The 57,671-nt window shown below is 39.5% G+C and carries 46 protein-coding genes, 1 tRNA gene and 1 pseudogene (1 of these 48 cut by a window edge); 47 read left to right on the top strand and 1 reads right to left on the bottom strand.

The genetic code is table 11. The features are described 5' to 3' along the window. Nucleotides 1-49: 49 nt before the first annotated feature. The 26 genes from G631_RS0101725 to rny all read left to right on the top strand — a co-directional run bounded on the left by G631_RS0101725 (nt 50) and on the right by rny (nt 31,650). Nucleotides 50-1,426, top strand: coding sequence for an ATP-binding protein (locus G631_RS0101725; protein WP_026487968.1), 1,377 nt, complete (start codon nt 50-52; stop codon nt 1,424-1,426). Next, entirely contained in the window at nt 1,419-3,602 is a 2,184-nt protein-coding gene (locus G631_RS0101720) for a DNA topoisomerase (protein ID WP_026487967.1), read from the top strand. The genes G631_RS0101725 and G631_RS0101720 overlap by 8 nt, the downstream gene beginning before the upstream one ends. Before the next feature lie 115 nt (nt 3,603-3,717). Further along, complete coding sequence (locus tag G631_RS0101715; protein WP_026487966.1) at nt 3,718-4,392, top strand: UDP-N-acetylglucosamine pyrophosphorylase; 675 nt, start codon at nt 3,718-3,720, stop codon at nt 4,390-4,392. Between the two features lie 333 nt (nt 4,393-4,725). Next, nucleotides 4,726-5,229 carry an acetolactate synthase small subunit gene (gene ilvN, locus G631_RS0101710; RefSeq protein WP_026487965.1) on the top strand — a complete coding sequence of 168 codons (504 nt, stop codon included), beginning with the start codon at nt 4,726-4,728 and terminating at the stop codon, nt 5,227-5,229. Between the two features lie 85 nt (nt 5,230-5,314). Next, nucleotides 5,315-6,358, top strand: coding sequence for a ketol-acid reductoisomerase (gene ilvC, locus G631_RS0101705; RefSeq protein ID WP_255363856.1), 1,044 nt, complete (start codon nt 5,315-5,317; stop codon nt 6,356-6,358). Nucleotides 6,359-6,467: 109 nt separating this feature from the next. Beyond that, entirely contained in the window at nt 6,468-8,933 is a 2,466-nt protein-coding gene (locus G631_RS0101700; protein WP_026487964.1) for a YfhO family protein, read from the top strand. Between the two features lie 81 nt (nt 8,934-9,014). Beyond that, nucleotides 9,015-10,286, top strand: coding sequence for a 3-isopropylmalate dehydratase large subunit (leuC, locus tag G631_RS0101695; RefSeq protein WP_026487963.1), 1,272 nt, complete (start codon nt 9,015-9,017; stop codon nt 10,284-10,286). 15 nt (nt 10,287-10,301) lie between these two features. Further along, entirely contained in the window at nt 10,302-10,793 is a 492-nt protein-coding gene (leuD, locus tag G631_RS0101690) for a 3-isopropylmalate dehydratase small subunit (protein ID WP_026487962.1), read from the top strand. A gap of 21 nt (nt 10,794-10,814) precedes the next feature. Next, complete coding sequence (locus G631_RS0101685; RefSeq protein ID WP_026487961.1) at nt 10,815-11,798, top strand: glycosyltransferase family 2 protein; 984 nt, start codon at nt 10,815-10,817, stop codon at nt 11,796-11,798. 47 nt (nt 11,799-11,845) lie between these two features. After that, nucleotides 11,846-12,655: an Mrp/NBP35 family ATP-binding protein gene (locus G631_RS0101680; RefSeq protein WP_026487960.1), complete on the top strand. Its 810-nt coding sequence runs from the start codon at nt 11,846-11,848 to the stop codon at nt 12,653-12,655. Nucleotides 12,656-12,690: 35 nt separating this feature from the next. Beyond that, nucleotides 12,691-14,118 (top strand): AI-2E family transporter, encoded by a 1,428-nt coding sequence (locus G631_RS17660; RefSeq protein ID WP_051196715.1) that lies wholly within the window; start codon nt 12,691-12,693, stop codon nt 14,116-14,118. A gap of 121 nt (nt 14,119-14,239) precedes the next feature. After that, a complete protein-coding gene (locus G631_RS0101670) occupies nt 14,240-15,271 on the top strand; it encodes a branched-chain amino acid aminotransferase (RefSeq protein WP_026487959.1) in 1,032 nt (343 codons plus the stop codon). Nucleotides 15,272-15,436: 165 nt separating this feature from the next. Beyond that, on the top strand, nt 15,437-17,908 hold the full coding sequence (locus G631_RS0101665; RefSeq protein WP_026487958.1) for an InlB B-repeat-containing protein: 2,472 nt from the start codon (nt 15,437-15,439) through the stop codon (nt 17,906-17,908). A 117-nt stretch (nt 17,909-18,025) separates the two neighbouring features. Further along, nucleotides 18,026-18,658, top strand: coding sequence for a Holliday junction branch migration protein RuvA (gene ruvA / locus G631_RS0101660; protein ID WP_026487957.1), 633 nt, complete (start codon nt 18,026-18,028; stop codon nt 18,656-18,658). Between the two features lie 60 nt (nt 18,659-18,718). Continuing rightward, entirely contained in the window at nt 18,719-19,750 is a 1,032-nt protein-coding gene (gene ruvB / locus G631_RS0101655; protein WP_026487956.1) for a Holliday junction branch migration DNA helicase RuvB, read from the top strand. A gap of 54 nt (nt 19,751-19,804) precedes the next feature. Beyond that, complete coding sequence (locus G631_RS0101650; protein ID WP_026487955.1) at nt 19,805-20,218, top strand: cell division protein ZapA; 414 nt, start codon at nt 19,805-19,807, stop codon at nt 20,216-20,218. Between the two features lie 52 nt (nt 20,219-20,270). Continuing rightward, entirely contained in the window at nt 20,271-22,568 is a 2,298-nt protein-coding gene (locus tag G631_RS0101645; protein ID WP_026487954.1) for a peptidase U32 family protein, read from the top strand. 79 nt (nt 22,569-22,647) lie between these two features. Continuing rightward, nucleotides 22,648-24,024 (top strand): FtsW/RodA/SpoVE family cell cycle protein, encoded by a 1,377-nt coding sequence (locus G631_RS20845; protein WP_242829044.1) that lies wholly within the window; start codon nt 22,648-22,650, stop codon nt 24,022-24,024. Beyond that, complete coding sequence (locus G631_RS20840; RefSeq protein ID WP_026487952.1) at nt 23,981-25,438, top strand: peptidoglycan D,D-transpeptidase FtsI family protein; 1,458 nt, start codon at nt 23,981-23,983, stop codon at nt 25,436-25,438. The genes G631_RS20845 and G631_RS20840 overlap by 44 nt, the downstream gene beginning before the upstream one ends. A gap of 58 nt (nt 25,439-25,496) precedes the next feature. Further along, nucleotides 25,497-25,826, top strand: a complete 330-nt coding sequence (locus G631_RS0101630; RefSeq protein ID WP_242829043.1) for a hypothetical protein — start codon at nt 25,497-25,499, stop codon at nt 25,824-25,826. A gap of 163 nt (nt 25,827-25,989) precedes the next feature. After that, the gene (locus G631_RS0101625) at nt 25,990-26,865 is read left to right on the top strand and encodes a DUF2953 domain-containing protein (RefSeq protein ID WP_196803795.1); all 876 of its coding nucleotides are present in this window, start codon (nt 25,990-25,992) and stop codon (nt 26,863-26,865) included. 64 nt (nt 26,866-26,929) lie between these two features. After that, on the top strand, nt 26,930-27,274 hold the full coding sequence (locus G631_RS0101620) for a GerW family sporulation protein (RefSeq protein ID WP_051196755.1): 345 nt from the start codon (nt 26,930-26,932) through the stop codon (nt 27,272-27,274). Between the two features lie 32 nt (nt 27,275-27,306). Then, nucleotides 27,307-27,843, top strand: a complete 537-nt coding sequence (locus G631_RS0101615) for a hypothetical protein (protein ID WP_026487948.1) — start codon at nt 27,307-27,309, stop codon at nt 27,841-27,843. Between the two features lie 335 nt (nt 27,844-28,178). Continuing rightward, nucleotides 28,179-29,249, top strand: a complete 1,071-nt coding sequence (gene recA / locus G631_RS0101610; protein ID WP_051196713.1) for a recombinase RecA — start codon at nt 28,179-28,181, stop codon at nt 29,247-29,249. 99 nt (nt 29,250-29,348) lie between these two features. Continuing rightward, nucleotides 29,349-29,972: a regulatory protein RecX gene (locus G631_RS0101605; RefSeq protein ID WP_026487946.1), complete on the top strand. Its 624-nt coding sequence runs from the start codon at nt 29,349-29,351 to the stop codon at nt 29,970-29,972. Between the two features lie 130 nt (nt 29,973-30,102). Beyond that, nucleotides 30,103-31,650 carry a ribonuclease Y gene (gene rny, locus G631_RS0101600; protein WP_026487945.1) on the top strand — a complete coding sequence of 516 codons (1,548 nt, stop codon included), beginning with the start codon at nt 30,103-30,105 and terminating at the stop codon, nt 31,648-31,650. An 89-nt stretch (nt 31,651-31,739) separates the two neighbouring features. On the opposite strand, the gene G631_RS0101595 is transcribed toward rny, so the two are convergent. Continuing rightward, entirely contained in the window at nt 31,740-32,816 is a 1,077-nt protein-coding gene (locus tag G631_RS0101595) for an acyltransferase family protein (RefSeq protein ID WP_026487944.1), read from the bottom strand. Nucleotides 32,817-32,993: 177 nt separating this feature from the next. Here G631_RS0101595 and G631_RS0101590 point away from each other — a divergent pair, with 177 nt between their 5' ends. The 21 genes and pseudogenes from G631_RS0101590 to G631_RS0101495 form a co-directional block, all read left to right on the top strand. Continuing rightward, complete coding sequence (locus tag G631_RS0101590; RefSeq protein WP_026487943.1) at nt 32,994-33,368, top strand: metal-dependent transcriptional regulator; 375 nt, start codon at nt 32,994-32,996, stop codon at nt 33,366-33,368. Between the two features lie 95 nt (nt 33,369-33,463). Beyond that, entirely contained in the window at nt 33,464-34,993 is a 1,530-nt protein-coding gene (locus tag G631_RS0101585) for an RsmB/NOP family class I SAM-dependent RNA methyltransferase (RefSeq protein ID WP_035789207.1), read from the top strand. A 25-nt stretch (nt 34,994-35,018) separates the two neighbouring features. Next, complete coding sequence (locus tag G631_RS0101580; protein ID WP_026487941.1) at nt 35,019-36,743, top strand: ABC transporter ATP-binding protein; 1,725 nt, start codon at nt 35,019-35,021, stop codon at nt 36,741-36,743. Further along, the gene (locus G631_RS0101575) at nt 36,740-38,470 is read left to right on the top strand and encodes an ABC transporter ATP-binding protein (RefSeq protein ID WP_026487940.1); all 1,731 of its coding nucleotides are present in this window, start codon (nt 36,740-36,742) and stop codon (nt 38,468-38,470) included. Before G631_RS0101580 ends, G631_RS0101575 begins: the two co-directional genes overlap by 4 nt. Before the next feature lie 73 nt (nt 38,471-38,543). After that, nucleotides 38,544-40,190: a putative manganese-dependent inorganic diphosphatase gene (locus tag G631_RS0101570; RefSeq protein WP_026487939.1), complete on the top strand. Its 1,647-nt coding sequence runs from the start codon at nt 38,544-38,546 to the stop codon at nt 40,188-40,190. A gap of 51 nt (nt 40,191-40,241) precedes the next feature. Next, complete coding sequence (locus G631_RS0101565) at nt 40,242-40,544, top strand: hypothetical protein (protein WP_155833854.1); 303 nt, start codon at nt 40,242-40,244, stop codon at nt 40,542-40,544. Between the two features lie 105 nt (nt 40,545-40,649). Then, nucleotides 40,650-42,371 (top strand): hypothetical protein, encoded by a 1,722-nt coding sequence (locus tag G631_RS0101560; RefSeq protein ID WP_026487937.1) that lies wholly within the window; start codon nt 40,650-40,652, stop codon nt 42,369-42,371. A 14-nt stretch (nt 42,372-42,385) separates the two neighbouring features. Beyond that, nucleotides 42,386-42,988, top strand: a complete 603-nt coding sequence (locus G631_RS0101555) for an NUDIX hydrolase (RefSeq protein ID WP_026487936.1) — start codon at nt 42,386-42,388, stop codon at nt 42,986-42,988. Nucleotides 42,989-43,051: 63 nt separating this feature from the next. Then, nucleotides 43,052-43,134 (top strand) — tRNA-Leu (locus G631_RS0101550). A gap of 147 nt (nt 43,135-43,281) precedes the next feature. Next, nucleotides 43,282-44,367: an HD-GYP domain-containing protein gene (locus G631_RS19815; RefSeq protein ID WP_051196712.1), complete on the top strand. Its 1,086-nt coding sequence runs from the start codon at nt 43,282-43,284 to the stop codon at nt 44,365-44,367. A gap of 187 nt (nt 44,368-44,554) precedes the next feature. Continuing rightward, the gene (locus G631_RS0101540; RefSeq protein WP_026487935.1) at nt 44,555-46,024 is read left to right on the top strand and encodes a DUF6937 domain-containing protein; all 1,470 of its coding nucleotides are present in this window, start codon (nt 44,555-44,557) and stop codon (nt 46,022-46,024) included. A gap of 1 nt (nt 46,025) precedes the next feature. Beyond that, nucleotides 46,026-46,553 (top strand): annotated as a pseudogene (locus tag G631_RS21545) (MFS transporter); the annotation flags it as partial. Continuing rightward, a complete protein-coding gene (locus G631_RS21500; protein WP_081671203.1) occupies nt 46,533-47,882 on the top strand; it encodes an MFS transporter in 1,350 nt (449 codons plus the stop codon). The pseudogene G631_RS21545 and the gene G631_RS21500, both read left to right, overlap by 21 nt. A 1-nt stretch (nt 47,883) precedes the next feature. Further along, complete coding sequence (locus G631_RS0101530; RefSeq protein WP_026487934.1) at nt 47,884-49,245, top strand: MFS transporter; 1,362 nt, start codon at nt 47,884-47,886, stop codon at nt 49,243-49,245. 206 nt (nt 49,246-49,451) lie between these two features. Further along, nucleotides 49,452-49,778, top strand: coding sequence for an anti-sigma factor family protein (locus G631_RS0101525; RefSeq protein ID WP_026487933.1), 327 nt, complete (start codon nt 49,452-49,454; stop codon nt 49,776-49,778). 42 nt (nt 49,779-49,820) lie between these two features. Further along, a complete protein-coding gene (gene polA / locus G631_RS17640) occupies nt 49,821-52,064 on the top strand; it encodes a DNA polymerase I (protein ID WP_026487932.1) in 2,244 nt (747 codons plus the stop codon). 16 nt (nt 52,065-52,080) lie between these two features. Next, the gene (gene coaE, locus G631_RS0101515) at nt 52,081-52,704 is read left to right on the top strand and encodes a dephospho-CoA kinase (RefSeq protein WP_026487931.1); all 624 of its coding nucleotides are present in this window, start codon (nt 52,081-52,083) and stop codon (nt 52,702-52,704) included. A gap of 29 nt (nt 52,705-52,733) precedes the next feature. Then, nucleotides 52,734-54,908, top strand: a complete 2,175-nt coding sequence (locus G631_RS0101510) for a cell division protein FtsA (RefSeq protein ID WP_026487930.1) — start codon at nt 52,734-52,736, stop codon at nt 54,906-54,908. A gap of 792 nt (nt 54,909-55,700) precedes the next feature. Further along, nucleotides 55,701-56,498 (top strand): MBL fold metallo-hydrolase, encoded by a 798-nt coding sequence (locus tag G631_RS0101505; RefSeq protein WP_026487929.1) that lies wholly within the window; start codon nt 55,701-55,703, stop codon nt 56,496-56,498. Nucleotides 56,499-56,621: 123 nt separating this feature from the next. Further along, entirely contained in the window at nt 56,622-56,894 is a 273-nt protein-coding gene (locus tag G631_RS0101500) for an ACT domain-containing protein (RefSeq protein WP_026487928.1), read from the top strand. 53 nt (nt 56,895-56,947) lie between these two features. Further along, nucleotides 56,948-57,671, top strand: the 5' portion of a protein-coding gene (locus tag G631_RS0101495) for a PFL family protein (protein ID WP_026487927.1). 641 nt of this gene lie beyond the right edge of the window; only the first 724 of its 1,365 coding nucleotides appear in the window; it begins with the start codon at nt 56,948-56,950; its stop codon lies off the right edge, out of view.

The following is a 57,671-nucleotide window of genomic DNA, read 5'->3' as shown; positions in this document are numbered from 1 at the left end:
ATACTATTAAATAGAGCACTATATTATTGAATGATATGGAAGAGGGAGTATGGAAGAGAGCAGAAAAGGCGACCTGAATTTTTTGAACAGATACTATGACAGTGGACTTTCCAATATTCTTGTGGTCTATGGCCACAAGAATATTGACCATTCTGAACTTGGCTTTAGCTTTGTCAAGGACAGAAAGTTTGTATTCTATTGTGCCAGATCAGCATCTGAAAAAGAGCAGCTGTATCTTTGGTCAAAAGAATTACATGACAGGGGCTTTGATGTTAATATCAATTCAACCTACACTGAGATTTTTGAGGCCTGTCTGAAATATGCTGATGGAAGCCCTCTTATATTGATGATAAGCAATTTTGAGAACATTGTGAAATTATCAGAGAAATTTATGCAGGAACTTGCATCGTTTGTAGAAACCAGGGGCAAGGAGCGACAGATTCTTGCTGTTCTTGTGAGCCATGATATTAACTGGGTCGAGAATGGTATGGTAGCAAACCTTGGCAAGCTTGCAGGTTCGATTGCAGACTTTAGGAAGATCAAGCCTGTTCCCTTTTCCGAAATGAGAAAACATTTTCCTAATATGTCCTACAAGGATGTTGTTATGTCTTATTCTATCCTTGGAGGACAGACTAGGCTCTGGAGATACTTCAATGATGAATATGATTTCAGGGAGAATGTTTGCAGAAATATCATAGGAGATGCGGCTGTCCTTCGTGGTGAAGCCATAAGGCTCACAGAGCAGAATCTAAGAGAAACTGCTGTTTATCATACTCTTTTAGCAGAGATGTCAAGAGGAGTTAATAAGCTTAATGACCTGTATCATGCTACAGGTTTTTCAAGAGCCAAGATTTCTGTATATCTGAAAACTCTTATCCATCATGACTTCGTTTACAAGGCATATTCCTTTGGAAATGCTGGAAGAGAGAACGTCATGAAAGGCGTTTATAAGATAGCAGATCCTATGGTGAATTTTTTCTTTAGATTTATCTATCCATACGAAAGTGATATTGTTTTGATGCCCCCGGAGAAATTTTATGATATATTTATATCTGCGGGAATGCAATCCTATGTCAGCGAGTACTTTAAAATCGTCTGTAGGGAATATATCTTCAAATTAGAAGAGCGGGGTCAATTTCCTTTCCAGATTGGTGAAGAAGGCGAGTGGATAGGTAAGGAAGGCAATATAGACATTGTCACACAAAGTGAGACTGGGGAGACTGCTCTTGGAATGTGCTTCTGGGACAAACAGGCAACCCATTCAGATCTTGTTAAATTGCATTCTGACGCTAGAAAAGCAAGACTTGAGGGAGATGTTATCTATCTCTTTTCAACAGAGGGCTTTGATGCGTGGCTTACAGATGCAGCCAGAAAATCACCAGATAGCCTTAAGTTGATTGGAATAGATGAATTAATGAATGGCTAATAAATCAGTATATATCGCGGAAAAGCCTAGTGTTGCACAGGCTTTTGCCAGCGCTCTTAAAATTAATTTTTCCAGGAGAGATGGTTACCTGGAGTCCGACGAGGCAATTGTAACGTGGTGCGTAGGACATCTGGTAACCATGAGCTATCCGGAAGTCTATGATGAGAAATACAAAAGATGGGCACTAGATACCCTTCCATTTATTCCTACAGACTTCAAATATGAAGTTATCGGGAATGTCTCTAAACAATTCAAAATAGTAAAAGGGCTACTTAATAGAGAAGATGTTGAAACGATCTATATATGCACCGACTCGGGACGAGAGGGCGAATATATATATCGTCTTGTTGACATGCAGGCAGGTGTAAAAGGGAAAAAGAGAAAACGTGTCTGGATCGACTCTCAGACTGAAGAGGAAATCCTCCGCGGAATTCGAGAGGCCAAGGATGACTCTGAGTACGATAATCTTGGCGCTGCTGCCTTTTTAAGGGCTAAAGAGGACTACCTCATGGGAATAAACTTCTCAAGGGCTCTGACTCTTAAATATGCTTATTCCATTAAGAACTATCTAAACACAGATAAATGTGTTATTTCTGTAGGACGAGTTATGACCTGTGTCCTTGGAATTGTAGTTGACAGGGAAAGAGAGATTAGAGAGTTTGTAAAAACTCCATTTTACAGGGTAATAGGCGGCATAGACATCAATGGTAAAAAATGTGATGCAGAATGGAGAGTGACGCAGGATTCAGTATTTGACGGCTCTCCTGAGCTATACAGCGAGAAAGGCTTTAAAACAGAAGACAGCGCCAAAAAACTTATCGCGTCTCTTATTGGTACAAACGGAGCAGATATTTCTTTTAAGGGAGATGACAAGGTCCTTTCTCTGCAAAATCCTATAGATGTAACTATAGAAAAGTGTGAAAAAAAGAAGGAAGTTAAGAATGCACCGCTTCTTTATAACCTGGCGGAGCTTCAAAATGACTGCTCCAGATTTTTTAAGATAAACCCGGATGAAACACTGGCTGTGGCGCAGGAGCTTTATGAGAAAAAGCTTACTACCTACCCTAGAACTGACGCCAGAGTTATGTCCAGTGCTATTGCTAAGGTTATAGACAAGAATATAACGGGACTTACAGCTTATGAGCCCTGTAGCATTTTTGCCAAGTCAATCCTTCAGCATAAAGCTTATGAAGGAATTGAGAAGACAAGATATGTCAACGACAAGGCAATTACTGATCACTATGCTATCATACCAACAGGACAGGGATTATCTGCACTTTCAAGTCTTAGTCCTACATCTGCTAAGGTTTATGAGATCATAGTCAGAAGATTTCTTGCTGTATTTTATCCGTCTGCTACTTACCAGAAGGTGGCACTGGAGGTTTCAGCTGTCAATATGGCAAGTGAAGGAAAAAGAGAGCACTTTTTTGCCAATTTCAAGATTCTTACAGGTAAGGGATATCTTCATGTAATGGATTATTCTTTCTTCAAAAAGAAAGAGGATAAGGCTAAAAAGGCAGAGGATGAGGACGAGAATAGTGCGTCACAGGATAATGAAGAGGAAACAGTAACAGATGAGGAACTGTTTGAATATCTTCAAAAGCTTAAAAAGAAGGATGTTTTAAAGCTTTCTGAGTTTGCAATTAAGGAGGGGGAGACTTCACCTCCAAAGAGATATAATTCAGGAACAATGATCCTGACTATGGAGAATGCGGGCCAGTTTATAGAGGATGAGGAACTCAGAGCACAGATAAAGGGCTCTGGAATAGGTACGAGTGCCACTAGAGCAGGAATCCTTACTAAGCTTGTAAATATCAAGTATCTGAATCTTAACAAGAAGACTCAGATCATTACTCCAACTCAGCTTGGAGAGATGGTTTATGAGACTGTTGCCTGTTCTATGAAACCTATGCTCAATCCTGCTCTTACTGCAAGTTGGGAGAAAGGCCTTACCGGGGTTGCTCAGGGAGAAATCTCTGAGGCTGAGTACATGGGTAAGCTTGATGACTTTGTTAGCAAGAGGACAAATCTTGTTAAGAGCAATGATTACAGGGGACTTTTAAGGTCCAGATTTGACTATGTGTCTGCTAATTACAAGGCTGCACCGGCTAAAAAGACTTCATCCAGAGCAAAGAGCAGTGCGACCAAGACTTCAGAAGTTGCAAAAGAAAAATAAAGTAATATAATACAAAAGTCGAATTGAATGTAGATTAGATTTCTGCATTGAATATAGGCTAGAAACTTATTAAAGAGGATAGTGATTCATCTACATGAATTGTGAGGAATTGGATATGGAAGAATTTAGAATTTCAAATATGTATGACCTTAATGAGACTATTGCAGCTGACTATATGAAGACCAAGGAGTATCCGTGGGAACTTCTTGCAGGGATCAAGGACTATATCATAGAACTTGGCAATAAACTTCCTGCAGATAAATATGAGAAGAGAGGCGAAAATGTCTGGGTTGCCAAGAGTGCCAAGGTTTTTGACTCTGCTTATATCGGAGGACCTTGCATTATCGACGAGGATGCTGAAATCAGACAGTGCGCATTTATCAGAGGAAGCGCAATTGTAGGTAAAGGGGCAGTGGTTGGTAATTCAACTGAGCTTAAGAATGTTATTCTCTTTAACAAGGTTCAGGTGCCTCACTACAATTATGTTGGCGATTCTATCCTGGGATTTAAGGCCCATATGGGAGCTGGCTCAATCACATCAAATGTTAAGAGTGATAAAAAACTCATCGTAGTTAAAAATGGTGCTGATGATCAGGTAGAGACAGGACTTAAGAAGATGGGAGCTATGCTGGGGGACAACGTAGAAGTTGGCTGCAACAGCGTATTAAATCCTGGAACTGTTATAGGAAGATGGTGCAATATCTATCCTCTTTCTTCAGTTCGCGGATGTATTCCAGAGTATCATATCTTTAAGGACAAGGACCACATTGTAAAGAAGGTCAACGATTAACATAAAGCTACAAGCGTAATGCAAAGCCTTATTTTAGGACAGGTGAAGAAGTGATTTCACCTGTCCTTTTTCCTACTAGAAAAAAGATAAGGATGATAGGAGAAAGCGTACACTTTAACACTGTAAATAATTGCGAGTTTAAAGTCTAAAAGAAAAAATGTTGACAGGGACGTTTCAGGTGGTATAATTTGATTTAAATTAGTTCAAATTCAGTAACTAATATTCAAAATAATAGTTTAAAACCCAGTGCTGAGTTAATTGCAAACATCACACTTTAAAGTGTGAAAGCATGCAGGCGGTTGCAGGGTTTGAGACTGCTCAGAGGAGAGCAAAATGCAGAAAAAAGTCTTTCAATTGTTGGTTGATAATACCTCAGGTGTTCTATCCAGGATATCTGGTCTCTTTTCCAGAAGAGGATATAACATTGAGAGTATTACAGCGGGAGTAACGGCGGATCCAAGGTTTACGAGAATTACTATTGTGGCTTCCGGAGATGATGTGATCCTGGATCAGATTGAGAAACAGGTGGCCAAGCTTGTAGATGTCAGAGATATTCATGAGCTTGAGCCTGATGAGTCTGTATACAGGGAACTTGCACTTGTTAAGGTAAGAGCTGAAGCTGACGACAGGCAGAGCATACTGGCAACAGCTAATATCTTTAGAGGTAATATTGTAGATGTCAGCCCGGATTCACTTATCATCGAGATCACAGGTAGCCAGTCCAAGGTGGACGCATTTTTAAGACTGCTTGAGGGCAGAGAAATCTTAGAACTTGCAAGAACCGGTATTGCTGGTCTTGGAAGAGGTACAGATCATATTATTTATCTTGATGAATGATATGGCTGATATCTATTTATACTGAGATGTAAGAGCTTATGCAGCTCTTTTACATTAAATGAGGAGAAAACTTAGATTAGAATTAATGGAGGGAAATCAAATGTCACAGGATGCACGTATTTTTTATCAGGAAGATTGTAACTTATCTCTTTTAGAGGGTAAGACTATTGCCATTATCGGTTATGGTTCACAGGGCCATGCACATGCTCTTAACCTTAAGGATTCTGGATGCAATGTTATCATTGGCCTTTATGAGGGATCAAAGAGTAAGGCTAAGGCTGAGGCTCAGGGACTTAAGGTTTATAACACAGCTGAGGCTGCCAAGATGGCAGACATCATCATGATCCTTATTAACGATGAGAAGCAGGCCAAGATGTACAAAGAGGACATCGAGCCTAACCTTCAGCCAGGCAACATGCTTATGTTCGCACATGGCTTTAATGTACACTTTGGACTTATCAAGGCTCCTAAGGATGTAGACGTTGCAATGATCGCTCCTAAGGCACCTGGACATACAGTTCGTTCTGAGTATCAGGCTGGTAAGGGAACACCTTGTCTTGTAGCTGTAGAGCAGGATGCTACTGGTAAGGCTCTTGATCTTGCACTTGCATATGGTGCTGGAATCGGCGGCGCTAGAGCAGGTCTTCTTGAGACAACCTTCAGAACAGAGACAGAGACTGACCTCTTTGGTGAGCAGGCTGTACTTTGCGGCGGTGTTTGCGCACTTATGCAGGCAGGCTTTGATACACTTGTTGAGGCTGGATATGATCCAAGAAATGCATACTTTGAGTGTGTACATGAGATGAAGCTTATTGTTGACCTTATCTATCAGTCAGGTTTTGCCGGAATGAGATATTCTATCTCTAACACAGCTGAATATGGCGACTATGTAACAGGTCCTAAGCTCATCACAGATGAGACTAAGAAGACAATGAAGAAGATTCTTGCTGATATCCAGGATGGAACATTTGCCAAGGAATTCCTTCTTGATATGTCAGAGGCTGGCGGTCAGGTTCACTTCCAGGCTATGAGAAAGCTTCACGCTGAGCATCCATCAGAAAAGATTGGTGAAGAAATCAGAAAACTTTACAGCTGGAACAACGAATCAGACAAGCTTATCAATAACTGATTTTGATTATTACGGGCTGATTCTTCGGAGCAAGGAGTCATTTTGTGACTCTTTGCTCTTTTTATGATAGAATGGGTGTTGGGGGAATAATAATCTAAGGGAAAGAACAATGTCCGAGACTAGTATAAGTAGAAAAAATAAAGAAAACAAAGTGTACGCACCAGTAATAATGTTTGCTAGTGCTTTTTTAATGTATGTATTGGCGGCGCTGCCTATCTTTATAGGAAGGGGACTGCCTTTCTTTTATTATGGTGATTACAATGTCCAGCAGATTCCGTTTTATCTGGCTGCTCATAGGGCAGTAGAGAATGGAGAATTTTTCTGGAATTGGAATATTGATCTAGGAGGCAGCATGGCTGGTGACTTCTCCTTCTACCTTTGGGGAAGCCCTTTCTTTTGGGTAACAATGCTGTTTCCAGAAAACTATATACCTTACCTTATGCCTTTTCTAATGGCACTTAAGTATGCGACAGCGGCATGTTGCGCTTATCTGTATATAAGACGTTATGTCCATAAATACAGCTATGCAATGATAGGAGGATACTTATTTGCCTTCTCTGGTTTTAATGCCTGTAATATAGTATTTAACCATTTTACAGATTCAGTGGCATTTTTCCCGCTTTTTCTTTTGACCTTTGAAAAACTCATGGCTCAGGATGATGAGAATGCAGGTGATTGCGACAAGGATCCCTTTAGCTTTATTTACTTTGCCTGCATGACTGCTTTTATGTCTGTTGTAAATTACTACTTCTTTTTTGGACAGGTTGTATTTCTGATTATCTACTACATTGTAAGGTATGGCAGAAATAACGGTGTTAAGGCTAATCTCAGGATGTTTAACAAGGCTCTTCTTGGCGGAATTACAGGAGTTATGCTGGCAGGATTTTTCCTGATGCAGGCCTATGCAGGAATTAAGGGGAATACAAGACTTGATAATTATATAAACGGCTATAATATGCTCATATATCCTAGTGAGAAGCTCCTTTGGGATATTGTTAAGAGTGTTTCTATGCTGCCTGACATTATTGGCAAAGGAACTTTGTTTTATACAGGAACTGTCAAGAATGCATCTCTTGCAGCTTATATTCCTATGTTTGGTATATCTGGAGTAGTAGCGTACTTCCTTCTTAACAAGAAAAAGAAAAACTGGGAAAAGACAATGCTGATAATTTGTGGTGTGATTGCCTTTTTACCAGTATTTAATGCTGCTTTTTCCATGTTTAATTCATCCTACTATGCAAGATGGTATTACATGCCAATTCTTTTGATGTGCCTTATGACAGCCCAGGTTACAGAAAGAGGCAAGTCTCCTCAGCTTAAAAAGGGTGCTATAGTAGCCGTTATCATGTTTTTATTTTTCTTATTGGTATACCTTCTTCCATCCAAGAATGATGACGGGGAAATGGTGTTCTTTAATATGACAGAGAATAATACTATTTTTCTGAGAGATGTGCTCGGTACAGCTATTTTGTGTCTGATGCTTCTTGCGGTAGTATTTGCTCTTCCAAGAAATTTCAAGGGAAAGCTTGCTGGAAAGAACGAGAATGGCCACTACAAGACAGGCCTTAGAGATGGGATCATTTTATTTGCTGTTATCATAAGCTGTATCATTTCTACATTTGTTCCTCTAAAAAATGGCAGTGGTATTATAAGCAACAGAGGAAAAGAAAAATGGCAGGAGCAGATGCTCTTTAACAAGGTTGATGTTGATCAGACTAAGTTCTGCAGAGGAGAAGTAGACAGTACTTCGACAAACTATGATATGGCCTGGGGAATACCATCAATTCATTGCTTCCTTAGTACTGTGCCTTCAGAAATATTTGATTTTCTCTATGGAAGCTGCGGTATCACTAGAACTGTTGAGACCAATCTTCCAGTGGACAGGTGCGGAGCAAGGGCAATTCTTTCTGGCAGATATTATTTTGAAAATGCAGATATCAGCAAGAATAGGGTATTCCATGAAGGCGAGGGCACGGATGGCTACTTCTTTTTAAAGAATGAGAATGGCTTTGATGTATTTGATAATTTGAATTTCATTCCTATGGGCTTTACTTTTGATTACTACATTACCCAATCTGAGTGGGAGGATCTTGAGGCCAAGGAACACGACTACGACCTTGCAAGAGTGCTTATCATTTCAGACGAGGATGCTTTAAAACTGAGCGATACGCTCTCTATGCAGGAAATGACAGCTGAAGATATTCTTAACTCAGAAATGTCATATTTGGAATTTTCTGATGAATGCAAAAAGAGAGCAGCTACTTCCTGTACGGATTTTGTAACTGATACCAGGGGATTTACAGCAACTACAGCAATTCTTGCAGATAACACCCTTGTCTTTTTCTCGGTTCCATATACAGAGGGCTTTAGCTGTGAAGTTGATGGAGAAAAGGTAGACATGATAAAGGCTGATTATGGCCTTATGGCTGTGCCTGTTTCTGGCGGCGTTCACCAGATCAGGGTGACATATGAACCCGAAGGTTTTGAGCAGGGGCTTATCATGAGTATTGCCGGAATCCTTATTCTCGCCCTTTGTTTTGCATACACATTAAAAAAGGTCAATAAAAACGATTAAATTTGTTATGTGTTTTTAGTCAGATTACTATGTTATATTTGCTTAAAATAAATTGATTTATATTAAGGAGACATAAAGACTATGAGCAAGATGACCATGAGCCAAAAGATTTTGGCAGCACACGCACACCTGGATGAAGTATTTGCAGGCCAGCTTATCGAGGCTGATCTGGACCTGGTACTTGGCAATGATATTACTAGCCCGGTGGCGATTGCAGAGCTAAACAAATTCAGCAAAAAAGGAGTTTTTGACAAGGATAAGATAGCTCTGGTTCCTGATCATTTTGTTCCAAACAAAGATATTAAATCTGCTGAGAATTGCAAATGTGTAAGAGAGTTTGCCATAAAGAATAAGATCACCAACTACTTTGAAGTTGGAAAAATGGGTATCGAACATGCTCTTTTGCCAGAGCAGGGGCTTACAGTAGCTGGCGACCTTATTATTGGTGCTGATTCTCACACTTGTACCTATGGAGCCCTTGGAGCTTTCTCTACAGGAATTGGTTCAACTGATATGGCTGCTGGCATGGCTACAGGAAAGGCCTGGTTTAAGGTGCCTTCTGCTATCAAGTTCAACATAGTTGGTAAGCCTTCAAAATGGGTTAGTGGTAAAGATGTCATACTTCATATCATTGGAATGATCGGTGTTGATGGAGCTCTTTATAAGTCAATGGAATTTGTGGGAGAGGGCATCAGGAATCTTTCTATGGATGATAGATTCACAATTGCTAATATGGCTATAGAGGCTGGAGGCAAGAATGGAATCTTCCCTGTGGATGATATTGCGCTTGCTTATATGAAAGAGCATGCACCTGGCAAAAAGATCACTGTATATGAGGCAGATGAAGATGCTGAGTATGATGAGGAATATACTATTGATCTTAGCACTCTAAAGCCTACTGTGGCATTTCCTCATCTTCCTGAAAACACTCACACTTTTGATGATATAGAGGACATTAAGATTGACCAGGTTGTTATCGGATCATGTACCAACGGAAGAATTGATGATCTGAGAATTGCAGCAGAGGTGCTTACAGATCATCACGTGGCAGAGGGAGTTAGATGCATTGTTATCCCTGCCACACAGAAGATATACCTTGAAGCTATGGAAGAGGGGCTTATTAAGACCTTTATAGAGGCCGGCGCTATTGTTTCTACTCCTACCTGTGGACCTTGTCTTGGCGGATACATGGGAGTTCTTGCTACCAAGGAAAGATGCGTTTCTACCACAAACAGAAACTTTGTTGGAAGAATGGGAGCTATAGATTCTGAGATTTATCTGGCATCACCTGCAGTTGCGGCTGCAAGCGCGGTTACAGGTAAGTTATCACAGCCAAGTGAGCTGGGACTTTGATGGAGGAAAAAGAGTATGAAGGCAGCTAAGGGAACAGTTTTTAAATATGGTGACAATGTAGATACAGACGTAATTATTCCAGCAAGATACTTAAATAGTACAGATGCTTCTGATCTTGCAAAGCACTGCATGGAGGATATTGATAAGGACTTTGCCAGCAAGGTAAAGGCTGGAGATATCATTGTTGCAGATAAGAACTTTGGATGCGGATCTTCCAGAGAGCATGCGCCTATAGCCATAAAGGCCAGTGGTGTAAGCTGTGTTATTGCAAAGAGCTTTGCCAGAATTTTTTACAGAAACAGCATAAATATCGGTCTTCCGATCATCGAATGTGAAGAGGCTGCAGATGCAATAGGAGCTGGAGATACTGTTAGCATTAACTTTGATACAGGCATGATTACTGATGAAACAACGGGTCAGAGCTTTAAGGGACAGGCTTTTCCTCCATTTATGCAGAAGATTATTGATTCTGAGGGGTTAATCAATTATATTAATTCTAAGGATTAATTTTTGGGAGGATAGTTTTTAATGAATAGGTTGTTCTGCGTCATTCCATGCTATAACGAGGAGGCAGTGCTTCCAGAGACGTCAAGGCGCCTTCAGACTAAGATGGAGAGCCTTATAAAGAGCGGGAAGATCTCTGAAGATAGCAGAGTAATATTTGTGAATGATGGATCAAGGGATAATACCTGGAATATGATAAGTGAGCTTCATGAGAAGAACCCACTGTTTCAGGGAATTAATTTATCCAAGAATATGGGACATCAGAATGCTCTTTTGGCAGGGCTTATGACAGCCAAGGATCTGTGTGATGCAGCTATTTCCATGGATGCAGATCTTCAGGATGATATTGATGCTATTGATGAAATGGTTGAGAAGTTCCTTGCAGGAGCTGATGTTGTTTATGGTGTACGTTCTAAGAGAACTACAGATACCTTCTTTAAGAGGTTTACTGCAGAGAGTTATTACAAGCTTGTCAATGCCCTTGGGGCCAAGACAGTTTATAACCACGCAGATTACAGGCTTATGAGCAGGCGTGCCCTTTTGGGACTTTCTGAATTTGGAGAGGTCAATCTTTTCCTTAGAGGAATAGTTCCTATGGTAGGCTACAATGTAGATTATGTTTACTATGAGAGAGCTGAGCGATTTGCAGGAGAGAGTAAGTACCCTCTCAAGAAGATGCTGAGCTTTGCTATAGAAGGCATCACTAGTCTTAGTACCAAGCCAATCAAGATGATCACTGGACTTGGAATGTTTATCTTTTTTGTGAGCATTGTGGTACTAATATATAGCCTTATCAGACATTTTACAGGAAACACAATTCCTGGATGGACGACTACAGTTCTTTCTGTTTGGGCTATTGGTGGACTTATCATGATATCTCTTGGAGTCATTGGTGAGTATATTGGTAAGATTTATCTTGAAACCAAGAACAGACCAAGGTTTATAATTGAATCATATATAGCTGATGAAAATGATGAGGCTGTATTTAGAGAAAATGAGCACAGATAATAGCTGTGCTCTTTACACGTTACAATATAGTTAGGAGATTTTTTAAAATGGCAAAGAAACCAGAAGATTTTAAAAAGCAGATGGAGGAAAATTTCAAGGTTGCTCCTTCAGAATTTTCACATGTAAAAAAGGTGATTGGTATAGTAAGTGGAAAGGGCGGCGTTGGAAAGAGCCTTGTTACTGGCCTTTCTGCTGCTATCATGAATAAAAAGGGCTACAAGACAGCTATTATGGATGCTGATATAACAGGCCCTTCAATTCCTAAGATGTTTGGTATTGGCAAGGCTAACTTTGCTGATGAGAATCAGCTTCTTATTCCTGCAACATCAGAGGGCGGCATTAAGATCATGTCCCTTAATATGCTGATGGACAATGAGACAGACCCTGTAGTCTGGAGAGGTCCTGTAATAGCAGGAATTGTCAAGCAGTTCTGGGCAGAAGTAAATTGGGGCGATGTGGACTTCATGTTTGTAGATATGCCTCCAGGAACTGGAGATGTTCCTCTTACAGTTTTCCAGTCACTTCCTGTTGATGGAATTATTGTGGTATCAACACCTCAGGAGCTGGTTGAGATGATCGTTGAAAAGGCTATCAATATGGCCAATCTCATGAATATCCCGGTTCTTGGTATCGTAGAGAACATGAGCTATATGAAGTGCCCTCACTGCGGTGAACCAATAAATATCTTTGGTGAGAGTAAGATTGAGAGCTATGCTGCTTCCAAGGGACTTGATATCCTTGGTAGGATTCCGCTTGACCCAGCTGTAGCAGGTCTCTGCGATGCTGGTAAGGCAGAGGATATTGAAAATGACTTTATGGACAGCCTTGTTTACATTCTTGAGGGAATGATAGATTGATCTTTACTGACAATAAATAATTGGATGGTGAGCATATGAAGATTAAACCTGAGAAAAACCAGATAACCTGGGGGATAACTATATTTGTAGTTGCTGTGGCACTGCTATGCGTTTATTATCTGATGTTTCACTGGTCCAGCGCTCTGGCTTCAATCAATACAATAATCAATGCTATTTCAGGAATCATAATTGGAATAGGCCTTGCTTATGTCCTCATACCTGTTCTTGATGCAGTGGAGAGAAGGATTCTTAAGCCTATATATGTAAAAAGAGGATACGATGTATCTTTTTCCAAGGATGCCAACTGGAAAAAGAGAAAGCAGATGAGAGCAATCGCTGTTCTTATCACTATGTGCATCTTTCTTTTGATGGTATATAGCCTTTTTAGTACAATCCTTCCTCAGCTGGTAAACAGTATCAGGGAGATTTCTGATAAACTGCCGCAATATGTCAGAAATCTTGATGTTACAGCTAACGCCTGGCTTGAGAACAATCCAGATCTGCAGGAACTTTCTAATGTGTTTATTAAGGGGTATTATGCGACCTTAAGTGATTACGTTTTTCAACAGCTTCTGCCTGCTCTTCCTGATGAGAATACTCTGCCAAGACTAGTATCTAGAAGTTTCATGACTGTAGTGAACGTATTCTTTGATGTTTTGGTAGGTGTTATTGTTGCTGTCTATATCCTTAATTCTAAGGAGAGGTTTACAACAAGAGGCAAGAAAATGGCATATTCTCTCTTTAGAGAAGACTTTGCCAACGAACTGATTGGTGGCTTTAGATTTGTAAATAAGACCTTCAAAGGCTTTATTGGTGGCAAAATCCTTGATTCCATTATAATTGGAATCCTGTGCTATATAGGCTGTATGATACTTAAAATCAATTACCCTTTGCTTATTTCTGTAATTGTTGGTGTTACCAATATTATTCCATATTTTGGACCTTACATTGGTGGAATCGCAGGAGCTCTTTTGCTGGTGATGATCGACCCTATGAATGCACTTGAGTTTCTTATTTTTGTTATAGTCCTTCAGCAGTTTGATGGGAATATCCTGGGGCCAAAGATTCTTGGAGGGTCAACTGGACTTTCCAGCTTCTGGGTTATTTTTGCAATTACCTTCTTTGGAAGTATTTGGGGAATAGTTGGACTTTTACTGGGAGTGCCGGTTTTTGCAGTTATCTATGCCTTTTTCGCAAGACTTACAAATCACTTCCTTGCAAAAAAGAGCCTCAGTACCTTTACAGGGGATTATTACGATCTTGCTTATATTGAAGGCGGTGAATATAAAAAGCTCAGTGATCCATCAAATACTAAGTATAATTCTGTTAGAAGAGAGTCCTCTTTTAGAAATTTGTTTAAAAAGAGAGTGAGTACTACTGAGCAGTTTTCCTCTGACAAAAAAGACAGTCCAGTTGCTGATAATCTGGCTAAACCAGATAAAAAGAAAGATGAGGAAACATGACTAGTGTACTTGACGGATTTTAATTATGAATTATAATGTTACTAATTAGTGCTTTGAAGTGTTAAAGTGCATTTGATAATTCTGGATGTGTATGCATCTAAGTTTTGGAAGGGGATATAAGATGAGCAAAAAGAATCTTGATTGGGCCAATATTGGATTTGGCTACATGGTTGCAGATAAGCGCTATGTTTCAAATTATAAGGATGGAAAGTGGGATGAGGGTACTCTTACCACAGATTCAACAGTAACACTTAGTGAGGACGCTGGAGTTCTTCACTATGCACAGGAATGTTTTGAAGGACTTAAGGCCTATGAGACAGAAGATGGTAAAATAGTTACCTTCAGACCTGATCTTAATGCTAAGCGTATGGTTGATTCTGCTGAGCGCCTTGAAATGCCTGCTTTCCCAGAGGATAGATTTATAAAGGCTGTTGAAGAGGTTGTTGCAGCCAATAAGGATTGGGTTCCTCCATACGGAAGCGGTGCAACACTTTATATCAGACCAGTTATGTTCGCTACAGGAAATGTAATCGGAGTTAAGCCTGCTGATGAGTATCAGTTCAGAATCTTCGTTACTCCTGTTGGACCATACTTCAAGGGCGGTGCTAAGCCAATCGTTGTTAAGATTTCTGACTTTGACAGAGCAGCTCCTCACGGAACTGGTAATATCAAGGCTGGTCTTAACTATGCTATGAGTCTTCACGCTATCGTGACAGCTCATGAAGAGGGCTTTGCTGAGAACGTATATCTTGATGCTGAGTCAAGAACTTACATCGAGGAGACTGGTGGAGCAAACATCCTCTTTGTTACTAAGGATGGAGGACTTGTAGTACCACAGTCCCATACAGATTCAATTCTTCCATCTATCACTAGAAGATCAATTGTTTATGTGGCAAAAGAGATTCTTGGCATGAAGGTGGAAGAGAGACCTGTTAAGCTCTCTGAGGTTCCTGAGTTTGTTGAGATGGGCCTCTGCGGAACAGCAGCTGTTATCAGCCCTGTTGGCAAGATCAATGACCATGGCAAAGAAATCTGCTTTGCTTCTGGCATGGATGAGATGGGACCTGTTATCAAGAAGCTGTACGATACACTTACAGGTATCCAGATGGGAACTGTTGAAGCTCCTGAGGGATGGATCCACGTAATTGAATAAATGAGGTTTTCAGGCCTGACGCTGTAGAAATGCAGTGTCAGGCTATTTTTTTACAATAAATCGAATTGACTTAATTGTTGAAATAGTTCTGACAATACAATAAGATAAATAATAGGGAACGCAAAAACGTATATTGTATTCAGGAAAATGGAGGAGGATACAGATATGGCTAAGGATTATTTCTTGAAGACAGAAAACAACACTAAACTATCCATTGCAGATCTTGAAGAACCAGTGAGGGAAAATTATCACGAATTTTTTAGTCCTCTTGGATGTAGATTTAGCAGAGTATATTTTGGCTGGAATCATGGTAAACCGCTGTTGTGGAGAGTTCTTAAGAAGGAATGTACAGACTTTAATGGCGAAAAATTTGGTGATAGGAAAACTTTACTGATTGATTGCGACTCTGTAATATCAAAAGGTATTTATGATTCCTCCAAAAAAGACAAAGGACAGCTTTCAAGATGGAGAAATAGCTGGCTGAATAGTTTTCTTAATGGGGAATTTTATGCTGACAATGTAAAATTGAAAAATTATATTGCGCCAAGCTATAAGAGAGAAAAGAATAGTTCAGACTATAATACTGTGGCTGTTAATTTTGAACCTCTTGAAGGTGAAAATTTCTTTGTTCTGGATTGTTCTGAGATATTAAATAGTGGATACTATGGTGGCACTCATGGCATGTGGGATTCAAACCCACAATTTGCAAAGCGCTTTGAAAAAGAGGTTACGAACTATTGGCTTCGCTCATACACAAATGATACTACCGCAGTTTATATGTATTTTTTTAATCATGGTAATGGGGATGATTATCAATTTGAAAATGCCGATAAAACCGCTTCGATTGGAATAAGCCCGGCTTGCAATATTGATATGTCCAGTATTTTATTATCCTCAGAGGTAAAAGCTGGGTGTTATAAGTTGACTTTTATAGATAAAAATAGATCGGTTAAGCTTTCGCCAAGCAAAAAACCAGAAGTAAAAGGCAATACTGTTACAATTAATTATACTGTTTCTGGATTAGAGAATAGTAATTCGTTTGCCTTGATGATTTTGGATAAGGAATATACATCCCAGAACACTAACAATGCTTCTATTTTGTACTATGAGCAAGTAGATATTAATTATACTTTAGGGCGTAGAGGAAAATCAGAATTCAATTTACCTGGAAAGTTTAATATTGGTGACTGGGGCGAAAACTACAGAGTTTATATGATGGTAGAAAGCGCCAATTGGGATTATGAAAGCGACTATGCTTCTATGCCTGTAGAAATTAAAAGTAGTGACCTTGGCCTGGATAGTTTTAGTATTAGCTTTGATCTAAATGGAAAGAATGGTAATGCACCAACAACCCAGACAGTTAAAAAAGGCGGGGTTGCCACGGAACCAGAATACCTTGAGATTGATGGCTACTACGTAGAAGGCTGGTACGATGGAAAGACTTGTTTTGATTTTTCAAAGCCAGTTAATAAAAATTATAAGCTTGTAGCTAAATGGGTAAAGGCAGATGATGCCGGTATTTGGGTTGATGGAAGACGCTTACCTAGTAAGGGAGCAACTTTAGAATTAAAACAGGGAAAAGTTGTTTTTTCTCCTGGTGCAAAGGCGAATAAGTTAAGATTTATCAATGCACTTGTAACAAGGTGTTCTAAAACAAAACAAGGAAGATCAGCTGGAATATATGTCTCAAATATGGCGGTTACTATAACAGGAGATGTAGAAATAAACGTTCCGGATGCTGACCATTCAATCTTTGTAGAAGGAACTGATAGTAAAAAAGAAGCCTCAATTACTTTCGATGCTTCTAATGTTGATACTTCGGTTACTACTACAGGAAGTGACTATGCAGTTATGGCAGAAAATGCGAAGCTTATATTTTCCTCAGGAAACGTGATCATAAATGATGCAAAAAGGAGGGCACTTGCGGCAGTTGGTGGAGGAAAGTTGATCCTTGAAGACGATGTTTCGCTTGTGGCTCCTGGAAATTCGTACGTTAGAAAAGTATATGACGACAGTGTTCTATACGAATCTGACGGAAGGACTCCTGCAAGAAAAGCTTATATTGTTGGTCATAATGAAGGTGTTTATGATATCTGGGTTGGTGAAAATCAGGTTAATTTTGGCAAACCTAAGAAGATAAAGTGTGATGAAGGGGAAGCGGAATTTGATCCTAAAACAAGGACACTTACATTCTTCAATGCAACTATTAGAAATGGTTACCAATTAGAAGGCAATAGGTTTGTTGGCGTATACTCAAGAAATGAGAAGATTACTATCGCGGGCGACCTGACAATTGACAACCCATCTTTAGAAGCTGGCATACGTTGTGATGATTTTGCTTTGTCTGATAGCCCTCTGAAGATTGAAGGAAACATTAAGATTAAGGCTGGCAAATATGGCATACAGACACATCTAAAGGATGTAACTTTTGGAAAAGGAGAGGTTGACATTAAGACATCTGATGATAAAGGTGTAGCCTTGTATGTAAATGGCAAGATTGACCTTAAATCATCAGGAGCTAAGATTACATCTCCTAAGGGCGGCGCAAACATATATGATAACAATACGGGATATAGTTTTGTGTATGATACTCCAAATGGAGAAAAGATTTCGTCAGATGTTGTTATAAAAGCATAACTAAATAGATGCCTGGAGGGTGGTAGAAATACCACCCTCTTAACACATCAGTTGCAAGCAAACCTTTGTTCCATTATTATATTTATAGTGAAAAAAGTAATGAAGTGGGGATTATAAATGATTGCATATGTAAACGGAATCCTTGAAAACATCGAGGAAGGACTTGCCGTAATTGATGTCAATGGGATTGGAGTAAATGTATTTATATCAGGCTCTACTATGGATAGAATGCCTGGAATTGGCGAGGCTGTTAAACTCTACACCTACACCAATGTCAAAGAGGACTCTTTTACCCTGTTCGGGTTTTTATCAAGAGATGAACTGAATCTTTTTAAGATGCTTATTACAGTTAATGGAATTGGCCCAAAGGGCGGACTTTCCATTCTTTCTGTTATGACGCCTGATGACCTTAGGTTTGCAATCCTTTCTGGAGATAGTAAGTCCCTTTCCAAAGCTCCAGGAATCGGCAAAAAAACAGCTGAGAGAATCACATTGGAGCTTCGGGATAAGCTTAAGATTTCTGAGGATGAGCTTTTAGGAGGCGGAGCAGGCGCTAGCGCTATGTCTGGTGTAAGCTCTGAAGGCGACGGCATTAATCCTGCAAGAGATGAGGCTGTGGCTGCCCTTGTAGCTCTTGGCTATAATTCAACAGACTCCATGAAGGCAGTAAGGAAGGTTCTGGCATCAAGTCCTGAAGCTGGTGATGATACGGAAAGACTCCTCAAGCTGGCATTAAAAGAGATGTTCTGAACACTTAGGCAACAACTAAAGTGAATTGAAATTAGATAATAAAGCAAATGGTATAAAAACATGGAAAAGCGAAAAATAAATACCACCGCACGAAGCGTGGATACAACTGAAAAAGTAGAAGACGCCAGAATTGAAGGCTCCCTTCGACCTAAGCGCCTTGCTAATTATATAGGACAAAAGAAGATAAAAGAGAGCCTTCAGATTTATATTGAGGCTGCCAAAAAGAGAGGAGAGTGTCTGGATCATCTTCTCTTTTACGGCCCACCTGGACTTGGTAAGACTACACTTTCTGTGATAATTGCTGCTGAGATGGGCGTTAATATCAAGATAACCAGTGGACCAGCTATTGAAAAGCCTGGAGATATGGCTGCTATTTTAAATAATCTTCAGGAGGGAGATGTCCTTTTTGTTGATGAGATACACCGCCTTAACAGGCAGGTAGAAGAGGTCCTGTATCCGGCAATGGAGGACTATGCTATTGATATCATGATAGGTAAAGGCCCTACAGCCAGATCTATAAGACTAGACCTTCCGCATTTTACCCTGATTGGGGCAACCACAAGGGCTGGAATGTTATCGGCACCACTACGAGACAGATTCGGAATGGTCCACAGAATGGAATTTTATGATCTTGATGAACTTAGTACTATTATCATGCAGTCTGCAAAAGTGCTTGATGTGGAGGTCGATGAAAAGGGCGCACTTGAAATGGCAAGGAGAAGCCGCGGAACCCCTAGACTTGCAAATAGAATACTGAAGCGAGTAAGAGACTTTGCAGAGGTTAAGTATGATGGCAGGATCACTGAGGATGTGGCTATTACAGCACTTGATTTAATGGATGTTGATAAAATGGGACTTGATCACACAGATAGAAATCTTCTCATGACAATGATAGGCAAGTTCGGTGGCGGACCTGTTGGACTTGATACACTTTCTGCTGCGATAGGAGAAGATCCTGGCACTATAGAGGACGTATATGAGCCTTATCTTATAAAGAACGGCTTTATCAACAGAACACCCAGAGGCCGCGTGGTTACTGAGGCTGCATATCATCATTTAGGGCTTGAAATGCCTGAGTCTGGTGAAGTATAATGTGAATGATATATTTTGGGGTCTAATGTAGTTATTAAAGGCGAGGGGAGTAATATGGCATCTAAGACAGATACAGAGGTAATAATCGGGGGAAAGGTTTTTACCTTAAGTGGGTACGAAAGTGAGGAATACCTTCAGAAGGTAGCCTCCTATATCAATAACAAGATTGCTGAATACAACAAGATAGATGGTTTTAAACGTCAGCCTATCGATACTCAGAACGTTCTTTTGCAGCTTAATATTGCAGATGATTATTTTAAGTCCAAGAAGCAGATAGAACTTATGGAGGAGCAACTCTCTGAGAAAGAGAAGGAACTCTATGATCTGAAACACGAACTTATAGCCACTCAGATCAAGCTTGAGAACACTGAGAAAAATGGCAAGAATCTTCAGACCAAGCTTGATGATTCTTCCAAGAAGATAATTCAGCTTGAGACCCAGATCAAGGGAACAGGTAGTAAGAAATAATGATTAAGGCTGCTGTACCAGCAGCCTTTTTTAAGTTTTTAAGGTTTTGATCATGAATAAAAAAGTTGAACTTTTGGCGCCAGCTGGCGGATACGAGACAATGGTAGCTGCTTTTAATGCAGGAGCAGACGCGGTATATCTTGGTGGTTCCAAATTTGGAGCAAGAGCTTATGCCGACAATTTTGATACTGAGCAGGTACTTGATGCCATAAAATATGCTCATCTGCATGACAAGAGAATCTATATGACAGTTAATACCCTGGTAAAAGAAAGAGAGTTTGGCCAGGTGTATGACTTTATGGTGCCTTTTGCCAATGAGAAACTTGATGGCGTAATTGTCCAGGACTTAGGCGTTATGCGCCTTATCAGGGATGAGTTTCCAGACATCGAGCTTCATGCCAGCACTCAGCAGACTGTCACAGGAGTCTATGGAGCAAAACTCCTTAAAGACCTTGGATGCTGCAGAGTAGTTCCTGCAAGGGAACTTAGCCTTATGGAGATGAAGGCTATTAGAGAGAAGGCCGATGTTGAGGTTGAGGCCTTTATCCATGGAGCTATGTGCTATTGCTATTCAGGAGCATGTCTTTTTAGCAGCATGGTCGGAACAAGAAGTGGTAATAGAGGAAGATGTGCGCAGCCCTGCAGGCTGCCATATCAACTAAAGGGAACTTCGGCGGCAGGCGAAACCTATCCTCTTAGCCTTAAGGACATGTGCACCATAGGCATTATTCCTGAACTTATTGAGGCGGGAATTGATTCCTTCAAGATAGAGGGCCGCATGAAAAAGCCTGAATATGCTGCAGGTGTAACAGCTCTTTATCGCAAATATATTGATAGATATTATGCTGACAGAAAGAGCGACATGACAGTTTCAAAAGAGGATATGGACATCCTTAAAGGCTTATATCTTAGAACTGGTATCAGCGAAGGGTATTACCATCAGCATAATGGAAGAGACATGGTGACCATCACATCACCAGCTTACAATGGAACCTCTGATAAGGTTCTTAACATGGTAAAAGAGAAATATCTCACAGGTGAAAAGAAAATAGAATGCACGCTAGATGCCTATCTTACTCTTGGAGAGCCCATGGTTCTTACTATGGCTGTCAAGAAGAATGGCGAAGAAATCTATGAAACTGTCACAGGAAGTGAAGTTCAGGCTGCCAGCAAGAGGCCTATGGATGAGGCATCAATCAGAAAACAGCTTGAAAAACTTGGAAATACGCCATTTGTGGCCAAAGATATAAATATTTCAATAGAGGATCTTGGACAAGGCTGTGGGATATTTATTGCTGTCAGTGAGCTGAATGAACTTAGAAGAGCCCTTGCTGAACAGATGTTGGACAAATTGACAGATAAAGGCCAGAAAGAAAGCTTTCAACATAAAGAATCTTATAATGATCGTGCTGATGCTCAAAAAGGTGAAGAGATTAGAACAGATTGTATTGATAAGACGGGTTTATTCCACGTTCTTGTGAATACAAGCGAGCAGCTTGAAGCTGTAATAGAGACTATTAAAGACTATACTGAGAAAATAAGAGTATACGTTGACAGTGACCTATTTTTTAAGCTATCAGACTGGGCAGCGTCAGAGATAAAAGCTTTTAAGGAAGAGGAAAAAGCTGAATTTATTGTGGCTCTTCCATTTATGACGAGACAAGAGAAGCACGACGGAACTAGAGATATTGAGCAGATAGCTAGAGCCGTGCAAGATGGTCTGTTCTCCGGAGTTCTGGTAAGAAATCTGGAGCAGATAGGTTTTTTGAGAGATATCTCTTTTGATGGCAAGGTAATACTTGATTACGGTGTATACATGTGGAATGGCCAGGCAGCTAATATGGCTATGGAATTTGGGAAAGAGAACTTTAAGATTAGAGAACTATCGATTCCGCTCGAAGTAACATTCCATGAAGCCAAGGAGATTGCGGACTCTATTATTGAAAAAACTGGTGCTATAGTATCTTACAATGTGTACGGCGCTGCACCTATGATGATCAGCGCAGGCTGTGTCAAGAAGACACTTGATAAGTGCAGCGGAAGATTAAATGAGTTTAACAGGGAAAAGATGACTCTTGTAGATAGAATTGGTAATAACCTTCCTGTTACTACAAACTGCCGTAACTGCTATAATGTGATCTGGAATGCACATCCGACTTCTCTTCACAAGAAGCTTGAGAGTATTAGAAATTCAGGGAAATTTGATTATTTAAGGGTTGACCTTACTACGGAAAATAAGAAAGAAAGTATTGAAATCTTAAGTGCCTTTTTATACGGGGATCAGGATGAACTTAGAAATCTTGATGATAAGGGTTATACAACAGGTCACTTTAAGCGGGAAGTAGAATAGACAGATGGAAATTTATGTGACGGAAATATCTAAATATGTGATCACGCTGTTACTTTTTTTGTATACCTTGGAAGCCTTTTTGGTTTTCATAAGAAAGACGGAAGAAGACAGAAAAGGCGTGTACATAAGACAGATAATCTTAATGTTTGCAGTACAGATAGCGTGCTTTGTCCAGATCCTTGCAAGGACTGGCAAGGCCCAGTACGCATTTTTCTTTGCATTTCAGATAATTATTTTCGCATCTGTGCTGACACTTTTTTATTTGATTTATCCTGAGGGGAACAGGCTACTGATAAATAATAGCTGCATGCTTCTTATGATAGGAATGATCATACTTACAAGACTTTCCTATGATAAGGCTATCAAGCAGTTTTTTATAATTACAGCGTCTTTTGTTGTGGGATTCTTTGTTCCTGAGCTTATCTTCAGGTTTAACTTTCTCAAGAAATTTACTTATGTATATGCAGGTGCTGGAATAGTTGCTATTGGTGCTGTTCTCATACTTGGAGCAGCTACTCATGGCTCCAAGATCAGCTATACGATAGCCGGAATCACTTTTCAGCCCTCAGAATTTGTAAAGATAGTCTTTTTGTTTTTTATGGCAGCGGCCCTTTATAAATCAGAATCAATATTGGAGCTTTTTTTGACTTCGGTGATCGCGGCGGCACACGTTATAATTCTTGTTTTATCAAGGGACCTTGGAAGTGCGCTTATCTTTTTCGTGATTTATCTGGCACTTATTTATATTGCAACAGAAAAAATAGGATATCTGGCTATAGGCCTTTCGTTTGGCGTATTGGCAAGTGTGATCTCCTACAAGCTCTTTACTCATATTCAGGTGAGGGTGCAGGCGTTTTTGGATCCTTTCAGCGATATAGAAAGGACGGGCTACCAGATTTCACAGTCCTTGTTTGGAATCAGCAGCGGTTGCTGGTTTGGACTTGGGCTTTATGGAGGCTCGCCCCAGTCTATTCCTTATGTTGAAAGAGATTTTATTTTTTCAGCAATAGCAGAAGAACTTGGAGTATTATTCGCTATTTTTATGGCTCTTATCTGTGTCAGTACCTTTATCATGCTGATGGTTGAGGGCTATTATATAAGAGATAAGTTCTACAGGCTCATAATTACTGGAGTTGCAGTGGCTTATATATTCCAGACTTTCCTCACTATAGGAGGCGGAGCTAAGTTCATACCTCTTACAGGAGTTACTCTTCCTCTTGTGAGTTATGGAGGAACATCTGTATTTGTTACCGTTTTGATGATCATGATATCAGAAGGCGTGTGCATGATCAGAGTGGATGAGGAATATGAACTTGAGGAGAGAAGACGCAAAAGAGCAAGACAGCAAAGGCGACTTGACAGAGACCAGACTTACAGGAAAGAAACTTACAGACAAGAGGATACAGGCAGAGATGGAAGATCTCAGGAATATACCAAGAGACAAAAGACAAACTAAGAAAAAAATAAGATCAAAGCCAATCATTGTACTATCGGTTTTTTATATTGCTTTATTTGGATCACTTTTGGGATATATCTGTAATTACGCATATAGCAACAAGCAAGAACTTTTTAATAACAGCTATAATACAAGACAGCAGATTATACTTTCCCAGAATTACAGAGGTGAGATCTTATCTAGAAATGGCGATGTCCTCGCTTATACAGAAACTGATTCTGATGGAACAGAAAAAAGAGTTTACCCATATGGCAAGGAATTTGCTCATGTAGTTGGCTATTCTACAAATGGTAAGGCCGGAATAGAGGCCATGGCCAACTATTATCTGATAAATACAAATATTGACCTTCAGGATAAGGTTAAATATGAGGCTGCTGGTTCCAAATATCCAGGAGATAACGTTTATACAACTCTTGATGTTAATCTTCAGGAGGTTGCTTTTAATGCACTTTCTGCAAGAAAGGGAGCGATAGTTGTAACTGATCCAAAAACCGGAGAGATACTTGCTATGGTATCAAAGCCCGATTTTGATCCAAATACCATTGCTGATGAGTGGGAGTCAATGATAGCAGATACTTCTCCTGATGCTAAACTTCTAAACAGGGTAACGCAGGGAGTTTATCCTCCTGGATCAACTTTTAAGATAGTTACAGCACTTGCCTATATCAAGGCACATCCAGATGATTACAAGAATTATAGATTTAGCTGTAATGGAAGATACAACTATGATGGTAACACTATTTCCTGCTATCACGGGGAAAATCATGGAGCTGTGGATTTTGCCAGTTCTTTTGCCAAGTCCTGCAATTCATCATTTGCTAATATTGGACTAAGCGTAGATAGGGAGACCTTTGACAGGGCCTTGGAGGATCTTTTGTTTAATCAGGAACTTCCTCTTACAATTAACTATTCTAAATCCAGTGCTGTGTATGATGCCGCAACTTCAACCGGCGATATAATGCAGCTTTCAATTGGACAAGGAACAACTAGTGTAACACCTATTCATATGAATATGATCACCTGCGCTATTGCCAATGATGGTGTTCTTATGAAGCCATACCTTGTAACTTCTGTAAAAACTGAGACTGGCAAGGTTGTAAAAAGCTTTTCTTCCGAAGAGTACAAAAGACTTATGTCTTCTGAAGAAGCTACAATCCTTACTGAAATGATGGAAGAGGTAGTTCAAAGCGGTACTGCCAGCAAGTTAAAGGGGCTTTCTTATACTGCTGCAGGCAAAACTGGTTCAGCGGAATTTAATTCAGGCACTTCTGATTCTCATGCCTGGTTTACAGGTTTTGCTCCAGCAGATGATCCTGAAATATGCGTTACTATTATTGTTGAGAATGCAGGTAGCGGTGGAAGCTATGCGGTGCCTATTGCAAAAAGAATATTTGATGCATATTTCGATGCGTAAGATTTTTGTGGTATCATTTATAGAGAGTTTTTTTTACAATTTATGCTTTGGGGAAGAAATGATGAGGAAACGTGGTTTTTGTGAGTTTTCCAAGGACCTTTACTGGGGGGCAAATGTCAAAAAGAGAGCCTTGGTAAAGTGGAATCTATACCATGGCTGTGGCCAGTTTAATATCTTTTGCGTCACAAAGGCCATGAACCAAAATGATCAGCTTGATATCATACACTGTGCCTTTTTAAGGCAGCCCTATTACAGAGTACATCCTATATTTATTTATGGGATTGCTTCTAGCTATGAAGAAGCAGTGGATATAGTACTTAGGATATCCCAGGAGGCTTCAATTGCAGGGCTGGATGGAAGATTATCAGATTATCTTCTAAAGGCCTGAGTATCATTTGGGGAAGTGAGAGTTTAGAATGTTGGCGGGAGTATTAACGGTTCTTAAGATTATTGGGATAGTTCTGCTGTGGATTTTGGCAATTATCCTTGCAATATTGCTTCTTATCCTGTTTGTTCCTATCAGGTACAGACTGGATGCAAATGTTCCGGAAATGGAATTTGAAGATGACTTTGATGCAAACAAGATAAGCTGTAGCGCTAGAATTACATGGCTACTACACTTTATAAGTGCATCTATTGCTTATCCAGACAATAAAGAGTTTACGGTGAAAATCTTAGGTATAAAGATATTGCCTAAATCTGAGAAAGAGGATCACAACAAGGAGCAAGAAAAGAAAAAGAAGAAAAAGAATGATGTAAAAGATCAGGAAGAGAGTTCTGACAAGGAAAATGCTGAAGTGCCATTAGAAAGTGGTCAGAGTAATGATTCCGAAGTGAAGGCTGATGACAATTCAGAGACAAATCCTGAAGTGGAGCAGGATTTAGAACAGGATAAAGAAAAAGTCTCAGAATCCGATAATATAGATATAGGATATGAGGACGAACAGGAAAAGGCTCCGATCGAAATAGTATTACAAATAATAGAAAAAGTTAAGAATTTTCTTACAACACCACTTAATGTGTTTGAAAATATCAGATATACAATATCTAGACTTTATGATAAGATAAGGATGATAAAAACTACACTTGAAAACGATATTTTCAAGCGAGCATTTGAGCTGGTTAAGAGAAAACTTATCAGGCTTTTGAAGATGATAGCACCTGATAAAGCTAGAGTTGATCTTAAACTAGGATTGGGAGATCCGGCAGATACAGCAGAGGTTATGGCATTATATGGAGCTTTTTATCCAGTAATATTCAGGAAAGTTTCGTTTGAACCAGATTTTGACAGGAAAGTTATTTATGCAGATGCTCATTTTAAGGGGCATATAACAGTTGCGACTGTTTTATATTGTGTTGGCGTCTGCTACTTTAATAAAGATGTGAAAAAAGTCATCAGAAGATTTAAGAAAATCTTAAATTCCTGATAGATATCGTTGGAGGTGTATTTTGGGTAATTTTAATGAGGTTGTAGAGTCTTTACTCGGTGGGATGAACAAAGTTATGGGGGCCAAGACAGTTGTTGGTGAGGCTACTCAGATAGGAGATACAGTTATTGTACCTCTTGTAGATGTTTCCTTTGGCGTAGGTGCTGGATCAAGCACAGCTGACAAGAAAAATGGCGGATGCGGCGGATTTGGAGCCAAGATGTCTCCAAGCGCAGTTCTTGTTATTAAAAATGGTTCAACCAAGCTTGTTAATATCAAAAATCAGGATGCTGTGACTAAGGTTCTTGATATGATTCCGGATGTTATGGATCATTTCTCTGCCAAAAAAGAGAACATGATGGCTGACGATCAGGCAATAGACATAGCTTTCCCTAAAGAGGATAAGTAAATCCTTACAGCCCTTTAAATGGGAGGATTCATATGTTAGATAGAGAAAGAATTGAGGAAATAATACTTAATGGTTCAGAAGATGAACTTTCTGAATTGCGTCTGTGGCTTTTTAAAGAGAGCGTTAGGCTTGAGAATCAGGAGAGTGCTCTAGAGGATAGATATGCCAGATTAGAAGCTGACGAGATGGCTTTCAAAGAGAGAATGGACGCTGCTGAGAGAAAGCTTGAGACAGCAACCAAAAAGCTCAATAATGACAAGGCTTTATTTGATCAGAGACTTCGCATTCTTAACAATGGATTTGACCAGTTAAATGTGGACAAGAAGAAACTTGAAAATGAATATATAAGACTTGAGAGAGAAAAGGCTATTCAGAGAGAAAACGAGTACGATGCTCTTGATCTTATGTTCAGAGGCGTGGATAATCCTCTTTCATTAAAAAAGAGATATAAAGACCTTATGAAGATGTTCCATCCTGATAATATCGCTGGTGATCAGGAGATGGTACAACTTATCAATGAGGAATATGCAGCTCTTTGTAGACAGTTTAATATAAGTATCATCAACTAAATTACGATATACATAAAATATTAATTTGTTTTACGGGGAATTATATGGTAATCTAATCAAGCCGTTGCTTATCTTAGCAATGGCTTGTATGTGTTAACGGGGATCATTAATTTGGGATGTACTTTTTATTGGACTTGTTATTTGTTAATATGTGCATGACGGATGACAAGGGAATGTGATAGTACCCCATATCTGGCGTTTCTGCCGGAGTTTTCCAGTTTTATTACTGTAGAATGCAAAATCGTAACTAAAAATGAATTAATATGTTGACACACCCGAACATTTGTTTTAGTATAGTTATATAAACGAACGGGTGTTCTGAAAAGGAGATTAGTATGGAAAGAGAAGAGAAACAGAAAGCATTAGAAGCAGCACTGGGACAGATTGAGAAGCAGTTTGGAAAGGGCGCTGTGATGAAGCTTGGTGATTCATCTGATACCATGAATGTTGAGACTATCCCAACAGGTTCACTTAGTCTTGATATTGCACTTGGCCTTGGCGGAATTCCTAAGGGCAGGATTGTTGAGATTTATGGTCCTGAGTCCAGTGGTAAGACTACAGTAACATTACATATGATCGCTGAGGTTCAGAAGAGAGGCGGTATAGCAGGCTTTATCGATGCAGAGCATGCACTTGACCCTGTATATGCCAAGAACATCGGCGTAGATGTAGATAATCTTTATATTTCGCAGCCAGATAGTGGTGAGCAGGCACTTGAGATTACAGAGACAATGGTTAGATCTGGTGCTATCGATATCGTAGTTGTCGATTCAGTTGCAGCTCTTGTTCCTAAGGCTGAGATTGATGGTGACATGGGAGATTCACATGTGGGTCTTCAGGCCAGACTTATGTCACAGGCTCTTCGTAAGCTTACTGCAGTTATCAGCAAATCTAATTGTACAGTAATCTTTATCAACCAGCTTCGTGAGAAGGTTGGCGTTATGTTTGGTAATCCAGAGACAACAACTGGTGGACGTGCTCTTAAGTTCTATTCATCTGTTCGTATGGATGTTCGTCGTATAGAGGCTATCAAGCAGAATGGTGAGGTTATTGGTAATAGAACAAGAGTCAAGGTAGTTAAGAATAAGATTGCTCCTCCTTTCAAGGAGGCAGAATTCGATATCATGTTTGGTAAGGGAATATCTGCAACTGGTGATATTCTTGACCTTGCTGCAGGTGTTGATATTGTCAACAAGAGTGGTGCATGGTATCAGTATGAAGGCGAGAAGATTGGACAGGGTAGAGAGAATGCTAAGCTTTACCTGGAAAATAATCCAGCTGTTCTTGCAGATATTGATGCTAAGGTCAGAGCTAAATACGGTCTTCCAGTAAATGGAGATGTTGTGGCAAATGCAGATGCAGATTCAGAAGCTGCACCAGCCAAGAAGACCAAGGCTTCTAAGTAATAGTACTCGGCAATCGGTGACCTTCTGGTCACCGATTTTTCTATATATCACATATCTGCAGATATGAATTTTATAAGCCATTACACATGAGGAATCAATATGATAATATCCGATGTCGTTGAACTTGATAAGAAGAGGAGTAAGGTCTATATAGATGGTGAATTTGCTTTTGTATTATACAAGGGTGAACTCAGAACATATTCTATTAAGCCTGGCAGTGAAATTTCTGATGCTGTATACCAGGAAATTATTGGCGTAGTTCTTTCCAAGAGGGCTAAGCTTCGCGCTATGAACCTTTTGCAAAAAAAGGATTATACAGAAAGACAATTACGAGACAAACTTGCAGAGGGTTTATATCCTGATGAAATTATTGATGAAGCGATAGATTATGTTAAGTCCTACAAGTATCTTGATGACGAACGCTTTGCCAGGGACTATATAACTTATCATATGTCTCTGCGTAGTCGAAACCGAATTATTCAGGACTTGTCTAATAAAGGAATTGATAAGGAATTGATATCGTCAATTATTGATGAGTTATATAGCGATGAAGATTCGGATGTGGAACTTGATCAGATCACTAAGCTACTTGCCAAGAAGCATTACGATGATTCCATGGATTTTAAGGACAAGCAGAAAATAATGGCTTTTCTTTTACGAAAAGGCTATTCTATGTCCAATATAAAACATGCAATGGATAATTGTAGTCCCGATATACCTTGACACTACATTTTATAAAAGGTAAAATTTAAGTGTTGTAAAATTGTATTTAAGTACGCAAGTGATTGACATTTTTTAAGCGTACTATACAAAATATTGTACAATGAAAATTGAATAAGGAGGTGCTCCTGTAATGCCCGGTATTATTATTGCAGTAGTAGCAACTCTTGTCATTTCTGTACTTGTAACTTGGGTTTTGTCAAACTCATACCATAAGAAGGTAACTGAGGGGAAAATCGGAAGTGCTGAGGAAAGGGCAAGAAAGATTATTGACGAGGCACTCAAAACTGCTGAGGAGACAAAGCGTGAGAAACTTTTGGAAGCCAAGGAAGAAGCGTTAAAGACACGCAACGAGTTGGAGAAGGAAGTTAAGGACCGTAGAAATGAGGTTCAGCGCTCTGAGAGAAGAGTTCAGCAGAAAGAGGAAAACGTCGAGAAGAGATCGGAAGCGATCGAGAAGAAAGAGCAAAGCTTGAATGCTCGTGAGGAGGCGCTCAATAAAAAGAGTGACGAGGTTGCTAAGCTTAATGAACAAAGGCTACAGGAACTTGAGAAAATCTCTGGCTTAACCTCCGAACAGGCAAAAGAGTATCTTTTAAAGATCGTAGAAGATGATGTGAAGCATGAATCAGCTGTCATGATCAAGAACATGGAAGCTGAAGCCAAGGAAGAAGCAGATAAGAGAGCCAAGGAAATCGTTGTAAATGCAATTCAGAGATGTTCTGCAGACCACGTTTCTGAGACAACTATATCTGTAGTACAGCTACCTAACGATGAGATGAAGGGTAGAATCATTGGTAGAGAGGGTAGGAATATCAGAACTCTTGAAACAATGACTGGTGTTGATCTTATTATCGATGATACACCAGAGGCAGTAGTAATTTCTGGATTTGATCCAATTCGTAGAGAAGTTGCTCGTATAGCACTTGAGAAGCTTATTGTAGATGGACGTATCCATCCTGCAAGAATCGAGGAAATGGTTGAAAAGGCACAGAAGGAAGTGGCTGCCAAGATCAAGGAGGAAGGTGAGAATGCCGCTATTGAGGCTGGTGTTCATGGACTTCATCCTGAAGTTATCAAGATTCTCGGTCGTATGAAGTTTAGAACTAGTTACGGTCAGAACTGCTTGAAGCATTCCGTAGAGGTTGCACAGTTGTGCGGACTTCTTGCTTCAGAACTTGGACTTGATGTTCGAGTTGCTAAGAGAGCCGGACTCTTACATGATATTGGTAAGGCTGTTGATCATGAGCTTGAGGGCTCACATATCCAGCTGGGTGTTGATATTTGTAAGAAGTACAAGGAATCTCAGATTGTTATCAATGCAGTAGAGGCTCATCATGGAGATGTAGAGCCCCAGTCTCTTATAGCAATTCTTGTACAGGCTGCTGACACTATTTCTTCAGCTAGACCTGGAGCTAGAAGAGAAACACTTGAAACTTACACATCAAGATTAAAAGAACTCGAGGAAATTACTAATAGCTTTAAGGGTGTTGATCACTCATTTGCTATTCAGGCCGGACGTGAAGTCAGAGTAATGGTTGTTCCTGAGCAGGTTTCAGACGCTGATATGGTGCTCATGGCTCGCGATATTGCCAAGAAGATTGAGGACGAGATGGAATATCCCGGACAGATCAAGGTCAATATTATCAGAGAGAGTAGAGCAACAGATTACGCCAAGTAATGATCAAAAATTTAAAGACCATCCAAAATGGATGGTCTTTTTGATTTGTTGCACAAGACCAGCAAGCGAATGGATGCTTGCATACAAATTCATTTTCCGCTTGTATGTGCATTTATCTTTGTGGTTTTTATAGATGTTACTTTCTTTAACAGAATTGCTAAAAGGGTAGTTATGAGCATTTCTCCTATAAACAAAAGAAGAATATTGATATTACTAAAGGCCCTGTTCTGACCAAGCCTTGTCATATGTACTATGACAATATGATGTACCAGAAAATATTCATAACTATAGGCCGCAAGAATTGATACTATCTTCATAAAGACGTTGGCCTTATCAAGCGCTTTTTCAAGGAAAGAGCATATAATGAAAATCGTAAGGCACTGGATTGGGATCTGGAAACTGTCAATGCCTGGAAGTGTGAACGGGCACAGCACAAATATGAGGTTAAGTGGAATACTGATAAATAGAGCAATCTTAGGAATATCATCTATAACCATGGCAAGGAACATCCCCAGAATAAAGTCATAAATCTTTATTGCCATGTTCATATACATATTGACCCCTGCAAACATCGGTATATCCTGATAAAACATGTTTATAAGCACATAATAGAGACTTGCCACAATAATTGTAATGTATTTGTTTTTCTGCATTGCAAGGCGAAGGAGTGGATACAAAATATATATCAGTATTAGGCACCCTAGAAACCATTCTCCAATACCAAGAGAGCATGTAGGTATGCCAAAGTTTTCAAGGTATGCATCCATGCCAAAAAGAGTAAAAATAAAGCTTATAGGCAGTAGCTTTTTTTCTCCAAAGGGGTTTGATATTGACATTTCGCCAATGCATAAAAGAAAAATAAAGTAGCATACATAGACAATATAAAAAGGTATCAGGATCTTTTTAAATCGCTTTATGTAAAAGTCCTTGATACTGAAGTGCTTATTGGAATCTTTGGCCCCTAACATAAGGCCACAGCCTGATAACATAAAGAACAGGCATACTCCTATCTTGGCAATATGCATATTCTTGTTCTCAAAGAAAAATGAAATACTTTCAAGCTGGCGAATTCCATAGATGTAAAGTGTGATTAACATGTGATAGAATACTATTGTGAACATTGAAAGAACTCTTAATAGGTTCATGAAGTTATATCTTTTTTTCATAAAAGCTCCATAAGATTAGTAATAGTTTTTGTAAGCTGTAATCATCTATGATGATACAACATAGGCGGAGCGGTTTTCAATTGCTTACAAAACATATTGCAATATATAAAAAATTGTGTACAATGTAATTTATAGGATTAAGCTTAACTAAAAATATTGCATAAGGGGTGATCAGAAATGCACGAATCAGGTGAAGACTATATTGAGACCATATATCTTTTAAAAAAGAAAAAAGGCACAGTCCGTTCAATTGATGTTGCTAATGAACTTGGATTTTCAAGACCTAGTGTTTCAAGAGCTGTAGGAATTTTAAAAGATAACGGCCTTATCACTGTTGCTGACGATGGAGAACTGGTGCTTACAGAGGAAGGTCTTAAGACAGCCAAGTCAGTATATGAGAAACACAAGAATTTAACTACATTTCTTATGATGACTACTGGTGTTAATGAGATTATTGCTGAAAATGATGCCTGCAGGATAGAACATATCATCAGTCCTGAAACCTTTAAGGGTATCAAGAAATTCATTAAGGAACACAAAGAGCAGAAATAATTGGGATAGATATAGTATGCTTATAAAGGCTCTCTTTACTGCATTGCGGTAAGGAGAGCTGTTTTGTGTTATAGTAGTCATTGAGGTGAATGAATATGCTACCAGAATTATTCTTGGAGCGAATGAAAAAGCTCCTTTCTGAAGATGAATACGAAGAATTTGTAAAGAGCTTTGGAGATGACGAAGCCAGATATCATGGCCTTAGGATAAATGCTCTAAAGGCCTGCGAAAATGTTGAGGATAGGTTAAAGGCCATAGGGATAAGGACTGATGAACCTGCAAACAAAGTGCCATGGGAAGAGAACGGCTATTACTACGAAAACGACGCTACGCCTGGAAAGAGTCCATATCATGAAGCCGGGCTTTACTATATCCAGGAGCCAAGTGCCATGTCTCCTGTGTGCTTCCTTGATCCAAAGCCAGGGGAGAGAATCCTTGATCTGTGCGCTGCACCTGGAGGAAAGAGCACTCAGATAGCTGTGCGGATGAAAGGCGAGGGAATCCTGGTTACCAATGAGATAAATAGAGACAGAGCCAAGATACTTTCACTTAACGTAGAGAGACTTGGAATCAGAAATGCTCTAGTATTAAATGAGGATTCAGGAAATCTTTCTCAGATATTTGAGGGATATTTTGACAAGATCCTTGTGGATGCCCCATGCTCAGGCGAGGGGATGTTCAGAAAAAATGCTGAGGCCGCTTTTTCTGAATGGAGTCCTGAAAATGTAACAATCTGTAGCGAGAGGCAAAAAGAAATCCTTGATAATGCTGCTAAAATGCTTTTGCCAGGTGGAACTTTAGTATACTCAACCTGCACCTTTGCTCCTAAGGAAAATGAAGAGTCCATATTTAGATTTTTGGCAACCCACCCTGATTTTAAGGTAAAAGAAGTACCTCTTTATGAAGGCATGGACAATGCAAGAAGTGAATGGATTTCTGAAGAATGCATAAATGAATGCAGAGCTGTTTATGATCAGCATTATGGCTCTGATAAGGCTACGGAGGAAATTGAAAATAGCCTTAAAAGCCAGGTTCAAAGGGCTATTAGACTATGGCCCCACAAGCTTCGCGGTGAAGGACACTTCTTATGCGTTTTAACGCGTGATGGAGAGCTTCTTGACAGGGATAAGGACAACTATGTTCCTGGAGGAAGAAATATCCCAGCTAAAAAGGAAATTCAAAAGCTTTTCTGGGAGTTTGCAGACAGCTCTTTATCTTTTGCTAATAGAAAAGAAATGATCTTAAATAGCGGCATTAGACTTGATGGAACAATGTTTATGTTTGGAGATCAGCTCTATATCTGTGATCCTAAGATGCCTGGAATAAATGGCCTTAAGTGTATGAGGCCAGGGCTCCATCTTGGAACCATAAAAAAGGACAGATTTGAGCCTTCGCATGCACTTGCGCTGGCAATCAAGGCTGAAGATGCAAAGACTTTTGTTTCCTATAAAGAAGACAGCCAGGAAATAAGACAATACCTAAATGGCCAGACAGTTAGATGCAATAAAGATTTGCAAAAGGGCTGGACACTTATCATGGTTGATGAATACAGCATAGGCTGGGCCAAACAGGCTGGCGGAATGCTCAAAAACCACTATCCAAAAGGACTTCGAATAAATTACTAAATACCCATAAGGACAGGACGAAAATTTGAAGAAACTACTAGTTTACTTAAGAGATTACAAAAAGGAAACAATATTAGGACCGCTATTTAAGCTCCTTGAGGCATCATTTGAACTTATGGTGCCTCTTGTGATCGCGGCCATTATCGATAAGGGCATAGCCAGTAAAGACATGGGATATTGTCTAAGGCTAAGCCTTGTCTTAGTTCTTCTTTGCTTTGTTGGATTTGTCAGTGCTGTGACAGCCCAGTATTTTGCTGCCAAGGCTGCAACTGGATTTGCCAAAAAGCTTAAAAGAGCTCTTTTTGATAATATACAAAAACTCTCTTTTTCTGATATGGATAGAGTTGGAACCTCTGCAATGATAACCAGGATCACGACAGATATGAACCAGGTTCAGCAGGGCGTCAATATGACGATCAGACTACTCCTACGTTCACCTTTTGTTGTATTTGGTGCCATGATCATGGCCTTTACTATTGATGCAAGACAGGCGCTGATTTTTGCGGTTACAATTGTTTTGCTGTCTGTGGTTGTCGTTTCCATAACTGCCTGGAGTATACCAAGATATGAAAAAATTCAATCTGGCCTTGATGTTCTCCTTAAATTTACACGAGAGAACCACTCTGGCGTAAGAGTTATAAGAGCTTTTGGGCTTGAGGATGAGGAAAAAGATAAATTCAACAAGCAAAATAATATTCTTCTTGGAATACAGAAATTTGTAGGCTCTGTGACAGCTCTTATGAATCCTTTGACCTATGCTATTTTGAATCTTTCTATAGCATATTTGATCTATAAGGGAGCCATCCTTGTAAATAATGGTGACCTGACTCAGGGCCAGGTTGTTGCTTTATATAACTACATGACGCAGATTCTTGTAGAACTTATCAAGCTTGCAAATCTTGTTATAACAATGACCAAGGCCATTGCTTCTGGAAACAGAGTCCAGGAACTTCTAGAACTTAAATCTTCTATGCAAGATGGGGCGGTCACAAGTTTTGATTCTACAAAGGAGCATGTTCGTTTTGAACATGTATCTATGAGATATGAGGGCGATAGTGAAGACAGCCTTGTAGATATTTCTTTTACCGCTTTCAGAGGAGAGAAGATTGGTATTATTGGAGGAACAGGCAGTGGTAAGTCCAGCCTTATAAACCTTATTCCAAGATTTTATGATGCCAGAGAGGGAGAAGTCCTTATAGATGGCAGAAATATAAAGGACTATAGCCTTGAAGCCTTGAGAGAGAGAATAGGAGTTGTTCCGCAAAAGGCAGTTCTTTTCCATGGGTCTATCAGAGATAACATGAAATGGGGCAAAAAAGATGCTTCGGACGAAGAAATAAATAAAGCTCTTACAATTGCTCAGGCTAAAGAAATCGTTGATGGCAAGGAAGGCGGACTTGACTATATGGTGGCACAGGGAGGCAAGAACTTCTCTGGCGGACAAAAGCAAAGACTATCTATTGCAAGAGCGCTAGTAAGAAAACCGGAAATTCTTATACTTGATGACAGCGCTTCAGCTCTTGATTATCTTACTGATAAGAACCTTAGAAAAGCTATATCTGATATGGAAGATGCTCCTACTACTTTTATTGTCTCCCAGAGAGCTTCCGCGGTTTTATCCTGTGATAAGATAATAGTTCTTGATAATGGAACAGTATCTGATATAGGAACTCATAATGAGCTCCTTTCAAGGTGCGAGCTTTATAAGGAAATCTATGATTCACAGTTTAAGAAGGAGGGAGCAGTATGAAAAAAGGAACCCTTAAAAAAGTACTGAAATATGCTGCCAAATACCGCTTCCTTATTGTGGTATCCATGGTTCTTGCTGTTGTGACAGCTCTTTTATCCTTGTATGTTCCAATTCTCGCAGGACGAGCTATAGACCATTTAATTGGGAAGGGAAACGTAGATTTTGCAGGCGTAATAAAGATTCTTACAAATATGGTCATCTGTGTTGTAGTTATCTCTATTTGCCAGTGGTTTATGAATAAGGCAAATAACAAGATAACGTTTTCAGTCGTAAGAGATGTTCGTACTGAGGCTTTTGACAAGCTTCAAAAGCTTCCCTTTGAGTATATAGATTCCAAGCAGACAGGAGACATTGTATCAAGGATAATATCTGACGTTGATTTGTTTTCTGACGGACTTTTAATGGGATTTACACAGCTCTTTACAGGTGTCGTTACTATTGCAGGCACACTTGTTTTTATGTTCTATCTAAACTTCAAGATTGCCCTTGTGGTAGTTGTGCTGACGCCACTTTCTCTTATTGTTGCCAAGTTTATAGCAGATAAGTCATTTAGCCTCTTTAAAACTCAGAGCCAGGCCAGATCTGATCAGACTTCTTTTGTTGATGAGATGATAGGAAATCTTTCTGTAGTTAAGGCCTTTGCTCATGAAGATGAGAACATGGAGAGTTTTGATGAAATAAATGAAAGGCTTGAAAAAGCCAGCATCAAAGCTACATTTATTTCATCTCTGACAAATCCTGGAACAAGGTTTATTAATAACCTTGTTTATGCTGCTGTTGCTTTATTTGGCGCATTTTCATGTATTTCAGGTGGAATGACTGTTGGAGGTCTTACAATTTTCCTTAGTTATGCCAATCAGTATACTAAGCCTTTTAATGAGATATCAGGAGTAATAACTGAGCTGCAGAATGCCCTTGCCTGTGCAGAGAGGGTATTTAGTCTCATAGAAGAAAAGCCTGAGATGGCGGACAAAGAAAAGGCCTATGAACTTACAGATGTTAATGGCAATGTAGCGATGAAAGGTGTTTCTTTTTCCTACGACAAGAGTAAAAAGCTTATCGAGAATCTTGACCTGAATGTAAAAAAAGGTCAGAGAGTAGCAATTGTAGGTCCAACAGGTAGTGGTAAAACAACACTCATAAATCTTTTAATGAGATTTTATGACGTTGATAAGGGCACTATTACTATAGATGGCTATGACATACGAGATATTAGGCGAAGCGATATCAGAAATAATTTTGGAATGGTGCTTCAGGAGACCTGGCTTAGAAATGGAACTATTAAGGACAATATAACACTTGGCAGAGAAGGCTTTTCTGATGAGGATATAATTGCTGCTGCCAAGGCTTCCCATGCACATAGCTTTATCAAACGACTTCCTAATGGCTATGATACAGTTATTTCTGAAAACGGAGGAAATCTCTCTCAGGGACAGAAACAGCTTCTTTGTATAACAAGAGTGATGCTGTCTATTCCGCCTATGCTGATATTAGATGAGGCTACTTCTTCAATTGATACCAGCACAGAGATAAGGATACAGAAGGCTTTTAATAAGATGATGAAGGGAAGAACCAGCTTCATTGTGGCTCACAGACTCTCAACTATCAGAGAGGCAGATGTTATACTAGTTATGAAGGATGGCCATATTTTGGAGCAGGGGGATCACCAGACTCTTCTTGATCAGAAAGGCTTTTATTATGACCTTTATAACAGTCAGTTTGCATGAGAATATATTAATGCGATAATATGGAATAAGAATCGTGAAATAAGTTTTCGTTATATTAGATCAGGAGATATTTATGAATAAACAAAATAGGCCAATCATAGTAATTGGACACAAGAATCCGGATACAGATTCTATTTGCGCAGCCATTACCTATGCAAATTTAAAGAGACATATAACTCACGGTGACTATATTGCCTGTAGAGCTGGACATCTTAATGAGGAAACACAGTTTGTTTTATCTCATTTTGGCGTGGAAGTTCCTACTTATATCAAGGATGTGAGAACCCAGGTTAGAGATATGGAGATCAAGATGCTTGAAGGGTCAGATAGAAATCTTTCCCTGAAAAATGCCTGGTCCAAGATGCGCGACAATGAGGTTGTTACTCTTTGCGTTACTGAAGGAGAAGAACTTTCGGGAATTGTCACAACCAATGACATTGTAGAAACCTACATGGATGTTATAGATCCTAAGATCTTATCAGAAGCCAAGACCTGCTACAGAAATATTGTTGAGACTCTCGATGGAGAACTTATAGTTGGAGAAATAGAAGATGTTCTTGAAAAGGGTAAGGTAGTTATAGCTGCAGCTAATCCTGATATGATGGAAAATGTTATTGAGGAAGGCGATGTTGTCATCCTTGGTAACAGATATGATATGCAGCTGTGTGCTATTGAGATGAATGCAGGCTGTATTATCGTCTGCGAGGGTGCTGATGTAGCCAAGACAATCCAAATCCAGGCTCGTGAGCATGGAACAAAGATCATAACAACTCCGCACGATACTTTCGTCGTTGCGAGACTTATCAATCAGAGTATGCCAATTGAGCATGTTATGAAAAAGGATAATCTTGTGACTTTTCATATGGATGATTATATAGAGGATATCCAGGAGATCATGGCTTCCATGAGGCACAGATATTTCCCTGTTCTTGACAAGAATGACCACTACATCGGTATGATCAGCCGTAGAAACTTCCTGGGTGCCAAGAAGAAACAGCTGATCCTTGTTGACCACAATGAGAAGAACCAGGCAGTAAATGGCGCTGATACTGCAGAAATCCTTGAGATTGTTGATCACCACAGACTCCGCACCATAGAGACATCAGGCCCAGTCTTTTTTAGAAATCAGCCACTTGGCTCAACCTGTACTATTATCTATCTTATGTACAAGGAGTTTGGAATAGAGATTGACAAGACAACAGCAGGACTTCTTATGGCCGCTATCCTGTCTGATACACTTATGTTCAGATCTCCAACCTGCACAGCTATTGATGAGAATGCGGGCAAAGAGCTAGCCTCTATTGCAGGGGTTGACTATGAATCCTTTGCAAAAGAGATGTTCCATGCAGGATCAAATCTTAGCGGTAAGAGTGCAAAGGAGATACTTCATCAGGACTTCAAGAAATTTACTGTTGATGATATGACAATTGGAATTGGCCAGATCAACTCTATGAGCGGAGAAGAGCTTGTTGAGATAAAAGAAAAGATAATGCCTGAGCTTGAAAAGGTGGCTTCTGCAGACGGCCTTGATATGTTGTTCTTTATGCTGACCAATATCATTACAGAGTCATCTGAAGTTGTATTTGCTGGAGCAAAGGCTCAGCATACTCTTTCATCAGCCTTTAGTGTCAGCGTAGAGGGAGACAGCGCTCTGCTTCCAGGTGTTGTATCACGTAAAAAGCAGCTACTTCCTTCAATTGTTGAGACAATTCAAAATTAAATTTTTATTTGTATTGGTTCTGAAATTTTTAATCTGGGGGGATTATAAGATATGGACGAACTACGTACTAAATTACTACATGAGATTATGGGGATTTATGGACCAAATCAGGGGCAGAGCATAGGTGCTGTGATAATTCCGGCCTTTGTTTCTGATTTTAAGAGTGTCGTGGAAAAGAGCGATAGCTCTGATGAGGTGACAGAGGAGTACATGACAGAGGATAAGAGAATCCATCTTGTACTGTGTGGGCGAAAGACACTTGGTAAAAAGGGCTATAGCACCTATGTCACCGATGCAAGGTTTAATGGAAAGAGGCTTTTTGAAGGAACAAACGAACTTCATATAGCTATATAAGGAATGATAAACTCCGGTAATACTTTCATTTAAGTGGTATTATCGGAGTTTTTGTGTCTTGCCATATGTGGTAAAATGAAGTTTGCTTGTTAATGAGGAGATATCATGAAAAAAAGATTGTTTATAAGTTGCACTATAATATTTTTGGGATTGTTTTTGATATTTTTTTCGTATTTTGCCCAAAAGAAGATAGTAGAGAAGAAAAACGCCAATGGCGAAAGTGAAGAAATAATAACAAAAGAAATTCTCTTTGAAGCTTCCAAAGAGACACTTCAATATGCTAAATATCTCAAAATTGATGGATCTGCTAATGGGGAAAGTAACGATGGAAATAAGCGCATAAGAAAAAAGTTATATTTGTCATATGAGCGTACCTATCAGGACCCTGATAATTATATGAGCAGGCTAAATGCTAATTTTGATCTTGATGTAAGGACAAGCACTGTAAAAAGTGATTCGTGTCAGTATGAGTACTATTATGGCTATAAGGAAGGCGTTAGGCAGTCAGAATTATTTGATAGTGGTCAGCATTATTTTACAAATGTTTGTCCTGACTTGCTGATATTTCTTTTACCAAATATTTCCAAGTACTCGGTGGATTTATCAGATGTCAGAAATGACGTTAGTGGCTATGAAAATAAAAACGTATATCTGGCAACAATACAGGAAGGAATGTCTGATTTTGAAAATGAGTATGACTTTCTGGTTGGCCATAAAGAAAGTTTTACCAAGGTCATATATATAATTGATGCAGATACACATGTGCTTAAAGAGTTTGTTGCATATGGCATATATGATCAGATTATCCTGGATCTTGTAATAAAAGAATATGATTTTGATGACCACGCCATGATCTCTATTGATGATTTTGATGGCTTTGAAGTAGAGAATGCCCCTAACGAGTCCATGGTTGGCAATCCTAAATTTATTGACTACACTTACAGTAATATTAATGGCGTATTAAATGAGGATCAGCCTCTTGTTTTGTCCAACAACAGCTTATCAGTCTATGATACTGGCCGGGAGATTGCTTTTGATAATCACTGGCACAAAAATGCCACTCTGATCTGGAATGCAATATATGATAAAGGAAATAGCAGATATACTCTTTCTGGGTTAAAAGAAAAAGCAAATGAAATTGCTCCAAACTATGGTTATGACAGCGCGGATATGGTTTATTGCGTTATAGACTATCCTAGAAGGTCATCAATTGGATTTTTAATAAAGCTGACTTTTAAAGGCACAGAAAATGGCACTGGAACAATACTTATCCCACAGACCTTTGTTTCAAATGAAGCTGAATGCAAGAATGTTCTTTTCTCAATGGGTGATGACGATGAAATAATAATGGGAAACAATCTGCGCTATAGGATTACCAAAAAGAATAAGAATAACACTACATGCATTGCTTATGGTGAACTGGGCTATAATGGTTCTATGGACGTAGATGAGAGCGTTATGGATGTTTATCCTTTATCAGTTCTTACAAGTGAAGAACTTCTGAATTACTTTCAGCCTGAATGTAGAGAAAAACTAGAGAAAATGGCAATGGAGTATGATAAGAGCAAGTATGTAGGGATAAGATACCATAAATCCACCATGTACGCATTTACACCTTATGGCGATTATTGCGATAGCTTATTAGAATTATATGTTCCAGATTATTCTTCCTACAAAAGCGATGAACTTTTTAGGAATAACAGGTTTGTAGAAAGTGATAAGTATGGCTTGGATTTATATGATGAGAGCTATATAAATGACCATAACAAATCAATTTATATTAAGGACTTTGGTGCAGATGGTGTTTGTACCTGGTTTGATATTTAAGGAGACATTGATAAATGACAACAGGGAATGAAAATTTAGAGTGGAAAGAAGTTCACGTAGATCACGTATGTCAGGATGAGTGGATAGACTTCAGGCGCTGCGATTACAAGCTTCCTAATGGGGAAGTTATTGGCCCGGTCTACAATTATTCAAAGCATAGCTTTTCTATAGTGGTTGCTACTGATGAAAACGGTAATTTTATCTGTGTTCGCCAGTACAGGCATGGAATAGATGAGATTACAACTGAGTTCCCTGCAGGAGCTATTGAATACAAGGAAAAGAGTGATGTGCCTTACATTACCTTTAACAATATCCTCTCAACTGAGGAAGAGGCCTTTGACGCAGCAAAGAGGGAACTTCAGGAGGAGACAGGTTATGTTTCCGATAACTGGAAGCATCTTATGACAATTCCAGCCAATGCAACATTATCAAATAGTCTTGTACATATTTACGCAGCGACAGACTGCCACAAGGTATCTGAGCAGGAGCTTGATGAATCAGAATTTTTATATGTAAAGAGACTTAGTGAAGAGGAACTTCTAAATCGCATAAATGGTGGTGATTTCAAGCAGTCACTTCATGTGCTTGCGTATTATCTTTTTAAGAATACCCCTTGAACTAGCATCTTTCTTGTGTTATATTAAATAAGCTGTCCGTTGCGTGACGGACAGCCAATATACGCCGGCATGTCGGAATGGCAGACGATGCAGACTCAAAATCTGTTGTGGGTAACCACGTGTGGGTTCAAGTCCCACTGCCGGCACTTTGACCTCCTGATTATTCAGGAGGTTTTTTTATTGCTTCGCAATACCGCTCGGGCGCGAAAAAGTCGCAAGCGACTCTTTTATATGTTATAATAATATTCGTAATATTGTGTATTCAAACATCTTTTTACGAATAGGTAAATTCCATGAAACTAGTATCCGTTGATAAACTAGAGCCTGGACTTGTGGTATCTGAAAATATCTATACTATTGATGACAGGCTGGTTCTTACTAAGGGCACTGTTCTTGATGAAAAGGACATTGCCAGGATCAAAGCGCATTCTTTATACAATATCTTTGTAGAAGATCAGAAAAAAGATGTTCCGGTCAAAAAAGAAACTCCTTCTTCTGAAAATCTTTCCTATGCTGAAAAATTAAAGAGCACCGAGGAATTTATAAGGTTCAAACAGCATATCGAGGAAAATGCAGAAGAGCTTGAAGAGGCCTTTAGAATGATTGCTAACGATACTATGCCTCTTGATATAGAAAAGCTTACGGAACCTGTTTATCATCTTTTTGTTGAGGCAGGTGGGACTGCAGGCATTTTTGACATGATCCATAATCTTCGCGACAATAGCGACGAAGTCTATATGCACTCCCTTAACGTTTCTCTTATCAGTAATACTCTGGCTAGCTGGATGAGATTATCAACAGATGAAATAGAGCTTGCTACCGCTGGCGGACTTTTGCATGACATCGGGAAAATGCTGGTTCCACAGGAACTTGTCAATAAGAAAACGCCCCTTACAGAATATGAGCAAAGAGTTATGAGAGAGCATGTGGTAAGAGGCTATGAACTTGTTAAAGACAAGGATATCGATGTTCATATAAAAAACTGTATTTTGATGCACCATGAAATGAGAGATGGTTCAGGATATCCGCTTGCGCTAAAAGGCGAGCAGATAGATGAGATAGCATCAATTGTCGTTGTTTCAAATATCTACGATGAGCTCACATCAAAGAGGCTCTATAGGGAATCTGTATGTCCATTTACAGTTATTGAACAGTTTGAAAAGCAGGGGCTTGATAAATTCAGTCCCAATGTTGTAATGACTTTTTTGTCTAATATAGTAAACACATTTATTGCTAACAGAGTCCTTCTTAGTAATGGTCAGGCGGGAGAGATCATCTTTATAAATCCTGAGCATTTATCTAAACCAGTTGTCAAATGTGGCACAGAGTACGTTGATTTGTCAGCCCAAAGAGAAATTTCAATTATTTCCGTTATATAAAACAGAAAATAAGTAAAAGTGCACAAAAGCAGGAAACGTTTTTTGTAAAAAGCGTTTCTTGCAGATTTGGTGCGTAAAATGGTATTATTTGAATGGAAACTGAAATAATATTTCGAAGTTTCCTGCACGATGAATTAGTTGGTCAAAGTGGCTTATATAGGCTATCTTTGGCAGAAATGGAAGTGTTATGAAAGATCTGGCAAAAGAGATTTTTGGAAACGTTATTAGTGACAAAGATTATAATAGCGCACTCAAGTCTAAAAAGAGTTATATGAAGAAGTATGGCGATGATTCAGGGATTGATTATAAGATCAAGGTTACTGATAATAAGGTTATCGGGCCACTTCTTGGTGTGAAAAATGTTGAGGTGACAGCTAAAGGTAATTCTGAGGGAGAAATGGATACCCAGAAGGGAATCATAGTTGGCAATATCAGAATGGGCTTTGGCCATTACAGAATTTCAATGGCTATGGCTTCATACGCCAGACATTTAGGGTATACACCATATTGGATGGATCTTAATTCTTATCCTGAGACAACATGTACTAAAGTGATAGGGCATCAGAATGATCTGTATTCACTTGGATCAAGGTTGTCCAAGAATGCTTTGTTTAATAAGCTCGTGTGGGAGCCCACTAACTATGAGGGCTTTAGAGCACTTACTTATAATTCCAAGGATCAGAAAAATGCAGAGCTTATGGCTCCTGTATACAAGAATGTTCCTAAGGATATTCCAGTTATAGCAACTCATGTATGGCCTGCTCAGGCAGCTATCCATGCAGGAATGAAGCATGTTGTAAACGCTATTCCAGATAACTGGCCAATGGCGCTTCATCTTTCAGAAGGAAGCCTTCATACAATACAGTGCAGAAATGCGTATATGGGCTACAGAATCTTGAATGGAATGAACAAGAAAAAGGTCTGCAAACCAATGCCACAGGACAGTCTCGTTTACACTGGACATTATATTGACTATGAGCTAGTCAGCAATATTGAGAAGGACTGCGAGGCCAGACTTGATAGAAAGAAAAATAATAAGCCAATGCGTTTCCTTCTTACTATCGGAGGAGCTGGAGCTCAGAAGGAAATATTTGCTGAGATCATCAGATATCTTTTACCACATATCAGGAACGGCAAGGCTATGCTATATGTTAATGTGGGAGATTATAGAAATGTGTGGGATCAGCTTGTCTCTGAGATTTCAGATATGAAGGGACTTTATACAGAGCATATGGACAATTGGGAGGATACACTTTCTTTTGCTCAGAAGGCTCTTAATCCAGAGGAAGATATTACAGGTATCCACGCATTTTATCACAAGGATATCTTTGAGGCAGTTTATACAACAAATCTTCTTATGAGAAGCTGCGATGTACTGGTTACCAAGCCAAGTGAGCTTGCATTTTACCCAGTTCCAAAGCTCTTTATCAGAAGAGTTGGTAAGCACGAAATGTGGGGAGCAATCCACTCTGCAGAGATTGGGGATGGAACACTTGAATGCAGAGATATTCCACATACTATCCAGATGCTTGATCAGTTCCTTGAAACAAGACTATTGGATGAGATGTGTGAAGCAATTGTTCTTAACAAGAACATGGGAATTTATGACGGAGCCAAGAAGGTAGTAGAACTGGCTATGGGGCTCAAGGAGGAATGAGATGTCTGAAAAAAGAACTTTAACAGGGGTTGAAAAGTTTGCATACGGCATAGGTGCTGTTGCCAAAGACATGGTTTACATGCTATCAGCATCCTATGTACTGTATTACTTCCAGGATATTATGGGAGTCAGTGCCATTGCTATGGGTATCATTCTATTGGTGGCACGTGTATTTGATGCTTTTAATGATCCTATCATGGGAGTTATCGTTGCCAAGACCAAGACCAGATGGGGCAAGTTCCGCCCATGGCTTATGATTGGTACAATAACAAATACAGTACTTCTTGTGCTTATGTTTGCTGCACCACCAACACTTGATGCGGGCGGGCTTATAGCATATGCAGCAATTACTTATATTCTGTGGGGTGTTACTTATACAATGATGGACATTCCTTACTGGTCTATGGTACCAGCTTTCACTGAAAGCGGTAAGGAAAGAGAAGGCCTCTCTGCGCTGGCACGTTCCTGCGCAGGTGTAGGCTCAGCCATCATTACCATCGTAACTGTTATGGCTGTAGCTGCCATTGGATCTAAGATGGCTGCTGGAAGCGCAGATAATATCAATAGAGTTTACGACAACTCTAATACAAGCTTTGAAGTAACAGCTATAGAAAGAGATGCAGATGGCAATCCTACTAGCAATATGATCTTTTTAGACGATGCCAAAGTTACACTTTCAGTTTCTGCAACTCAGAAGGTATTTGACGGAACAGTTGGCAATGAGAATGTGGCTGACGGTGTTGTTTACTTAAAAAACGATAATACAGATTACTCATTTACTATTGGAAATATTGCTATGAACGAGAACCTTGGCAATAACGCTATCGAGATCTCAATGGACTCTGCAGATTGCGGCAAGGCTGTTGTAGCAATTTATGTTCCTTCTGATGAATTTAATTCAATTCCTGTTTCAGGACCTACTGATATCAAGATTGATATGAATTCAACAGTAGAAGTTGAGAGACTTGGTTTCAAATACTTCTCAATTATCATAGGTATAGTGTTCATTCTGTTTATTACAATTACTTGTGCTTGCATTAAAGAGAAATCTACAGTTGATATGAAAACGGCATCAATAGGAGAGATGTTCAAGGCTCTTGTTCAGAATGACCAGGCTATGACAATTGTTATTACTATTGTTTTGGCGAACACTGCATTATACATTACTTCGAATCTTTTGATCTACTTCTTTAAATATGATCTTGCTGGAAGTAACTGGCAGGGCAATTACACATTGTTTAATACTTTTGCTGGTGGAATGCAGATTCTTGCAATGATGCTGTTGTTCCCTCTTCTTAGAAAAATGTTTTCAACACTTAAGATTTTTTACATCTGTGTCATTTCTGAGATTTTTGGATATTTAGTCCTTTTGGGCATGGCAATTACTGGTATTACAAATGTATTTGCCTTCTTTATTCCAGGATTCTTTATTATGTCTGCTTCCGGAATACTTAATGTAGTTATAACAGTATTCCTTGCAAATACAGTTGATTATGGTGAGATCAAGAACTACCGCAGAGATGAGTCTGTTATTTTCTCTATGCAGACATTTGTAGTTAAGCTTGCATCAGGTATTGCAGCTCTGGTTGCATCCGTGTGCCTTGCAATCTTTAACATCCAGCAGGATAGTGCCAGTGTCCTTGATATGGCAGGACTTGCTGAGAAAGTGCGCAACTCAGGTGTTCTTGCTTCTATCGATAACAGCTCTGTAATGGGGCTTAGAATGATAATGACAATTGGACCTACTATTGTTCTTGTGATTGCATTGTTATTCTTTAAAAAGAAATATATACTTAATGACGAGAAACTACAGGAAATCTCTGTAGAACTTGTTCAGAGAAAAACTAAGGGAATGTGATATGAAAACAAAAAAACCAATAACTAATGGTCTGTTATGGATATTTGCTTTGGGACAATTTGGATGGAGCCTTTTATCAGGAATTGTTTCAAACTGGATGGTATATTACTACACAGGAAGTCCGGATGCCCAGAATCCAAATACAGGCTTATTTGCCACAGGAATTACACAGCAGCCTATTCTTTTTAAACTGACCTTATTTGGTCTTGTTCTTGCTGCTGGAAGAATATTTGATGCGATTACTGATCCGCTTATTGCAGGATGGTCAGATAGAAGTAAGTTTAAAGGCGGCAGAAGAATTCCATTTATGAGAGCAATGGCAGTTCCATTTTCTCTTTGTACAATTGGACTTTTTACTATTCCTCAGACTTCTAGCATCCAGATTAATGATGTAACATTATTTGTTCTTCTTATGGTGTTCTATCTGTTTATGACAATGTTCTGTACACCATATAATGCTCTTATTGCAGAACTTGGAGATACACAGCAGCACAGAATAAATGTATCAACTTATATTTCATTTACTTTTATTGTTGGACAGAGTATTTCGTTCCTTCTTCCTAACGTTGCTGGTATGCTTGAACCATCTGTTGGACAGGCAGGTTCTATAAGACTTGCTGTTGCTATTATGTCAGCAATTGCTTGTCTTGCAATGCTGTTCCCAGCTTTCTATATCAAGGAAAGAGATTATATTGATAGTAAGCCAAGTGAAACAAAGCCTTTTAAGTCGCTGATTGATACTTTTTCAAATGTTCAGTTCAGACATTTTGTCTACAGTGACGTGATCTACTTCTTTGCACTTACGCTTTTTCAGACTGGTCTTGCTTTCTATGAGACCAAGCTCATGGAAATACCTGACACTATGACATTTACACTTACAGCGACTATGACTGCTATCAGTGTATGCTTGTATCCTGTTATTAACATACTTGCCAAGAAGATTGGTAAAAAGAGCCTTATTATTACCGGATTCTTTGCTTATTCAGTAGTATTTGCTATTACATCTCTTTGCGGAGTTGGAGTTCACTGGGGATTTATAATTGCAGTTACAGCAGCAATTCCTATGGCTATCCTTGGCATCCTTCCACAGGCATGTGTTGCAGATGTGGCTGAACTTACAAGACTTGAGACTGGAGAAGATAGAAGCGGAATGTTCTTTGCAGCAAGAACTTTTGCTTTCAAAATGGGACAGGCTATTGCAATGGTTACATTTACTTCCATTACAGTTGCTCAGACCAAGCAGAGCTACAGAATGACAGCTATTGTAGCTTTCATCACCTGCTTTATTGGAGCAGTTATCTTCTTTAGATATGATGAAAAGAATATTATTGGTAAGATTAACAAATTAAAAGAAGAAAAATAAAATAGTATTATTAAGCACCCTCTTATTTGGGATAATATCCGGTAAGAGGGTGTTTTTATGCCCTGCTGAGCCTTTAATTTTTAGCTTTTTTATTGTATTCTATATGTTGTAGATTTCTATATTTTCATTACTGTTGTTTGACTAGATGTTGATTTTTACAGATGCTTATACACAAATGTGGTGTATGGCTAAACTTAGGTGATTGCATGACATGTAAAGATATAGATAAGTCCATAACTTTATTTTTAGAAGATGATCTTGATAATCAGGATCTGGCTGATTTTTTGGATCATATTGATAAGTGCCCTGAATGCAAGGAAGAACTGACTATTCAGTTTCTTGTCAGAACTGGTATGCAGAGGCTTGAGGACGGTAATACCTTTAATCTCAAGGAGGAACTTGACAACCTTCTAAAGAGTGCAGAGAAGAGATTAAAGGGGAGGAGAAGGCTTGTACATTTTAGTTTTCTCTTGGAAGTCCTGGTCCTTGTCCTTGCTGTAACGACAGTGATACTGGCATTTACAATTGGATAGAATAAGGCTTTATCAGACTATAAGAAATTTGAGGAAGAGAAATTGAGTAAGACAAGTATAAGTGTAAGTAAATATGTTAGGGATGCTTTTTACAGCATCCCTGATTTTACAAATGGAGATGGTAACCATATTGGCGGCGTATACGGAGCAATGTTTAAGCTTGTAAGCCTTCTTAAAACTGGAGAGAGCGATGAGGTGGAGCTTATCACTGTGACTTCTGATGGTAGTGCGAGCTCTGACCTTGAAATTCAAGATACTCCTTTCGTTAAATGGCAGATAGACTTTTTCTTAAGTGAGCTAAAAAACGTTCTTGCAGGCAACATCACAGATACGGATAATGGCTTTTCTTTTACTGTATCTGATGATCTTGTAAATGCTCTTTCAGAGAAGCTTTCTGAGCTTTCTCCAAATGGCCAGGTTAAGGCTGTACCTGTATTTTCACTTAAGATGCGACAGACATCTGATTTAAATGAAGTAGAAGAAATCTTTAAAAATGCATATGAGTATGGAACGAAAGCCATAGACAATTATGTCGCATTTTATTTACTTACAGACAGCGTTGCTCCAAAGAGTGGCAAGCATCACGAGATTCTGGGGCTTTCAATATGCTTTGATGAAAACGAGGCTGTATATATTCCTGTAGAAAATTTCATTACATCAGATTATCTTGGCAAAAAGTTGTCTGTCCTAAGTGAAAAGGTCAGCCTTGTGACTTTTGATATAAAAGAGAGCTATAGAGTTTTTGAACCTTTTGAAATTAAAGATAGAACCTATGGCTATGAATATGCTGAGGATGGTACCTGCAAAGATAAGTCCTATAAGGACAAAGTCAGATGCTTTGATACGTTGATAGGAGCTTATCTTATAAATCCAAACAAGAATGACTATGATCCTTCAGATGTTGCCAAGGAGTATCTGGGGCTAACTCTTCCTAAAAAGGCGGATCTATTTGGAAAAAAGAGTATTAGAGAAACGGATGAGAAGACTATTTGTGATTATGCCTGCAAGATAGCTTTTGTGTGCTTTAAAACGGCACCGCTTCTTAGGAGTAAGCTTTCAAAGCTTGGCATGGAAGATCTCTTTTACAATATCGAGATGCCTCTTTCATATATCCTTTATTCCATGGAAAAAGAGGGTATTATCGCCAAGGCTGATGAGCTTAAAGCCTATGGAGATAAGCTTCAGATCAGGATAACTGAACTTGAAAAACTTATTTTCCAGGCTGCAGGTTGTGAATTTAACATAAATTCACCCAAGCAGCTTGGAGAGATTTTGTTTGAAAGACTAGGACTTCCTGCAGAAAAGAAAACAAAATCAGGCTATTCAACTGCGGCGGATGTTCTTGAAAAGCTTGCTCCAGAATACCCTATTGTTTCTGATATCTTGGAGTATAGAGGACTTACCAAATTAAAGTCAACCTACGCTGATGGTCTTGCTGCCTTTATTGAAGAGGATAACAGGATACATACCAGCTTTAATCAGACAATAACAGCGACAGGGCGAATCAGCTCCACAGAACCTAACCTTCAGAATATTCCTATGAGAACAGAGCTTGGAAGACTTATCAGAAAGGTCTTTGTTCCAAGGGAAGGCTATGTATTTGCAGATGCAGATTACTCTCAGGTTGAGCTTAGGATACTTGCGCATATGGCTGATGACAAGGAACTTATAGCCGCTTATCACGAGGGTAAAGATATCCATACAATCACCGCATCCAAGGTATTCCACGTGCCGTTTGATGAAGTAACTCCTCTTCAGCGTAGAAATGCCAAGGCAGTTAACTTTGGTATTGTATATGGAATCAGCTCTTTTGGACTGTCACAGGATCTTTCCATTTCTGTTGGTGAAGCCAAGGAATATATGGAGAAATACTTTGAAACTTATCCAGGAGTTAAGGCATACCAGGAAAAAGTTATCAGAGAGGCTAAAGAGAAAGGCTATTCTCTTACAATATTTGGAAGGAGAAGGCCTATTCCTGAACTTAAGGTATCAAATTTTAATGTGAGGCAGTTCGGAGAGAGGGTTGCGATGAATGCTCCTATTCAGGGAACTGCAGCTGATATCATGAAGATAGCCATGATAAACGTCTTCTTTGAACTTAAAAAGCTTTCTCTAAAGTCAAGGCTTATACTGCAGATTCATGATGAACTTGTAATAGAAACTGCTCCAGATGAAGTGGAGACGGTGTCAGCTCTTTTGACAAGTCAGATGGAAAAGGCTGCAAACCTTTCAGTGCCTCTTATGGCAGAATGCCAGATTGGCTCAGACTGGTACGAAGCTAAGTAATATTCGGAGATGCTTTATGGGAGAAATTAAAAAAGGAAAAACTAATATTATTGGCATTACTGGAGGAGTAGGGGCCGGCAAGAGTACTGTGCTTGGATACATCAGGGATAATTATAAGTGCCGCATTATTTTTTCGGATGATGTGGCTAATGACATTAAAAAGAAGGGATTTCCTGCCTACGATCGACTTGTTGAGCTTTTGGGACCTGAAATTCTTGGGGATGATGGTGAAATAGACAGGGCAAAAATGGCCTCTGCTATATTCAATAATAAAAATAAACTAAAATCTGTTAATAACATTTTGCATCCTGCAGTAAATGAATATATTATTAATATAATAGAGGATGAAAAAACCCGTGGCGAGCTGGATTTTGTTTTTGTAGAGGCAGCTCTTTTGATAGAAAACGGGTATGACAAGATTGCAGACGAGCTGTGGTACGTATATGCATCAGAGGACGCAAGGAGGCAGAGACTAAAAGACTCAAGGGGATATTCCGACGAGAAGATATCGGATATTTTGAGTAAGCAGCTAGATGACGCGACCTTTAGGGCACATTGTCAGTTTGTTATTGATAATTCCGGGACTCTGGAAGAAGCTGCAGAGCAGATTGACAGAAAACTAAAGGGTTTTGAGCTTTAACTAAACTAAAAGTATGAGGGGAAACGAATATGCCTAGTTTGGAACAAGCGGATCAGAAGGTTGTTTTTGGCCTTGATATTGGAACCAGAAGTGTTGTTGGAACAGTAGGGTACATGAGCGATGGGCAGTTTAATGTAATTGCCCAGGCAGTCGAGAAGCACCAGACAAGAGCTATGCTGGATGGACAGATCCATGACATTGGCAAGGTTGGCATGACAATTCGTCTGGTAAAAGAAAAGCTTGAACAGCAGACAGATATCCATCTTACGGATGTATGTATTGCTGCGGCTGGTCGTGTGCTTAAAACTGTAAGGATCATGTATGACCATGAGTTTACTGACAATCATGATCTGACTGAGGAAGATATTTATAATCTGGACTCTGCAGCTGTTGAGAAGGCATATGCACAGTTTCTTGAGGAGAACAGTTCTGGACTAAAATTCTATCTGGTTGGCTATTCAGTAATGCATTATTATCTGGATGGATATCAGATTGTAAATCTTGAAGGACACAGTGCAGGAAATGTAAGCGTCGAGCTGATTGCTACTTTCCTTCCTGATGACTGTGTTGATGGTCTATATAAAGCCTGCGAAAGAGCAGGGCTTAAAGTCGCTAATTTAACTCTCGAGCCAATTGCAGCTATGATGGTTGCTATTCCGGACAGATTCAGGATGTTGAACCTGGCCCTTGTTGATGTGGGTGCTGGAACATCTGATATATGTGTAACTGACGATGGCTCTATTACCGCATATGGAATGCTTCCAATAGCAGGTGATGATATTACTGAGATCATAGCCAAGAAGTGTCTTGTTGACTTTAATACTGCCGATGAGATAAAGATCACTTCCAGCCATCAGTCTGAAGTGAAATACGTAGACATCATGGGACTTGATAAGACTATTACTGCTGATGAGATAGCTGTTATAATAAAGCCTCAGGTTGAGATGATGGCTAAAAAAGCAGTTGAAGAGATAAAGCGTCTTAATGGAGACCAGCCTGTAAGCGCTGTGTTCGTAGTAGGCGGAGGCGGATGCGTTCCAGGCTATACAGAGGCTATTGCCAGAGAAATGGGCATTCCTGATGAGAGAGTTGCGCTTAGAGGCGAAGAGGTTATGAAGAACATAACCTTCCTCAATAATGATGGTATTGAACGAGACTCACTTCTTGTAACACCGCTTGGTATCTGCTTTAGCTACTATGAAGAGGCAAATAACTTTATCTTTGTATCCTTCAACGGAACTCAGACCAAGCTCTATGACAATGGTAAGCTTCAGATTGTTGATGCTGCTATGCAGGTTGCATTTCCTAATGAAGATCTGTTCCCAAAGAGAGGCGAAGAGCTTAAGTTTACAGTAAATGGAAAAGAGAGAACACAAAGAGGCCAGTCGGGTGAAGCTGCAGTTATTTCTCTTAATGGTAAGCCGGCTGATATTCATAGTAAGATTCATGCCAATGATATTATCGATGTAAAGCCATCTACTGCAGGTGAACCTGGTAAGGCTACGATTGACAGCATTCCTGAATTTAAGACAAAATTCAATGTAAATGTAAATGGTAAAAATGTTGAAGCTTCAAGGTATGCTACTGTAAACGGAGAAGCTCAGACTGGCTTTTACAGCATAAAATCCGGGGATGACGTAAAGGTTCTTGACTATAACACCGCTGCTCAGATAGCGGAACTGATGGATATTACTATCACTGAAGATACTGTGATAATAGTTAATAACGAGCGTGGAGATGCCAATACTCCTGTTTATGAGAACTTCAAGGTTGAGTTCAAGGATCAGGAAGAAGCTTTAATGGAGTATTATGATGATCTTCCGGATGCCGACGAAGAGGCAATACGACTTGCCAACGAGGAAGCCTACGAAAGTGACGACAGGGATGTTAAGATCGTAGAGGGCAAGGATGGACAGCTTTCTTTCGAGGATCTTTCCAGTGAAGATGACTCTAAAGCTTTCGAAAATGATCCTGAGCCTGTCAAAAACATTTTAGCTCACGATCTTCACGTAACCATAAACAACGAGCCGCACACTCTTCACGGCAAGGCAGATTACATCTTTGTAGACATCTTCGACGCCATAGATTTTGATCTTTCAAAGCCGCAGGGCAGAGCAATCGTCACTACCCTAAACGGCGCCACTCCAGAGTACATGCAGCCAATCCACGAAGGCGACCGCATCGAAGTTTACTGGAAAACCTGACAGAGTAATCCATGCGCTTTTTTGACTCAATCTTCGACCCCGGTAGACCGGCGCAGGATTGACTCTTGTTCATAAAGATTTTTTGTCGGTTCTTTCGCTGGGATTTAAGGCGCTACAAAAGATGCCCCAAAATCCTACGAATTAAACTCGGCTCGCCCTGGAGCCTTCGGCGGGGGGATTTGATACTCGCGAGCGTTAGCAAAAAGTGCCATTTTCTAATGCTCCCAAAGCAGCCTTTCCCGCGCATGCGAAGCTTTGTTTGAAGCAGGACGGACTGTGATCACATTAAAGAAAATGCCATTTGGCGCATCGCGCCATAAAGAAAAGAGAAATCACTCTCTCAAGCTAGCTTGAAGAAGTTGATTTCTCTTTTCTTGTATACGCCCGCTATGCGGGCTATGGCATTTTCTATTGTTGTTTTTCTAACCGTCCTGCAAGTTTAAGCTGCAGCATGCGCATTGAAAGAAAGGCTGCGGGAGCATCTGAGAAAATGTGAACTTTTTGATCGCGAGTGAGATCAAATCTCTTGCCGTAGGAATCCAGGGCTGAGCCTCGGACAGGTAATTCGTAAGCAGGATTTTTGGGCACTTTTGTAGCACTCTTAAATCCATCAGCTCTTTCTTACGCCAAAAAATCTTTTATGAACGACGAGGTAGCTGCGCCGGGTGAAGGCGGCAAGTTTGTGGTGATTAGAAGAGAAAGAAAAGGAAACTTAAGCAGGGTTTGGCGGTGGTAAAATGGGTGGAGTTTTGGTATGATTAGAGCATCGTTTTTTGAAAGGTTTTTATGTTTATGAGATTTACGAGTATTGCCAGTGGGAGTAGTGGAAATTGTACTTATATAGGGTCTGAGAGGACTCATATTTTGATAGATGCGGGAGTTTCCAAGAAGAGGATTGAAGAGGGACTCAAGGAGCTTGAACTAGGATTGTCTGACCTTGATGCTATTTTTGTTACCCATGAGCATACAGATCATATAGCGGCGTTACATACTATTTTAAAGAAGTATGATATTCCAATTTATGCTACCAAAGGCACTATTGAGGGAATAAAATTTAGCGACAAAAAGGGAGAAATGCTGGATTCCAGATTTATTCCAGTTGAGACTGATAAAGAGGTTTCTGTTGGAGATATGATTTTAAATCCTATGAGAATTTCCCATGATGCCAATGAGCCTTGCGGATACAGGATCTTTTGCGGGGACAAGAAGATTGGCGTAGCTACCGACCTTGGATGCTATACTGATTATACTGTTGAATGCCTTCGGGACTGCGATGCTCTTTTACTTGAAGCTAATCATGATATCAGAATGCTCCAGACAGGACCATATCCTTATCAGCTAAAGCGCCGTATACTGGGCGACTCAGGACATTTATCCAACGAAAAGAGTGGTGAACTCCTCTGCAAACTCCTTAATGATAAGATTAAGGGAATCTTTTTGGGACATTTATCAAAAGAGAATAATCTTCCGGAACTTGCTTATGAAACAGTAAGAGTTGAGATTGATATGGGAGAAAACCCTTATCATTCAAGCGATTTTGAGATAATGGTGGCTAATAGGTCAGAGATATCCCGAATAATTTATGTGTAAGAGTTTGTTCTGTAGAAATCTTTTATAAGTCAGGTTTCTGTATTAGCTGATGCAAAGATTAGTTGACATTTACCATTTATGTTGGTAAGTTTGAAGGAAATGAAAACAGTATCGGAGGAGCTTATGAACAAGACTATCATAACAGTTGTTGGTAAGGATACAGTAGGCATTATTGCCAAGGTTTGCACCTATCTTGCAGATTCTGGAATTAACATTCTGGACATTTCTCAGACTATTGTAAGCGGATATTTTAATATGATGATGATCGTTGATATGGCTGGTACAGCCAAGGACTTTAACCAGGTTGCTGACGATCTTGACAAGCTTGGCACAGAGATTGGTGTCGTTATTAAGTGTCAGAGAGAAGAAATTTTTGACTCAATGCACAGGATCTGATTCCTGTTTGTTTGGGTCTTTTCTTTTACATTTTTTTAAACGGAGATTGCTTTATGATAAATGTTAATGAAGTTATAGAAACCAATGACATGATAGAAAAAGAGAATCTGGATGTCAGGACCATCACCATGGGCATTAGCCTTCTTGATTGCATCAGTACTGACCTTCAGAAGCTCAATGAGAATATTTACAATAAGATCTATGATTCAGCCAAGGACCTTGTTAAGACTGGAGACCAGATAGCAAGGGAGTTTGGAGTTCCAATTGTTAATAAGAGAATATCAGTTACTCCAATAGCGCTTGTGGGCGGGGCTGCCTGCAAGACTAAAGAGGACTTTGCATCAATTGCCAAGACACTTGATAGCGTAGCTAAAAAGGTTGGAGTAAACTTTATCGGTGGTTATTCAGCTCTTGTAAGTAAGGGAATGACAGAAGCTGACAGACTTCTTATTGAGTCTATCCCACTTGCCCTTTCTACAACAGATGTTGTCTGTTCATCTATAAATGTAGGTTCTACCAAGACAGGTATCAATATGGATGCTGTTCGTCTTATGGGCAGTATTGTAAAAGAGACTGCTGAGGCAACAAAGGATAAGGACTCCCTTGGCTGTGCCAAGTTGGTTATTTTCTGCAATGCACCAGATGACAACCCATTTATGGCTGGCGCTTTCCACGGTGTTACAGAAGCTGATAAGATAATAAATGTTGGCGTTTCAGGTCCCGGCGTTGTAAAGACAGCTCTTGAAAAGGTTAGGGGCGAGAACTTCGAGGTTCTCT

The sequence above is a fragment of the Butyrivibrio sp. XBB1001 genome (assembly GCF_000424505.1).
GTDB lineage: Bacteria > Bacillota > Clostridia > Lachnospirales > Lachnospiraceae > Butyrivibrio.
Note: the sequence above shows the minus strand (reverse complement) of the source record. Positions and strands in the feature narration are given on the sequence as shown.

What these genes read in the sequence shown, in the direction of transcription:
- G631_RS0101725 (WP_026487968.1), top strand. Translation starts at nt 50, where the DNA reads ATGGAAGAGAGCAGAAAAGGCGACCTGAATTTTTTGAACAGATACTAT.
- G631_RS0101720 (WP_026487967.1), top strand. Translation starts at nt 1,419, where the DNA reads ATGGCTAATAAATCAGTATATATCGCGGAAAAGCCTAGTGTTGCACAG.
- G631_RS0101715 (WP_026487966.1), top strand. Translation starts at nt 3,718, where the DNA reads ATGGAAGAATTTAGAATTTCAAATATGTATGACCTTAATGAGACTATT.
- ilvN (WP_026487965.1), top strand. Translation starts at nt 4,726, where the DNA reads ATGCAGAAAAAAGTCTTTCAATTGTTGGTTGATAATACCTCAGGTGTT.
- ilvC (WP_255363856.1), top strand. Translation starts at nt 5,315, where the DNA reads ATGGAGGGAAATCAAATGTCACAGGATGCACGTATTTTTTATCAGGAA.
- G631_RS0101700 (WP_026487964.1), top strand. Translation starts at nt 6,468, where the DNA reads ATGTCCGAGACTAGTATAAGTAGAAAAAATAAAGAAAACAAAGTGTAC.
- leuC (WP_026487963.1), top strand. Translation starts at nt 9,015, where the DNA reads ATGAGCAAGATGACCATGAGCCAAAAGATTTTGGCAGCACACGCACAC.
- leuD (WP_026487962.1), top strand. Translation starts at nt 10,302, where the DNA reads ATGAAGGCAGCTAAGGGAACAGTTTTTAAATATGGTGACAATGTAGAT.
- G631_RS0101685 (WP_026487961.1), top strand. Translation starts at nt 10,815, where the DNA reads ATGAATAGGTTGTTCTGCGTCATTCCATGCTATAACGAGGAGGCAGTG.
- G631_RS0101680 (WP_026487960.1), top strand. Translation starts at nt 11,846, where the DNA reads ATGGCAAAGAAACCAGAAGATTTTAAAAAGCAGATGGAGGAAAATTTC.
- G631_RS17660 (WP_051196715.1), top strand. Translation starts at nt 12,691, where the DNA reads ATGAAGATTAAACCTGAGAAAAACCAGATAACCTGGGGGATAACTATA.
- G631_RS0101670 (WP_026487959.1), top strand. Translation starts at nt 14,240, where the DNA reads ATGAGCAAAAAGAATCTTGATTGGGCCAATATTGGATTTGGCTACATG.
- G631_RS0101665 (WP_026487958.1), top strand. Translation starts at nt 15,437, where the DNA reads ATGGCTAAGGATTATTTCTTGAAGACAGAAAACAACACTAAACTATCC.
- ruvA (WP_026487957.1), top strand. Translation starts at nt 18,026, where the DNA reads ATGATTGCATATGTAAACGGAATCCTTGAAAACATCGAGGAAGGACTT.
- ruvB (WP_026487956.1), top strand. Translation starts at nt 18,719, where the DNA reads ATGGAAAAGCGAAAAATAAATACCACCGCACGAAGCGTGGATACAACT.
- G631_RS0101650 (WP_026487955.1), top strand. Translation starts at nt 19,805, where the DNA reads ATGGCATCTAAGACAGATACAGAGGTAATAATCGGGGGAAAGGTTTTT.
- G631_RS0101645 (WP_026487954.1), top strand. Translation starts at nt 20,271, where the DNA reads ATGAATAAAAAAGTTGAACTTTTGGCGCCAGCTGGCGGATACGAGACA.
- G631_RS20840 (WP_026487952.1), top strand. Translation starts at nt 23,981, where the DNA reads ATGGAAGATCTCAGGAATATACCAAGAGACAAAAGACAAACTAAGAAA.
- G631_RS0101630 (WP_242829043.1), top strand. Translation starts at nt 25,497, where the DNA reads ATGATGAGGAAACGTGGTTTTTGTGAGTTTTCCAAGGACCTTTACTGG.
- G631_RS0101625 (WP_196803795.1), top strand. Translation starts at nt 25,990, where the DNA reads ATGGAATTTGAAGATGACTTTGATGCAAACAAGATAAGCTGTAGCGCT.
- G631_RS0101620 (WP_051196755.1), top strand. Translation starts at nt 26,930, where the DNA reads ATGAACAAAGTTATGGGGGCCAAGACAGTTGTTGGTGAGGCTACTCAG.
- G631_RS0101615 (WP_026487948.1), top strand. Translation starts at nt 27,307, where the DNA reads ATGTTAGATAGAGAAAGAATTGAGGAAATAATACTTAATGGTTCAGAA.
- recA (WP_051196713.1), top strand. Translation starts at nt 28,179, where the DNA reads ATGGAAAGAGAAGAGAAACAGAAAGCATTAGAAGCAGCACTGGGACAG.
- G631_RS0101605 (WP_026487946.1), top strand. Translation starts at nt 29,349, where the DNA reads ATGATAATATCCGATGTCGTTGAACTTGATAAGAAGAGGAGTAAGGTC.
- rny (WP_026487945.1), top strand. Translation starts at nt 30,103, where the DNA reads ATGCCCGGTATTATTATTGCAGTAGTAGCAACTCTTGTCATTTCTGTA.
- G631_RS0101595 (WP_026487944.1), bottom strand. Translation starts at nt 32,816, where the DNA reads ATGAAAAAAAGATATAACTTCATGAACCTATTAAGAGTTCTTTCAATG.
- G631_RS0101590 (WP_026487943.1), top strand. Translation starts at nt 32,994, where the DNA reads ATGCACGAATCAGGTGAAGACTATATTGAGACCATATATCTTTTAAAA.
- G631_RS0101585 (WP_035789207.1), top strand. Translation starts at nt 33,464, where the DNA reads ATGCTACCAGAATTATTCTTGGAGCGAATGAAAAAGCTCCTTTCTGAA.
- G631_RS0101575 (WP_026487940.1), top strand. Translation starts at nt 36,740, where the DNA reads ATGAAAAAAGGAACCCTTAAAAAAGTACTGAAATATGCTGCCAAATAC.
- G631_RS0101570 (WP_026487939.1), top strand. Translation starts at nt 38,544, where the DNA reads ATGAATAAACAAAATAGGCCAATCATAGTAATTGGACACAAGAATCCG.
- G631_RS0101565 (WP_155833854.1), top strand. Translation starts at nt 40,242, where the DNA reads ATGGACGAACTACGTACTAAATTACTACATGAGATTATGGGGATTTAT.
- G631_RS0101560 (WP_026487937.1), top strand. Translation starts at nt 40,650, where the DNA reads ATGAAAAAAAGATTGTTTATAAGTTGCACTATAATATTTTTGGGATTG.
- G631_RS0101555 (WP_026487936.1), top strand. Translation starts at nt 42,386, where the DNA reads ATGACAACAGGGAATGAAAATTTAGAGTGGAAAGAAGTTCACGTAGAT.
- G631_RS19815 (WP_051196712.1), top strand. Translation starts at nt 43,282, where the DNA reads ATGAAACTAGTATCCGTTGATAAACTAGAGCCTGGACTTGTGGTATCT.
- G631_RS0101540 (WP_026487935.1), top strand. Translation starts at nt 44,555, where the DNA reads ATGAAAGATCTGGCAAAAGAGATTTTTGGAAACGTTATTAGTGACAAA.
- G631_RS21500 (WP_081671203.1), top strand. Translation starts at nt 46,533, where the DNA reads ATGGCTGTAGCTGCCATTGGATCTAAGATGGCTGCTGGAAGCGCAGAT.
- G631_RS0101530 (WP_026487934.1), top strand. Translation starts at nt 47,884, where the DNA reads ATGAAAACAAAAAAACCAATAACTAATGGTCTGTTATGGATATTTGCT.
- G631_RS0101525 (WP_026487933.1), top strand. Translation starts at nt 49,452, where the DNA reads ATGACATGTAAAGATATAGATAAGTCCATAACTTTATTTTTAGAAGAT.
- coaE (WP_026487931.1), top strand. Translation starts at nt 52,081, where the DNA reads ATGGGAGAAATTAAAAAAGGAAAAACTAATATTATTGGCATTACTGGA.
- G631_RS0101510 (WP_026487930.1), top strand. Translation starts at nt 52,734, where the DNA reads ATGCCTAGTTTGGAACAAGCGGATCAGAAGGTTGTTTTTGGCCTTGAT.
- G631_RS0101505 (WP_026487929.1), top strand. Translation starts at nt 55,701, where the DNA reads ATGAGATTTACGAGTATTGCCAGTGGGAGTAGTGGAAATTGTACTTAT.
- G631_RS0101500 (WP_026487928.1), top strand. Translation starts at nt 56,622, where the DNA reads ATGAACAAGACTATCATAACAGTTGTTGGTAAGGATACAGTAGGCATT.